Below are 57,671 nucleotides of genomic sequence, written 5' to 3'. Positions count from 1 at the left end.
CTGCACGGGGTGCTGGCCGCGCATTACGCAGGCTCCGACCGCATTACGGTGGCCGAACCCTGCGCCAAGCTGGTGGCCGATGCGCTGGCAGGCACCGACCGGATGGAGCTGCGCGTGCATGGCAATGAAGAACTGGGCCACGCCGTGCTGACCGCGCGGCTGGACAATCTGGGCAAGGGGGCCTCGGGTGCCGCGATCCAGAATCTGGCGTTGATGCTGGGGCTGGAGCCGCCGCCGCCGGTGTGATATAGCGGGTCCGCAAGACGTCCATGGACTGATTGCCGTGGTATCATCCGTCCCGCTCCGGGCGGGGTGCCTGTATGCGAGAGTGACGGAACGGTAGACGTAGTCGACTCAAAATCGACCGCCGCAAGGCATGGGGGTTCGAATCCCCCCTCTCGCACCAGTCTGGCGCACCGGTTGGCGGTGTTGCCCTGCCAATGCCCGTGTTGCGAACAGGACGTTATCTCCCTTGCCTGAAGCCCTTACTGCAAAGCCGTCCATGCGGCCTGCCAATCCGCGCTTTTCCTCCGGTCCGTGCGCCAAGCGTCCGGGCTGGTCCCTCCAGGCCCTGTCGGGGGCGCTGGTGGGGCGCTCGCACCGCTCGACCGAGGGGCGCGCACGGCTCAACGAGGTCATTACCCGCTCGAAGGCCATGCTGGGCATGCCAGAGGACTGGGTGCTCGGCATCGTGCCCGCATCCGATACGGGCGCGGTGGAGATGGTGCTGTGGTCCATCCTTGGCACGCGCCCGGTGGATGTGCTGGCGTTCGAGAGCTTCTCCGCCACATGGGCCAATGACATCATCGCCCAGCTCAGGCTGCCCGAGGCCCGCGTGCTCAAGGCCGAGTATGGCGAGATCCCGGATCTGGCGCAGGTGGACTGGGCGCGTGACGTGGTGCTGACATGGAACGGCACCACATCGGGCGCGCGCCTGCCCTATGATGCCGCCATCCCCACGCAGCGCGACGGGCTGGTGATCTGTGATGCCACATCCGCTGCCTTCGCCATGGACCTGCCGTGGGAGAAGCTCGATGTGGTGACATGGTCATGGCAGAAGGTGCTTGGCGGCGAGGCGGCGCACGGCATGCTGGCGCTCTCCCCCCGCGCGGTCGAGCGGCTGGTCTCCACGCCAGCCCCCCGCGCGCTGCCCAAGATCTTCCGCCTGACCAACGCCAGGGGCCTGATAGATGGCATCTTCAAGGGCGATACCATCAACACGCCCTCGATGCTGTGTGTCGAGGATGCGCTTGATGGGCTGAAATGGGCCGAGGGCATTGGCGGGCTGAAAGGGCTTATTGCCCGCAGCGAGGCCAATCTTGCCACGATCGCGGCATGGGAGGCGCAATCCGACTGGGCACGGTTCCTCGCCACCAACCCCGCGCACCGCTCGAGCACGGCCATCTGCCTGCGCATTGTGGCCCCGTGGTTTACGGCACTTGACCATGCCACCCAGACGGCGGCGGCCAAGAAGATCGTTTCCCTGCTGGGCAAGGAAGGTGTGGCCATGGATGTGGGCAGCTACCGCGATGCCCCGCCGGGCCTGCGGCTATGGGGTGGGGCCACGGTCGAGGCCGCCGACCTTGCGGCCGTGCTGCCGTGGCTTGACTGGGCTTATGAGCAGGTGCGGCGCGAACACGCCTGATTCCTCCCTTTCTCCCTTCCATGTCCGATCCATCATGCCCTGAGCCGCGTGCGCGGGGGCATGATGCAGCACGATAGGCCCTGCCATGACTGATGACCCGCCGTTCAACCCCGCCCTTCTGCCTGCCGGGTTCGTGGACCGGCTCCCCCCCGAGGCCGAGGCCGAGGCGGCGGGGGTCGAAACCCTGATGCGCGTGTTCGCAGCCCATGGTTATGACCGCGTGACCCCGCCGCTGCTGGAATTCGAGACCACCCTTCTTTCTGGCGCGGGGGCGGCAGTGGCGTCGCAGACCTTCCGCCTGATGGACCCCGATACGCGGCGCATGATGGCCCTGCGGCCCGACATGACGCCCCAGATCGCCCGCATTGCCGCAACGCGCCTGCCTGACGTGCCGCGCCCGCTGCGCCTGTCCTATGCCGGGCCGTGCATTCTCATGGCCAGTAACCGCGGCGAGGGGGATCGGCAGATCTCGCAGGCCGGCGTGGAACTGATCGGCCCCGACGGCCCGCATGCGGATGCGGAAATCGTGGCCCTGGCCGCCGAGTGCCTGGCAACCCTGCAGGTGCGTGGCGTCTCGTTCGACCTGACCATGCCCGCCCTCACCACGGCCCTGCTTGATTCGGGCGGGTTTGAGGGCACTGTGCGCAGCACCCTCATGCGCGCGCTTGACCGCAAGGATGCCGCCGCCGTGGCGCGGCATGGCGGCGCACTGGCCGATGTGCTGATCCGCCTCCTGCACGCGGCAGGCCCGGCGCAGGGCGCGCTGGCCGAACTGGCAGCGGTCGAGCTGCCGCCCGCCGTGCGGGTTCTGAGCGAGCGGCTGGCCGCCACTGTTGCCGCCATCGAGGCCCGCGTGCCCGGCATCCGCCTGACGGTGGACCCGGTGGAGTTCCGGGGCTGGCAGTACCATACCGGCGTGTGCGTGAGCGTTTACGCCGCAGGCCAGCGCGAGGAGCTGGGCCGGGGCGGGCGCTACCTGTCCAATGATGATGAACCGGCCTGTGGTATCACCCTGCGGCCCGACATCATCCTGCGCGCGGCACCGCCCCTGCCAAGCCGCACGCGCGTCTTCCTGCCATGGGGCACGCCAGCGGAGAAGGCGGCCGCCCTGCGGGCGGCGGGCTATGCCACGGTCAGCGCCCTTGGCCCCGATGAAGACCCGCTGGCGCAGGCGGCCCTGCTGGCCTGCACGCTGGTGGTGGCGGATGGCCAGCTTGTGCCGGTTGATGGCGCCTGAAGTTTCGACTGATTTCTTTTTTCTGAACCGACCCCGTTTTTTCTGGCTGGCCGCGCAGTGGCTGCCGGGCAGCATATCAAGGAGCATGAAATGTCCAACGTCACCGTGATCGGCACCCAGTGGGGTGACGAGGGCAAGGGAAAGATCGTGGACTGGCTGGCCAGCCGCGCCGATGTGGTCGTGCGCTTTCAGGGTGGCCACAATGCGGGCCACACGCTGGTTGTGGGCGAGCAGACCTACAAGCTCTCCCTGCTGCCCTCGGGCCTCGTGCGCGGCAAGATGGGCGTGATCGGCAATGGCGTGGTGGTTGATCCCGAGGCGCTGCTCAAGGAAATCGACCGCGTGACAGCCCAGGGCCTGAAGGTCACGCCCGAGACGCTGAAAATCGCTGAAAACGCGCCCCTGATTCTGCCCGTGCACGGCGCGCTTGACCGCGCGCGCGAGGCTGCCCGCGGCGAGCGCAAGATCGGCACCACCGGGCGCGGCATCGGCCCCGCCTATGAGGACAAGGTCGCCCGCCGCGCCATCCGCCTGTGTGACCTGGCCGAGCCTGAAACGCTGGACTGGAAGCTCGACGAACTGCTGCTGCACCACAACACCCTGCTCAAGGGGCTGGGTGCCGAGACCTTCACCAAGCAGGAACTGCTCGACTTCCTCAACACCGTGGCCCCCCGCGTGCTGCCCTTCATGGCGCCCGTGTGGGACCTGCTTGATGACAGCCGCCGTGGCGGCTCGCGCATCCTGTTCGAGGGCGCGCAGGCGGTGATGCTGGATGTGGACCACGGCACCTATCCGTACGTGACGTCCTCCAACACCGTGGCCGCCAATGCGGGCACCGGCGCTGGCGTGGGGCCGACGAGCATCGGCTTCGTGCTGGGCATTGCCAAGGCCTACACCACCCGCGTGGGTGAGGGGCCGTTCCCCAGCGAACTGCATGACGAGATGGGCCGCCTCATTGGCGAACGCGGGCATGAATTCGGCACCGTGACGGGCCGCCCCCGCCGCTGTGGCTGGTTTGATGCCGTGCTGGTGCGCCGCGCGGTGCGCGTGGGCGGAGTGAATGGCCTGGCCCTGACCAAGCTGGACGTGCTCGACGGGCTGGACGAGATCAGCATCTGCGTGGGCTACGAACTCGACGGCAAGACCACGAAGCACTTCCCCTCGGCTCCCGGCGCGCAGCAGCGCATCCGCCCCGTGTTCGAGACGATGGAAGGCTGGAAGGACAGCACCAAGGGCGCGCGCTCCTGGGCTGAACTGCCCGCGCAGGCCATCAAGTATGTCCGCCGCATCGAGGAACTGGTGGAAGCGCCGGTAACCCTGCTTTCCACCAGCCCCGAGCGTGATGACACCATCCTGATGCGCGACCCGTTCGAGGACTGATCGCGGCTGGATAGACGTTTTTGGATGTCGCCCTTTTGCTGGAGGGCGGCATTTCCTTGAAGCTTTTTGCAAAAAGCTTCACCAAAAACGTCTTGCCTGTTTTCAAAGTTAGAGCGTTTCAAAGAAAAAGCCCCGCAGGCCAATGGCTTGCGGGGCTTTGATTTTAAAAGTTTCTGGCAAAGCCTTCAGGCTTCCGTCCCTTCCGCATGCTGCGCGCGGCGGGAGGCAACTTCGGCCTTCATCGCGGTCTGCACCTTTTCAAACGCGCGGACCTCGATCTGGCGCACCCGCTCGCGTGAGATGTTGTAGACATGCGACAGCTCTTCCAGCGTAGCCGGTTCATCCTTGAGCCTGCGCTCGGTCAGGATGTGGCGTTCGCGGTCGTTGAGGCCCTTCATGGCATTGGCCAGAAGCGCCTGGCGGCCGGAATATTCCTCGCTCTCGGCCAGGGTCTGTTCCTGGTTGTCGTTGTCATCCACCAGCCAGTCCTGCCACTCGCCCTCGCCATCCATGCGCAGCGGCGCGTTCAGGCTGTGGTCGGGGGCGGCGAGGCGGCGGTTCATGTTCACCACGTCCTGCTCGGGCACGCCGAGGGACTGGGCGATCTTGTTGACCTGCTCGGGCTGGAGGTCGCCATCGTCAATGGCCTGCATCTGGCCCTTGAGGCGGCGCAGGTTGAAGAAAAGTTTTTTCTGGGCGGCGGTTGTGCCGATCTTCACCAGTGACCAGCTATGCAGGATGTATTCCTGTATCGCGGCACGGATCCACCACATGGCATATGTAGCCAGGCGGAAGCCCCGATCGGGGTCGAAGCGGCGCACGGCCTGCATCATCCCGATATTACCTTCGCTGATCAGCTCGCCCACCGGCAGGCCATAGCCACGATAGCCCATGGCGATCTTGGCCACGAGGCGCAGGTGGGAGGTGACAAGCTTGTGGGCGGCTTCGGTATCGCCCTTGTCCTTCCAGCGATGGGAGAGGCGAAGCTCCTCCTCGGGGGAGAGCATGGGGAATTTGCGGATATCCCGAAGGTATTTGGACAGGTTGTTTTCGGGACCGGAAATAAGAGCAGAAGAGGCCATTGCAACGGACTCCTGTACCAGAGGGATGGGGGCAGCTTTAATCCGGCTCAACGTCATTGTGACCGGGCGGGTTGCATCATCACTCTGCTAGACGCACGACTGGACTTCTCACGTCCCCGCATGCAACCCCCATCCTGGGCAGTTCCATGCAGGACGTCCAGTTAGCCTGGGGGCGTCGGCCCCGGCGAACAATCATCGAACATAAGCATTGTTCCTGCTCCTGTCAATGAATATGCCTGATAATCAGGCAATATCGGCCAGAAGCTGGCGGAAGTCTTCCGGCGGCGCGCTTTCGAACAGCATCTCCTCGCCGCTGCGCGGGTGAATGAAGCCTAGCCTGCGCGCATGCAGCGCCTGGCGGCCAAAATCCAGCGCTGCGGTTTTTGCTGCCGGCGGCAGGGCGCGGGCGGCGGCGGGAATGCGGCGCAGATAGACCGGGTCACCCACGAGCGCATGCCTCGCATGGGCAAAATGCACCCGGATCTGGTGCGTGCGCCCGGTGGCCAGCTTGCACTGCACATGCGCAAGCCCGCCGTGAAAGGTGTTCAGCACCCGGTAATGGGTGAGCGCGTGCTTGCCGCTGGCGCCGGTGACCACCGCCATGCGCTTGCGGTCGCGCTTGTCGCGCCCGATCGCGCCATCGAACGACCCGCTGCCCGGCGTGGGAATGCCCCAGCACAGGGCCTCGTACGCGCGGTCGATCCGTCGCTCGGCAAAGGCGAGGGACAGGGCCTGGTGCGCCATCTCGGTCTTGGCAGCCACCATGAGGCCCGATGTGTCCTTGTCCAGCCGGTGCACGATTCCGGGGCGTTTTTCGCCGCCTATGCCGGTCAGGCTCTCGCCGCAATGGGCGAGCAGGGCGTTGACGAGCGTGCCATCCTCGTTGCCCGGTGCCGGGTGCACCACCATGCCGGCGGGCTTGTCGAGCACGATCAGGTCGCGGTCCTCGTATAATATGGTGAGTGCGATCTCCTGGCCCTGCGGCGTTGCGGGGATTGCGGGGGGGAGGCGAATTTCATAACACATGCCTGCCCGCACGGGTTCGGCCGGGTCGCGTAGCGGATCGCCATTGCGCAGCAGGTGCCCGCTTTCCATAAGGGACTTGACGCGCGAGCGCGAAAGGCTTTCCACCGCGTTGGCCACAAAGCGGTCGGTGCGCTGGCCTGCATCATCGGCGGTGGCGATGATCGGGGCAGGGGGGGCAGTGTCATTCATGGCATGTGTCTATCGGAAAAAACGGTATTCGGGAACGGAAAGCACGGAATGGAAAAACAGGGTTCGCGCGCGCTGCTCGCCGCAGTGATCGGTATGGGGGTTCTGCTGTTCCTCGGGTCGCTGGCGCTGGTGGGCGTGCTGGTGCATCGCATGATGCATCCTGCCCCCCCGGCAAAGCCCGCGCTGGCCGTGGCGGCGCCCATGGCGCCCATGCCGGACATGGCGGCACAGCCAGCGTTGGCGGTTGACGAGCCGCCCGGCACGAGCGTGCGCGCGGTCACGGCACGGGCGGACGGGCTGCTGGCCGTGGCGCTGACGGGTGGCGGCGTGGCGGACCGTATCATCATATGGGATCCTCTGGCGCGGCGCATCGCGGCGCGGCTTGTGCTGGGGCAGCCATGAACAGAAATGCGCGGGGGCATAATTCTTTGCTTGCATGCCGCCGCGACATCGCATAGAAGGCCTCTACCGGCCTTTTGTCCCGTTCGTCTAGAGGCCTAGGACACTGCCCTCTCACGGCGGCAACAGGGGTTCGAATTCCCTACGGGACGCCAGCTACTTTCGCATGAGCCATGCATGATGTAGCTGAATACAGGTCTGGTTTAGGTCTTCACCTGATCAGATAACAGGCAATGCCTGACCGGATAAGCCGGTATGGTCAGGACTTTCCATTATAAAATCGTAAGACATGACGGCTTCCCGCAGGGTTGCGTCTGTGCTTGGCCATGGCTGCCGGGCGGTTGCGTGATGCCCTGTTCATGAAGCAGCCGGGCTTTCAGCCGCGTGCCCAGCCAGCGCATGTTGCCCCATGACGCTGGTGGAAGGTCCGACTGTAAAGCCCGGTGGTCTGCTAGCGCCCGGGTTGATGGACGGCGTAATCGCCCAGACCGAACAGCTTGTATTTTACGTCGTGATAATAGGCCTTCTCATCATAACGTGGGACATTGAGGTTAAGTGATTCGGCATTCAGACGCCCCAGCGCCGCAGCCATGGCGTAGCTGGAGCGGATATAGTTGCTCTGGCTGCGCACAAGGGCGACCTGGGCAATCAGGGCTGTCTGCTGCTGCTGCAATGCCGCAAGGGTGGTACCCGTGCCCACCAGTGCCTGACGCTCGACGCCGCGGACGGCGATAACGCTTGTTTCCACCGCGGAGTGCGTGCTGTCGATTTCCTGCCGGTAGGCCTGCATGCGGTTCCATGAAGTAATGGTCTGCTGCGTTACGCTGCGGTTCTGCACATCCACGGCGCGCTGGGCGGCCTCCCACTGCTGGCGGGCCTGCCGGACGGCGGCATATTCCGCACCCCCCTGATAGAGGGGAAGGGAGGCGCTCAGCAGCACGAATTTGTTGTCGAGCTCCGAGCGGCCATCGCTCTGGTTGATGCTGTGGTCATAGCCGGCATTGATCGAGATCTTGGCAGCAACGTGGCCATGGCAATAGAAACGGCATTTTTGGCAGCAAGGGCGGATGATGTTGCAAACAATACATTTGGATTGTTCTGCTTCGCTATGGCAACAGCATCTTTTTCGTTATTGATATCAATCTTGTAAGGCGAGGGCATGATCGGATGCTCCGGCGCCTCGTCACCAACGACCTGCATATAGCGCGCCTTGGCATTTTCGGCGGGGCTTCCGCATCCTGTCGTGTCGCCTGAGCTATCGAAAGGGCCGTCTCGGCCTGGGCCGTATCGGTCCGTGTCACGTCGCCTGCGCCAAAGCGGCTGTGCGTGGCAGCTGCCTGAGCTTCCAGTAACTTTTCATTATTGATGGAAAATTCAAGAATTTTCTGGGTTTCGATCAGACCCACATAGGCATTGATGACATCCTGCATCACCTGCTGTTCGGTCGCCATGAGGCGGGCGCGTTCCGCATGGACATTATGGATGGCCTGGCGGGTTGAAGCGACGGTGGCGCCCCCACGGAAAAGGGGTTGCGTGATCATGAGGCCCGCATCATAGCCCGGCACATCATAATTACGGGTGAATGCGCTGTTGTTACCCTGTGCGGCCATGAGGAAGCTGGTGAGCATGTCTTCTGTTACGGTTGCCGTGGCAAGGCCGCCGCATTTTTCCAGTGCTTCAGCCCGGAAAACTGCCGAGGTGCCGCAGCAGAACGCCGCATTCCATGCATCCTTGGATTCAAGAATGGAATTGAAAAAAACGCGCTGCTCATCCGGCCAGCTTGTATGGCACAGAGGTTGATCTGTATCGGATCGGGATTGAAGAAGTGCTGAGGGGTTTGGACAATGCCAATATCTTTTTCTTCAAATATTGGCAGAACGCGCTGTAATATATTATTTTTTACCGTGAAGTCAGCATCAAGCAGCAAAATGAAATCAGGTTTCCGGCCCGTGGAGCGTGCAATTTTCACGCCATTATTCACATTGCCAGCTTTTGCATGCTTGCCTTTGATACGGAATGTATACTGAGCCCCGTTTTCCTCGGCCAGTTTACGCACCCAGTCGCGGTTGCCATCATCCAGCACCCAGACCCGTAAATCAGGGTGGTTGATGGACGAGGCGGAAATAATGCTTCGCTCCAGGATATCATACGATTCATTGTACGTAGCGATGAAGACATCCGTCGGCGCATGCTGCAGGGGGGACAGCAGGCCACGATCAGCCTGTTTGCTGCGGTTGATGGTCCGGCTCAGTACAATCGTACCCAGAAAGCCTGAGCATATCGCAACGAATTCAAAAGACAGGAACAGATAGACCCAGGTCTGGGCAAGCCATGAATGATAATGGGGAACGGCATCGAAGTAGCGCCAGTGCAGATACCATATGCCAATAATCAACGAAATTACAGCAAATGCAATCCTGAAGTACTTATTGTATATTATATGATCTACATTGCCATAATTTACGATAAAAAAGCTGCAACATAGAAGAAGAACCCAGATCACCATGTATCGTTACCAAAGCCAGGTTAAAAGCCGCTTTATGGGGGAGCTGTCCGTTGTCGGCAGTACGACATGCGCTGTCCGGCCAATCATGTTGGAGGCATCCGCCTGGGGTACCTGAATGGCAATGCTGACCAGTCCGTTCCTGCCGCCAGCCGATGCGGTGGGGAAGCTGGCATACTGGTTGCTGGCATTGAGGATGTTGTCACCGATTACTGATACGACATGACCCGTATATTCCTTCTTGCCACCTTCAATACGGAAATGGGCCAAACCCCCTTCACGCACGGTGTCAATGCGGTTCTGCGGCACGAGCGCCAGCACAAACAGGCTGTGGTCATCAACAATCTGGAACAGACTTTCAGCTTGGAACACCCGGGCATCACCCAGATGGCGGATATTCCAGATCATGCCGGTCGTGGGGGCCTGGAGCACCGTATCGCTCAGTTGCGCATCTTCGACGCGGGCTTCGGCCACTTCCTGTTCCAGGCCATGCTGCTGGGCTGTCAGGCTGGCGATCTGGCGGGCGATATCGGCAATGCGCAGATGCACTTCATCCGCGCGCTGGGCTGAATAGGGCGTGTCATTCGAGCCGCTATCAAGCTGAAAGCCGTTTTCCGCCGCCGCCTTGACCGTCAGGTAATTGATGCGTTCGTTACTGGCACTGACACCGTTGCTGGAAGTGGAAAGCTGGGTACGATACTTGTCCAGATAGGCGCTGGACAGCCAGCCTTCCTGGGCGGGCTGCTGCTGGCGCTGCAGATCGCGCGATGCCAGTGCGTGCCGGGCTGTTTGTTGCCCCTGTTCCGCCCGGACCTGCTCGACTTCGCTGCGCAGGTACTGGGCTTCAAGCTTGTTGTAGTCCTCACCACGCTTGTGCAGTTGATCGTACATCTGGGTGAGGTCCGCATTTTCAGCCTGATAGGCCTGCAGGTCGGTCTCGACCTGCGCGAGCTGCTGCTGTAGGTGCAGCAGGGTCAGATGTTCAGCCCGGTCGTTGATGATCCGGCCAAGCGCCATTTTTTTCTTTTACATGGGTACCGACGGAGGGCGTGGCGACCTCGAGCCGACCGGAAATCGGTGCCCGCACATCCGTTGTATACGCTGACACGACGGCATCAGATGAAATGATCAGTTGCTGATGCGACAGAAAGCCCAGACCCGTTGCGACTATGATTGTGCCTGCGCCCCCAAATTTGAGGATGCGCAGGCATTTTGCCTGGTTATTTCTATAATATTCCTGCGCCTGCCGTATTCTGGCGCGAAATCCTCCTGGTTGTTCAGAAGGAATATCTGTTATTTCATTCATCGTATATTTTACCGTGGGTCAGAATTATTACGATCATCCCATGCAATATGGGCCAGCCTTTTCAAGGAAGCAGAGTAATAATCATCGTATGGGGTAATATCGGGCAGGCCTTGGGGCAGGGGGCCGATGCCTTCGAGACCGGTGCAGATTGCAACGGCCATATATCCGCCGGGCGTGGCGCCATTGTTGCGTTCCCCTGTTTCCAGGTCGACCCATGCGGGAATGTTATGGTCGGGCCACGCATTCCAGAAACGATGGTAGATGCCTGCGGTATTCTCGTCCCAGATATTGCCCCACCAGGCATGAAGGGGCACCCGGATCGCATCAAATGAAAAGCGGGGCGGCCAGCCGGGCGCGGGGATCATGTCCAGCGAGTTGTTGTCAATCTGCAGCCAGTCGGGGGGAAGCTTCCACATACCGAACCGGGCCAGTTGCATCAGTTCGGCCCCATCCCGGATCAGGGTATCCCACACGGGGGAGGGGCATAGCTGCGCCCCGGCACGCAGCGAGGGGAAAATGTAGTAAGAGAGGTTGACCGTATGGGTGCCGCCCGTTTCAAATCCGACATCAGCCGGTCGCAGTATCGTTTTGTCGCCAGCCCGTGCGACCAGCAGTTTCAGCACGTCCGTATAGATGGCGACCGACCGTTCACGCAGGTGGGTGTCATTCCAGCGTAAGGCAGCCCGTGCCAGTGCAAGGCCCATGAGCAGTTCGCCATCCGTCGCGCACCGCTTCTCGGCAACATGATCTGTGCCTTCCGGCACGTAACGCCAGGAATGCAGGGCATCGCTGGGGCGGCTCAGCCACTGATCGGTCCATTTCAGGATAAGGTCGAAGGTCTCGCGGTCGTTATAGTGCTGGGCACATAAAAGCCCGTAACCTTGGCCTTGCACTATGCGAAATGTTTTTATTGCCAGTATCACAGATACGACCTTCAGGAAGAAGGAAACGTTTTTTTTTGTATTCGTCCCAGTTTCTAAAATAACAGCAGTGCCAACTGATAATGAAGATAGACTCCGCCTCGATATTGCTATTTTAAACAGCGGTTTGTTTTCTATATCTAAAATTATTACGATACTGCCACGGAATGTCTAACAAATAGCAAAACGTGTCAATGGGATATATCTATTCCAGATGCAAAACGCGCATCTGCCTGACGGCCCGCATGCGGGAATTCGGCAGGCGTGCCTGCGGGAAAGTCACGATGGCTTTCGTGTCAGGTCGGGCGGTATTTTTTAATGGGCAGGAACAGGATTCACAGGGGATCCGGATCAGTCTGCTTTTATGATCTGCCTTGAGGTTTCAATTGGTGATTCAACGCCGCATGGTTTCCCTGACCGCTGGGGGGCAAAGTACGTGTACGGGCATGATGGTTACCCGGCTGCCGGAGGTGTTCCGGGCGCGTGGCGGCGCAATGGCGGATACGCAAGTCGTGCGGCGATCGAGCGATTTCAGGCAAAATCGCTGGCGCGTATCACGGAAAATATTTTTGCACTGGATGTAGACTGTCTATGGCAAGGCAATCTTTTTTATATTAATATATAATAAAGTCATCTTATAAACTGCGATGACCATTGCCCTAAAAAGCATTGATCCAGATCAATGCGGCATGAAATTTAAAAATATTTTCCGCCTTTTAATTTTGCGAAAGATGGCCCCATAGTGAACGGCGATCATTTGCAATATTTTCTTCTTTAATTTTTCCAGGAATCATCAAACGGTTTTTGCTGGGTGGGCATTTCCTCCTGCGTGACAAAAATGCAACTTCTCTCTCCCTGTCGCTCGTCGTGGCGCTGGTGATGGTTTCGCCGTTGGGGGAAGAGACGTTATGGTCCTTTTCAATAATTGAAGTCTGTCCCGGGATAGTCGCCTTCGACTTGCAGGATGGGGGAGTTTCCGATTAAGGCGTCATGGCACGGCAGGGTATCGAGAGCGCGGCATGCGTTCGGCCAGGCAATGACATGGGTTCAGACTTCTTGAGGGTGTGGTGGTAGATGCTGTTGGATTTTATGAAGCTGCAAGAACGTGTATCCGGAATGGGGCGCCGCTCCTTTCTGTCCGCCTTGGCAGTGGCAGGCAGCTTTCCCATGATTTCTGGCGCACTGGCCGATGACGCCATTGGCATGAACCCCCAGATCGCCCAGCAATGGACCATTTTCCGCACCAAGTATTTTCATCCTGACGGGCGCATTGTCGATACGGGCAATAGCGGCGAATCCCACAGCGAGGGGCAGGGCTACGGCATGCTGTTCTCCGCTGCCGCAGGCGACCGGGCGGCGTTCGAGGCGATCTGGACCTGGGCGCGCACCAACCTGCAGCACAAGGATGATGCCCTGTTCTCCTGGCGGTACCTTGATGGGCATAACCCGCCTGTAGCCGACAAGAACAACGCAACCGATGGCGACCTGCTCATCGCCCTCGGTCTTGCCTGGGCCGGCAAGCGTTGGAAGCGCGCTGACTATATACAGGACGCTATGGCCATCTATGGCGATGTGCTGAAGCTCATGACCAAGACCGTCGGCCCCTACACGGTGCTGCTGCCCGGCGCGGTCGGGTTCATGACCAAGGATACGGTCACCCTCAACCTGTCCTATTATGTCATGCCCTCGCTCATGCAGGCCTTCGCGCTGACAGGTGACGCCAAGTGGACAAAGGTGATGGGCGACGGGCTGCTCATCATCGCCAAGGGGCGATTCGGTGAGTGGAAGCTTCCGCCGGACTGGCTGTCGATCAACCTGCACACCAATGCCTTCTCCATTGCCAAGGGCTGGCCGCCGCGCTTCTCGTATGATGCGATTCGCGTGCCGCTCTACCTGTATTGGGCGCATATGCTGACCCCGGAGCTGCAGGCGGATTTCAGCCGGTTCTGGAACCATTATGGCGCGTCCGCCCTGCCGGGCTGGGTCGACCTGACCAACGGCTCGCGTTCGCCCTATAATGCGCCGCCGGGCTATCTGGCCGTGGCATCATGCACGGGCCTTGCATCGGCCGGCGAACTGCCCACGCTTGATCATGCGCCCGACTACTATTCGGCTGCGTTGACGATGTTGGCCTATATCGCCCGGAACCAGGGAGATGGAATGTGAGCACACCTGAAAAGGAAGTGGAAGCACCGGTGAATACCGACAACCAGCAGGATGTCGATCGCATGCTGACAGATGGCTATGGTGTCAGCAGCGCAGGTTTTCACTATCGCGCTTTCAAGCAGAAGCGTCCGCCCAAGCCCGTGGTCCAGCACGACGAGTCCGCTGCAACCCAGGCCGCCGCCACCGAGCATGCCGTTGAAGAGGCGGCACAGCATTCGGCCTCGTCTTACGATGATACCTATTCCACCTACTCAGCGCCCGCTGCATCCGCCGAGGATGCAGCGCACATGCATGACTACGCGGAAACGACGTACACGCCTGCCTCGCATGATACCTATGCCGCGCAGCCAGAGCCCGAACAGGCCGCGCCAGAACCCTATGTCGCGCCGGCTGCAGCTTCCGAACCCTATGTGGCTGCTCATGCTGAGGCCGTAGCGGCCCCGGCATATGAGCCCGCGCCACAGTCGGCCCCGCCCCCTGTCGCGCCGCCGCAGCCCGCAGCCACCGTGACGCCGCCAGCCCCTGAAGTGCCGCCCCAGCCCGTAAGGCAGGAGCAGCCCGTAGCGTCGCCAGCCCCGACCAGGCCTGCGGTGTCTTCCTTCATGGCGCCGCGTCCGGCGACTCCGGCTTTTGGCACGACAGCGTCGGCCACGCCTCCTGTTGCGGCAGAGGACTGGGCCCCCGTGCCCAAGGCCCAGCAGCAGCGTGGGCAGCGTTTGACAGGACCAGGCTTCTTTTTCGGCGCCGGAAGCGAACGGGCGCCCGCAGCAAGGCTGTTCCAGTCAGCACCGGTGTCCCGGCCTGTTTCAAAACCTGTTTCCAAGGTGACCACAATGACCAAAGTTGACAAGATTTCCCCGAATGGCAGTCAGGCTGGCCGCCCCGTGCCGACCGACAACTCCCCGACCCTGACCGAAGTGTTCATGACCCTTGGTGGTCGGGCCACGGACCGGTTGGTGCCCAAGCCCAGCCTGCGCGATGCCCTGTTGCGCAAGCGTGAAGACGCGAACGGCGACTCCTGAAACCGTGCCGGGGGCGACCTGCTCCCGGCATGTCAGAGGAAAGAAGGGGGAAGGTTTTCCCCGCCCCGCATCGCTGCGGGCCGAAAGGCGACATGACGGACCGAATGCGTCTGACGGTTTTCTTTTGAATATATAACGACCTGTTTTACCAGTATTTATTATCGGACGAGCTATTGATGTCAGAGGTTCAGTCGCCAGTACCCGCGGAGAGTAGGCTAGACCGCTTTTCCAACAAGATACTGTCACTGCGTGGGGCCAACTATATAGTTGGAGCGCTGGGGCTTTGTGCACTTATCGCCGCAACCACGGTCACGCTGTCCATTAATGAGCAGCTGATTGTGGCACTTGTGTGTGTGCTCGTCTTTTTTATTGTCGGGCGCGGCAAGAGCCGCCGCACCCAGATCTTTCTCGAGGTGCTCTCGGCGCTGGTCTCCCTGCGTTACCTGACATGGCGCCTGACCGAAACGTTGGACTTCGATACATGGATTCAGGGCGGGCTGGGCGTGACCCTGCTCATGGCCGAACTCTATGCCCTGTACATGCTGTTTCTCAGCTATTTCCAGACAATCCAGCCACTTCATCGCGCGCCGCTGCCCCTGCCGGACAATGTTGATGACTGGCCAACCGTCGACATCTTCATCCCGACCTATGATGAACAGCTCAGCATCGTGCGCCTGACCGTGCTGGGCGCGCTGGGCATCGACTGGCCGCCCGATAAAGTGAATGTCTATATCCTTGATGATGGTGTGCGCCCCGAATTTGAACAGTTTGCCAAGGATTGCGGCGCTCTCTACATCGGGCGCGTCGACAGTTCACACGCCAAGGCGGGTAACCTCAACCACGCCATTAAGCGGACAAGCGGCGATTACATCCTCATCCTGGATTGTGACCATATTCCGACACGCGCGTTCCTGCAGATCGCGATGGGCTGGATGGTCGCAGACCGCAAGATCGCCCTGATGCAGACGCCGCATCACTTCTACTCCCCCGATCCGTTCCAGCGTAACTTGGCCGTGGGGTATCGCACCCCGCCGGAAGGCAACCTGTTCTACGGCGTCATTCAGGATGGTAACGACTTCTGGGATGCCACCTTCTTCTGCGGCTCGTGCGCCATCCTGCGGCGTGAAGCCATTGAATCGATCGGCGGCTTCGCGGTTGAAACCGTGACGGAAGATGCCCATACCGCCCTGCGCATGCAGCGCCGTGGCTGGTCCACCGCCTACCTGCGCATTCCCGTTGCCAGTGGACTGGCCACCGAGCGACTGACAACCCATATCGGCCAGCGCATGCGCTGGGCACGCGGCATGATCCAGATCTTCCGCGTGGACAACCCGATGCTCGGGGGCGGCCTGAAGCTTGGGCAGCGGCTGTGCTATCTCTCGGCCATGACGTCGTTCTTCTTCGCCATTCCGCGCGTCATCTTCCTTGCCTCGCCGCTGGCGTTCCTGTTTTTCGGCCAGAACATCATCGCCGCCTCGCCGCTGGCCGTGCTGGCCTACGCCATTCCGCACATGTTCCACTCCATCGCGACCGCCGCCAAGGTGAACAAGGGCTGGCGCTATTCGTTCTGGAGTGAAGTGTACGAAACCACCATGGCGCTGTTCCTGGTGCGCGTAACCATCATCACCCTGATGTTCCCCTCCAAGGGCAAGTTCAACGTGACGGAAAAGGGTGGCGTGCTGGAGGAGGAAGAGTTCGACCTTGGCGCGACCTACCCCAACATCATTTTTGCCGGCATCATGACGTTGGGGCTGCTGATCGGTCTGTTCGAACTGACCTTCCACTTCAACCAGCTCGCGGGCATTGCCAAGCGTGCTTACCTGCTGAACTGCATCTGGGCGATGATCAGTCTCATCATCCTCCTTGCCGCCATTGCCGTGGGGCGTGAGACCAAGCAGGTCCGTTACAACCATCGTGTCGAGGCGCATATCCCGGTAACGGTTTATGAAGCACCGGTCGCGGGGCAGCCCAATACCTACCATAATGCGACACCGGGCATGACCCAGGATGTCTCCATGGGTGGCGTTGCCGTCCACATGCCCTGGCCAGATGTCAGCACAGGACCAGTCAAGACACGCATTCATGCCGTGCTCGATGGCGAGGAGATCGATATTCCCGCCACCATGCTGCGCTGCAAGAATGGCAAGGCCGTGTTCACATGGGACAATAATGACCTTGATACGGAACGCGATATTGTCCGCTTCGTGTTCGGGCGGGCCGATGCCTGGCTGCAATGGAATAATTATGAGGATGACAGACCGCTACGCAGTCTGTGGAGCCTGCTGCTCAGCATTAAGGCGCTGTTCCGCAAAAAAGGCAAAATGATGGCCAATAGTCGTCCAAAAAGAAAACCACTTGCCCTACCGGTTGAGCGCAGGGAGCCCACAACCATCCAGAGTGGACAGACACAGGAAGGAAAGATCAGCCGTGCGGCCTCGTGATATGAAAATGGTGTCCCTGATCGCGCTGCTGGTCTTTGCAACGGGCGCACAGGCTGCGCCTGTTGCCTCCAAGGCACCAGCCCCGCAGCCCGCAGGCTCAGACCTGCCGCCCCTGCCTGCCGCGGCATCGCAGGCTGCCACGCCCGCTGCGGCAAGCGCGGACCAGCCCGCCACAACCGCCCCGGCGGCGGATGCCGCATCAGCCAGTGCGGCTGATGCGGTCGTGGATAATGCCGAGAACGCCATTGCCGCGTCTGACGTGGCAACGGTGCATACATACTCCCTCAAGGAGCTCGGTGCGCAGAGTGCCCTGAAAATGCAGGGCGCCGCCACGCTGCAGGGCCTGCAGTTCGGCATTCCGGCCGACCAGCTGGTCACGTCGGCACGGCTTATCGTGTCTGGAGCGATGTCGCCCAGCCTCCAGCCTGATACCAGCGCGGTCACGATCACGCTGAACGAGCAGTTCATCGGCACGCTACGCCCGGACCCCACCCATCCTACATTTGGGCCGCTCTCGTTTGATATCAACCCCATCTTCTTCATCACGGGCAACCGGCTGAACTTCAGCTTCGCTTCAAGCTCGAAGGGCTGCACGGACCCCAGCAACGGATTGCTCTGGGCCAGCGTGTCCGAACATTCCGAACTGCAGATCACCACCATACCGCTTCCCCCGCGTCGTCAGCTCTCGCGCCTGCCCCAGCCGTTCTTCGACAAGAACGTAAAGCAGAAGATCGTCATTCCGTTCGTTCTTGCACAGACATTTGATCCCGAAGTGCTGAAGGCGACCGGCATCCTGGCATCGTGGTTCGGCCAGCAGACCGATTTCCGTGGCGTTACCTTCCCGGTCTTCTCCACCATTCCGCAAACGGGCAATGCCGTTGTCGTTGGCGTGGCTGATGAACTGCCTTCCGCCCTCGGGCGCCAGGCGGTCAATGGCCCCACGCTTATGGAAGTGGCCAATCCATCCGACCCCAACGGCACGGTGCTGCTCGTAACGGGGCGTGACCGTGATGAAGTCATCACCGCGAGCAAGAGCATCGGCTTTGGCTCGAGCGCCCTGCCAACAGCCAACCGCATGGACGTGGCGCCGATTGATGTGGGCGCGCGTGTGGCCTATGACGCGCCCTCCTTCATTCCCACCAACCGTCCGGTCCGCCTTGGCGAACTGGTGCCAGACAGCGCCCTGCAGGCCCAGGGATACGCGCCGGGCGCACTCTCGGTGCCGTTCCGTGTCTCGCCCGATCTGTATACCTGGCGTGATCGACCGTACAAGCTGAACGTCCGTTTCCGCGCACCGCCAGGACCGATTGTCGATGTGTCGCGCTCGTCTCTCAACGTCGGTATCAACGATACCTATCTTGAGGCCTATCCGCTGCGTGAGCCGGATTCAACGCTGGACCAGATCCTGCGGCGCGTGGGCCTGGGCCGTGGCGATGACAGCGTGCAGAAGCACACCATGCCCATCCCGCCCTACCGGGTTTTTGGCCAGAACCAGCTTCTGTTCTATTTCGAGATGGCGGCGATGGCCGAGCCGGGCTGCAAACCTGGCCCGAGCACGTTCCATATGAGTGTTGATCCGGATTCGACGATCGACCTGTCCAACTCCTATCATATCACGCGCATGCCCAACCTCGCCTTCATGGCCAGTGCGGGCTATCCGTTCACGACCTATGCCGACCTGTCGCGCTCGGCCGTGGTGCTGCCCGACCACCCCAATGGCATGGTCGTCAGCGCCTATCTTGATCTCATGGGCTTCATGGGCGCGACGACATGGTATCCGGTGTCCGGCGTGGATGTGGTCTCGAGCGACCATGTAAATGATGTGGCGGACCGGAACCTGATTGTCCTGTCCACGCTGGCCAATAGCGGCGATGTTTCGCAACTGCTGAGCAAATCGTCCTATCAGATTTCTGACGGGCGGCTGCACATGGGGCTGCGCTCGACGCTGAGCGGCGTATGGAACCTGTTCCAGGATCCCATGTCGGGCATCAGCAATACGGCCCCGACCGATGTCGAGAGCACGCTGACCGGGGGGGTAGCCGCGATGATCGAGGCAGAATCGCCTCTGGCATCAGGCCGGACCGTGCTCGCGCTGCTTTCGGGTGACGGGCAGGGGCTCAACAATCTTGTGCAGATCCTCGCACAGCGTAAAAACCAGGCCAAGATCCAGGGCGACCTTGTGCTGGCGCATGGCGATGATCTGACATCCTACCGGAGTTCGCCGCTGTATACGGTTGGCACCGTGCCGCTGTGGCTCGAGCCTGACTGGTATATGCACAACCACCCCAGCCGCGTGATCGTGGTGGGCCTGCTCGGGTGCATTCTGATTGTGGCCGTCATGGTGCGCGCCCTGGCCAAGCATGCTCTGCGCCGCCGTCGTGAGCTGCAGGAAGAAAGGCAGAGAACGTGATCATGAACAGGCGATACGTCCTTTCGCTTTCTGGTGCCCTGCTGGCCAGCAGTTGCATGACGGTGCTGGTGGCGGTTCCTGTTGCGCGGGCGCAGCAGGCTTCCACCGCCATGACCACCGCTGCCACGAGCGCGACTGCGGCACCACGGCAGATCCTGTTGCAGCAGGCACGCTTCTGGCTTCAGCAGCAGCAGTATGACAATGCCCGCCAGGCCTTGCAGAACGCGGAGCGCATCGCCCCCAATTCCCCTGACGTGCTGGAAGTGCTGGGTGAATACCAGACGGCCATTGGCAACCGCGAAGCCGCCGCCGATACGCTGCGCCACCTGCAGCAGGTGGCGCCGGGCAGTGCCGCGGCAGGTAACCTGAATGACCTGCTCAGCGAGCGGGCCATCTCCCAAAGCGACCTGTCGCAGATCCGCTCGCTGGCGGGTTCGGGCCAGAACGCGCAGGCGGTGGCGGGCTACCAGAAGCTGTTCCACGGTGGCAAGCCGCCGCATTCGCTCGCGGTGGAATACTACCAGACCATGGCGGGCGTGCCGGCCCAGTGGGACCAGGCCCGCGCCGGGCTTGCCGGGGTCGTTGCGTCAAACCCGCAGGATTACCGCGCCCAGCTCGCCTTTGCCCAGGCCCTGACCTATAATACCTCGACCCGCATGGAAGGCCTGACCCGGCTCAAGGATCTCCAGTCCTTCCGCAGCCAGGCCCCGGTCGAGGCGGCCGCCGCGGCGCAGTCCTACCGCCAGACCCTGAGCTGGCTGCCGGTCAATCCTGAGACGCAGCCCCTCATGGAGCAGTGGCTTTCCGCCCACCCCAATGATACCGCGCTGCGCGAGCATATGCTCCACCCCCCCGGTGGTCCGCCGGACAAGGCCGGGCTTGCGCGCCAGGCAGGTTACCAGCAGCTTAACGCGGGCCGTCTTGCCGCAGCCGAGCAGTCTTTCCAGTCGGCGTTGCAGATCAATTCCCATGATGCTGATTCGCTTGGTGGCATGGGGCTCGTAAGCATGCGGCAGGGCGATACCGCGGAGGCGCGCCGCTATTTTGAAGAAGCGATGGCCGCCGACCCCAAGACCGCCGATCGCTGGCGCCCGGCGCTTGCGGGCATGGCCGTCAGCGGCGAGTATGCTTCCGTTCGCCAGTTGATTGCCGCCCATCAATATACCGAGGCCAAGCAGCAGCTTGCCACGCTGGCCCGCCAGCCCGGCCAGTATACTGGCGCGACCCTCATGCTGGCCGACCTGCAGCGCTCGACCGGCCAGATTGCCGCCGCCGAGCAGGAATATCGTGGCATCCTGTCGCGTGAGCCCAATAACCAGTTGGCCCTCATGGGGCTGGCCCGGGTAGACATGGCGCAGGGCAACACGGCGGAAGCACGCCAGCTCCTGTCGCGTGTCGGCCCGCAATATGCAAGCCAGGTGGGCGAGATCGAGGTTTCGGGCCTGATGGCGGCTGCGTCCCAGACATCGGATTCAGCGCGCAAGGTTTCCATCCTGCGCGAAGCGATGGCCCAGGCCCCACGTGACCCCTGGGTGCGCATCAACCTTGCCAATGCGCTGCAGCAGCAGGGCGACGTGGCCGAAGCCGGGCGCGTGATGCAGCCCATCCTGGCCAATCCCGTCACCGCGCAGGACCGCCAGGCCGGTATCCTTTATACCTATGGTAGTGGCAATGATGCGATGACCCGCCAGCTTCTGGCTGGTCTGTCGCCTGCGGATTATTCTCCTGCCATCCGTTCCATCGCCGAGGAAATGGAAATCAAGCAGGATCTGGCCAGCCGCCTGTCCATGGTGTCCAACCCGGTGCCGCTGATCCGCGAGGCCCTGACCCAGCCTGATCCGACCGGCGCGCGCGGCGTGGCGGTGGCTGACCTGTTCCGCCAGCGTGGCGACATGGTGCATGCCCGCATGGCACTGCGTATCGCCTCGACGCGCACCATCGATCTCTCGCCCGACCAGCGCCTGTCCTATGCCACCGAATACATGAAGATCAGCAACCCGGTGGCCGCTGCGCGGCTGCTGGCCCCGCTGGGGGATGGCACGGGCTCGGCTACAGGAAGCGCGTTGCTGCCCGAGCAGGTGCAGACGCTCCAGCAACTGCGCATGGGCATCTCGGTGGCGCAGTCCGATCTGCTCAACCAGCGTGGCGACCAGGCGCAGGCCTATGATCATCTGGCCCCCGCGCTGCAGGCCGACCCGGAGGCGACATCGCCCAAGCTGGCGCTCGCGCGGCTGTATAATGGCCACGGCAAGCCGGGCAAGGCGCTCGAGATCGACCTTGCGGTGCTGCGCCACAACCCGCAGGACCTTGATGCGCGACAGGCTGCGGTGCAGGCGGCGGTCAACAGCGACCACAACAGCCTTGCCACCCGCCTTGCCATGGATGGCGTGCAGGAAAGCCCGATGGATGCCCGTGCCTGGCTGGCCATGGCCGTGGCTGACCAGGCCGATGGCCACGGGCAGCGCACCATCGAGGATCTGCGCCGCGCCTATGACCTGCGCCTGCAGCAGGTCGAGGGCACGCGGGCCGCGTCTGGCGCGGGTGCTGCGCAGGAAGATGCGCTTGCTCCGCCCTCGACCAACCCGTTCCGCCCGCGTGGCTACGGCCACCAGACGGAACTTGGCGCGCCTGTGACCGGTGGCTCCTACAGCGCCGAGGCGGCATCGCCCGATACGTCGGACCAGATGCTCTCCTCCATCGCAGGCCAGATCCGCACGCTGCGTGAGAACCTTGCCCCTTCCATCGATGGTGGCCTCGGGTTCCGCTCGCGTTCGGGTGAGCATGGCATGGGCCGCCTGACGGAAGCGAACATTCCCATCGTGGGCCGCCTGCCGCTGCAGGCCGGTGCTTCCGCCCTGACCTTCTCGATCACGCCAACCATGATCTGGTCGGGCAACCTCAACACGGGTTCCGTCTATGATGTGCCGCGTTATGGCACGATGATGGGCGTGCAGGCATATAACCAGTACGATAGCTATACCAACGCGGGCAGGGACCAGCAGCGCATCGCCGCTGGCACGGCCGAGGCCGGGTTTGCGCCGGATGTGCAGTTTGGCAATAGCTGGGTGCGGGCCGATGTGGGTGCGTCGCCCATCGGCTTCCCCATCACCAACGTGCTGGGCGGTGTCGAGTTCTCGCCGCGCGTGGGTCCGGTCACCTTCCGTGTCAGTGCCGAGCGCCGGTCGATCACCAACAGCGTGCTGTCCTATGGCGGCCTGCGTGACACGAACTACAACAGCGCGCTTGGCCGGTATGCCCGCCAGGTCTACGGCCAGGCACTGTCCAAGCAGTGGGGCAGCGAATGGGGTGGCGTCGTGACCAACCACTTCCATGGGCAGGTCGAGGCGACACTGGGCAACACCATCCTGTATGGTGGCGGTGGCTACGCAATCCAGACCGGCAAGAACGTGCAGCGCAACAGCGAGCGTGAAGCGGGCATCGGCGCCAATACGCTGGTGTGGCATAACGCCAACATGCTGGTGCGCATTGGCGTGAGCCTGACCTATTTCGGTTATGCCAAGAACGAGGATTTCTACACCTACGGGCAGGGTGGTTACTTCTCGCCGCAATCCTATTACGCGGCGACCGTGCCGGTGCGCTATGCGGGCCAGCACAAGCGGCTGGACTGGGACGTGACGGGCAGCGTGGGCTACCAGGTGTTCCACGAGCACTCGGCGCCCTTCTTCCCCACGTCATCGCTGCTGCAGTCCGGCGCCAATACCATCGCGTCGAATTACTCGGCGAGCGCCACGCCGGCGGAATATCTGTCGGAGGAAACGGTGAACAGCGCCTACTATCCTGGGGATAGTATTGCTGGTCTTACCGGTGGCTTTAATGCTAGGGTGGGTTATCGCTTTACACGCAATGTTCGTCTTGATCTCTCGGGGCGCTATCAGAAGGCCGGTAACTGGACTGAAAGCGGCGCCATGATTTCCGCACACTATCTTATTATGGACCAGTAATGACAACTTTGAACGCAAAACCGGACTTTTCGCTTTTCCTGCAGGCCCTGTCCTGGGAGATCGATGATCAGGCCGGGATCGAGGTCCGCAATGACCTGTTGCGCGAGGTCGGCCGTGGTATGGCTGGTCGTTTCCAGCCGCCGCTGTGCAACACCATCCACCAGCTCCAGATCGAGCTGAACGCCCTGCTGGCCATGATCAACTGGGGCTACGTGAAGCTGGACCTGCTGGCGGAAGAACAGGCCATGCGCATCGTGCATGAAGACCTGCCTCAGGTGGGCAGCGCAGGCGAGCCCGCCGGCACGTGGCTTGCCCCGGTTCTGGAAGGGCTTTATGGCCGCTGGATCACGTCGCAGCCCGGTGCATTTGGTGATTACGTCGTGACGCGCAATATCGACGCGGAAGACCTGAACTCGGTTCCGGCCCAGACGATCATCCTTTACATGCGCACCCGCAGCGCCGCGACCTGATTCCTGCCAGTCGCGCCATTTGCGTCAAAACCCTGCCTACAGGCGTGTTCATGCCCTGTAGGCAGGGTTTTTGCATATAGGGTTCCACTCTTTGCCCTGTTTTTGCGCTAGATCATGCGGCGTGGGAGCAGGGTGCTTCACAAATGGGTCAAGAAATGGCGGACGCAGGCCGCCGCGCCGTCACGATCCAGCCCCTGAAGGAAGAGCCAGCCACATGAAACTGTCCCGCAAGATATTCCTGTTATCCGCCGTGGCGTGTGGCATGGCCCTGGCCCAGGCACCCGCTTTTGCGCGGCATGCGCATGATGGTGGAGGCGACCCGGCCGATAGTCGGGCGCGGCAACTGCTCGCCACCATGAGCCTTGAGGACAAGATGTCCCTGCTGTTCAGCGTTGATGGTGGTGGCTTCAATGGCAGCGTGGCGCCTCCGGGGGGGCTGGGTTCGGCGGCTTACCTGCGCGCGCCCAAGGGGTCGGGCCTGCCAGACCTGCAGATTTCGGATGCAGGGCTTGGCGTGCGCAACCCGGCGCATATCCGCAAGAATGGCGCGGCGGTCTCCCTGCCGTCCGGGCTGTCCACGGCCAGCACGTGGGATATGGACATGGCGCGGCAGGCCGGTGTCATGATCGGGCGCGAAGCGTGGCAGAGCGGCTTCAACATCCTGCTTGGCGGCGGCGCCAACCTGACGCGCGACCCGCGTGGCGGCCGCAACTTTGAATATGCGGGCGAGGATCCGCTGCAGACCGGGCGCATGGTGGGCAGCACCATTGCGGGCGTGCAGTCGCAGCATGTGATCTCCACGCTCAAGCATTACGCGATGAACGACCTCGAAACCTCGCGCATGACCATGAGTGCCGATATCGACCCTGTGGCCATGCGCGAGAGCGACCTGCTCGGTTTCGAGATCGCGCTTGAAACCGGGCATCCCGGCGCAGTCATGTGCTCGTATAACCGCGTGAACGACCTGTATGCGTGTGAAAACCCCTACCTGCTGACCAGCACACTGAAGCAGGACTGGCACTATCCCGGCTTTGTCATGTCCGACTGGGGGGGGACGCATTCCTCCGCGCGCGCGGCGCTGGCGGGGCTGGATCAGGAATCGGCGGGTGACCATACCGATGCCCGGCCCTATTTCCGCACCCTGCTTGCAGCCGATGTGAAGGCAGGCCGCGTGCCGGAAGCGCGCATCAACGACATGGCGCAGCGCATTGTCCGCTCGCTGTTTGCTGTGGGGCTGGTGGACCATCAGCCACAACGCAGCCCGCTTGATGTCGTGACCGACACCCTCGTGGCCCAGAAGGACGAGGAGGAAGGCGCGGTCCTGCTGCGCAACCAGGGCAACATCCTGCCGCTTTCGCCCACCGCGCGCATTGCTGTCATTGGGGGGCATGCTGATGCGGGCGTGATTTCTGGCGGGGGTTCGAGCCAGGTCGAACCCATCGGGGGCGAGGCCGTGAAGGGGCCGGGCAAGAAGGAATGGCCGGGCGATCCGGTCTATTTCCCGTCCTCGCCGCTCAGGGCCATGAAGGCCGAGGCGCCGAACGCCCGGATCACTTATGATTCCGGCACCAATATCGCCTCTGCCGTGCGGGCGGCGCGGGCGGCCGACGTGGTGGTGGTGTACGCCACGCAGTTCACCTTCGAGGGGATGGATGCGCCGAGCATGCACCTTGATGACAATGCCGATGCGCTGATTACGGCAGTGGCCGCCGCCAACCCGCGCACGGTGGTGGTGATGGAAACCGGCGATCCGGTGCTGATGCCGTGGAACAACAGTGTTGCGGGCGTGCTTGAGGCATGGTTCCCTGGTTCTGGCGGTGGTCCGGCCATTGCGCGGCTGCTGTTTGGCAAGGTTGCGCCCTCGGGCCACCTGACCATGACCTTCCCGCAGGCGGAATCGCAGTTGGCCCACCCCGATATTGCAGGCGTTACAGCAGATAACGTGTTCGAGATGCAGTTCCACACCGATCAGGAACTGGTTTATGACGAAGGCAGCGATGTCGGTTACCGCTGGTTCGACCGCAACCATTTCAAGCCGCTTTACCCGTTCGGTTATGGCCTGACCTACACCACATTCAGCACCGATGGGCTGAAGGTGGCTGAACGCCACGGGCAGGTGACGGCTACGTTCAACGTGCGCAATACCGGCACGCGTGCGGGCGTGGATGTGCCGCAGGTCTATGTCGGCCTGCCCGATGGCGGCGCGCGCCGCCTGGCAGGCTGGCAGCGTATCAGCCTGGCGCCGGGCGAGAGCCGCCAGGTTTCGGTGCAGATTGATCCGCGCCTGCTGGCGCATTTCGATGGCAAACACGACCGGTGGAGCGTGCCGTCGGGCACCTTCCGCGTATGGCTTGCATCCTCTGCTACGGATGACAGCCAGCAGGCCACCATGCACCTCCATGGCCGGACCATGGCGCCCTGAGGGTGGATGTCATGGGCAGGGGGGTATGTGTAGCGGCGATAATGGGGGCTGGCCTGCTGCCTGCCAGCCCCATGCTGGCGGCCAGCCTTTCATGGTCCGATACGCCAGCCGAGCGCGCGCGCCTGATGATGAGCGTGCAGGAACTGGAAATAACCCTGCTCACCCACCCCAGCGCCACGCTGGCGCTGGAGGACTGGTGCGCTACCCACCATATGGCAGCACGCCCCGTTGTCGTGGCGCAGAAGGTCGCCCTGCCGCAGCCCGACCCCGTGCCCGCGCGGGTGCGGGCCGATCTGGGCGTAAGTGCTGCGCAACCGGTGCAGCACCGGCAGGTGCGATTGGCCTGCGGGCCATATGTGCTTTCGGTTGCGGATAACTGGTATGTGCCCGCCTTGCTGACCCCGCAGATGAACGCCACGCTGGAGGAAACCGACACATCCTTCGGCCATGTGGTGGCGCCCCTGCACTTTACGCGCGAGCGGCTGGAGTTTACGCGGCTGTGGTCGCCGTGGCCGGGACCGGTTACAGGGCAGGGCGGCACGATGATCGTGGCTCCGGCTGAAATCGTGCGCCAGCGCGCGGTACTGCGTAATGGGCAGGGCCGTCCGTTCAGCGAGGTGGTGGAAACCTATACCGACCAGACCCTCGCTTTTACGCCTCAGGGCCAGAGATGAAGCTTTTTCCCAAAAAGCTTTAAAGAACGCTGCCTTTTTGAAAAAAGGCGGCACCCGGAAACTTTTATTCTCTGTTCCCCTGCCGTTTGCAGCCTGGCGGCAGGAGGGCTACGCCGGAGCATGCGATCATGACCGGAGCCACAACCCCCATGACAGATTTGCGCGACCCCAACACGCCTGCCGAGACCGTGCGGCAAGTACTGGGCCTGCAACCCCACCCCGAAGGCGGCAGCTACCGCGAGATATGGCGCGACACTCCCGCCGATGGCCCGCGTGGCGCGGTCTCGACCATCAGCTTCCTGCTGGCGGCGGGCGAGCGCTCGCACTGGCACCGTGTTGATGCGGCCGAGATCTGGTGCTGGCAGGGTGGCAGCCCGCTTGTGCTTGAAATCGCGGCAGGGCAGGGCGCGCCGATCGAGCGGATCGTGCTCGGCCCGCTGCCCACGCGGGGGCAGGTGCTGCAGGCGGTGGTGCCGCCGGGGGCATGGCAGGCGGCCCGGAGCGAGGGGGCCTGGAGCCTGATGGGCTGCCAGGTGGCGCCCGCCTTTGTTTTCAGCCAGTTTGAACTGGCCCCGCCCGGCTGGACGCCACAAGGAGAAAACGCATGACAACCCCGCAATGGCTCATCTGGGCCCGCGACCTGCAGGCGTTGGCCCAGAGTGGCCTGACCTATGCCGAAAGCCCGTTCGACCGCGAACGCTATGAAAGCATAAGGCAGATCGCAGCCGACATGATGGCCGCGGGCAGTCAGGCCGACATGCAGCGCGTGCTGGACCTGTTCAGTGATCAGGACGGTTATGCCACGCCCAAGCTGGTGGTGCGCGCCGCCGTGTTTGACGCGCAGGGCCGCATGCTGCTGGTGCGCGAGGTGCTGGACCATGACCGCTGGACCCTGCCGGGCGGCTGGGCGGATGTGAATCTGACCCCGGTGGAAAACACGGTAAAGGAAGTGCGCGAGGAAAGCGGGTTTGACGTGCGCGTGACCAAGCTTGCCGCCGTGTGGGACCGCGACCGGCAGGGCCACCCGCCGGGACCGTTTTCATGCTGCACGCTCTATTTCATCTGCGAACTGACTGGGGGTAGCGCCGAGACCAGTATCGAAACATCGGAGATTGGCTGGTTTGCAGCCGACAGCCTGCCCACCGACCTGTCGCTTGGCCGCGTCCTTCCCAGCCAGTTGATCCGCATGTTCGAACACGCCGCCAACCCCGACCTGCCCACGGATTTTGACTGAATCATTCAAAAACAACGGCTTGATAAAGTAGTAAAAGTTTTTGGGCACCGCCTTTTTTCAAAAAGGCGGCGTCTGGCAGGGCCAACGAACCCCAGATCCCCGCCCGGGCAGCGTTCACGCAACCCGCAGGCAGGCCATTGAAAAACCGACCGGGATTTCCATATCCAATACAAATTGTAACCTGATGCATCGTAACAGACAGACTGGATAAGCCATGACGGAACAGACCACCACGACCCCGCCCGAAGCCACGGGCGAACAGCATGAATTCAGCGCCGAGGTCGGCCGCCTGCTCGACCTTGTGGTGCATGCGCTCTATTCCGAGCGTGAAATCTTCCTGCGCGAACTCGTCGCCAACGCGGCGGATGCCACCGACAAGCGCCGTTTCGAGGCCCTGACCGACGGTGCGCGCGCCCTGCCCGAAGATGCCAAGATCCGCATCAACCCCAACAAGGATGCCCGCCTGCTGACCATCAGCGATGATGGCGCGGGCATGAGCAAGGAAGACCTTGCCCGCAACCTCGGCACCATCGCCCGCTCCGGCACCCGCGCCTTTGGCGAGGAACTGGCCAATGCCAAGCCCGAGGACAAGCCGAGCCTGATCGGCCAGTTCGGCGTGGGCTTCTATGCCGCCTTCATGGTGGCGGACAAAGTGGACGTAATTTCGCGCCGCGCGGGCAGTGACGAGGCCTGGTGCTGGTCCTCCACCGGCAAGGGCAACTACACCATCAGCCCCGCCACGCGGGAGAAGGCGGGCACCGACATCATCCTGCACATCAAGGAAGATGCGAATGACTTCCTCGATTCGTGGCAGCTTGAAAGCATCGTGCGCAAATGGGCCGACCACATTTCGTGGCCGATCACCATCGTCAAGGATGATGGCGAGGAAACCTCGGCCAACAAGGGCACCGCTCTGTGGCGCAAGCCGCGTGGCGAGATTGATGAAGAGCAGCTCAACGAGTTCTACCGCCATGTGAGCCACAACTTCGACACGCCCTGGGCCACGCTGCACTGGCATGCCGAAGGCACGATGGAGTTCTCGGCGCTGCTGTTCATTCCCGGCAGCAAGCCCTTCGAGTTCGCCGAGCCGGTGCGCGAGAGCCAGATCCGCCTGCATGTGCGCCGTATGTTCATTACCGATGATGCCGGGCTGCTGCCGCCGTGGCTGCGTTTTGTAACTGGCGTGGTCGATACCGAGGACCTGCCGCTCAATGTCTCGCGCGAGATGCTGCAGGCCACCCCGGTGCTGGCGCGCATCCGCAAGGCCGTGACCAACCGCGTGATCTCCGAACTCAAGACCCGCAGCAAGAATGAAGCGGATTTCGAGACGTTCTGGGACAATTTCGGCCCCACCTTCAAGGAAGGCATCTGGGACGACGCAACCCACCGCACCGAGCTTGCGGCCATCGCCCGTTTCCGCTCCAGCACGCAGGAAGGCTGGACCACGCTCGATGCCTACCTTGAGCGCAAGAAGCCCGAGCAGGAAGCCATTTACTACCTGACCGGCGACCGCACGGAAATGCTGCCCTCATCGCCGCAGCTCGAGGGCTTCCGCGCGCGCGGCATCGAGGTGCTGCTGCTGTCCGACCCGGTGGACTCCTTCTGGCCCGAGCGCCTGGGTGTGTACAAGGACGTGCCCATCCGCAATATCAGCCAGTTCCACACCGATCTTGAAAAGTTCGGCGCGCCGGAGGAAACGCAGGCTGAAAAGGATGCGCTGGAAGTCGTGATCCCCGCGCTGAAGGAAGCACTGGGCGATGCGGTGTCCGACGTGAAGGGCACCAACCGCCTCGTCAACAGCGCCGTGGTGCTGGCCGCACCCGAATCCGGGCCGGACCTGCAGATGATCCGCCTGATGAAGCGCAGCGGCCAGCAGGTGCCCGACACGGCGCCGGTGCTGCAGGTCAACCCCGCCCATCCGCTGATTGCTGATCTCGCCACCCGCGTGAAGAATGGCGACCCGGTGCAGGATATTGCGCTGACGCTGATGGACATGGCCCGGATTCAGGACGGCGAAAGCCCGAAGGACCCCACCGGCTTCGCCCAGCGCCTGACCACGATCCTCACGCGCCTGCCGCTGACGGACGGCCCGCAGGGCTGAACCGGCCCCGCGCCGACTTGATACATCATCACCATCCCGCCATGCGCCCCGCATGGCGGGATGTTCTTTTTTCAAGGCTTCAGCCGGGCGGGTAGCCCTGCGGGCTGATGGCCTGTATGATGCAATGCATGCGGGCACGGGTTGCTGCCTTATGGCAGAAAAACCGCAACTGCGGGTTTATTCAAAGTATTCATGCAGTAGGGCCTTGAACATGGTCCGGTCGGATGCTTCCCTACACGCCCTTTTATGTGTTCCGGTTTTTGGATGGCGGCAAATCTTATATGAAAATTGATAACGTCCCGTATCGCAGCGTCTGGGTGGATGTGGATGATGGCTGGTCGGTCCATATCTTTGACCAGACCCGTCTGCCCTGGTCGCTTGACATCCTGCGCCTGACCGAGCGCGATCAGGTGGCCCATGCCATCCGCACCATGCAGGTGCGTGGCGCGCCGCTGATCGGCGCCGTGGCCGCCTACGGGCTGGCGCTGGCCCTGCGCCATGACAGCAGCGATGAAGCCATGGAACGTGACGCGGCATTGCTTGCGGCCACGCGGCCCACGGCGGTCAACCTGGCCTGGGCCATCAGGCGCATGCTCACCCGCCTGCGCACCACGCCGCAGGCCGACCGCGTGGCCGCCGCCTATGACGAGGCCGGGCGCATCTGCGATGAAGACGTGATCCAGAACGAGGCCATTGGGCGGCAGGGGCTGGAACTGATCGAGGAGATCGCCGCCCGCCGCCCCGGCCCGGTCAATATCCTCACCCACTGCAACGCGGGCTGGATTGCAACCGTGGACTGGGGCACCGCCCTTGCGCCCATCTACATGGCGCATGACCGTGGCATTGACGTGCATGTGTGGGTGGATGAAACCCGCCCGCGCAACCAGGGGGCCTCGCTCACCGCGTGGGAGCTTGGCCGCCATGGCGTGAAGCACACGGTCATTGCCGATAACGCTGGCGGCCACCTGATGCAGCATGGCCAGGTGGACCTCGTGATCGTGGGCACCGACCGTGTGACCCGCACGGGTGATGTGGCCAACAAGATCGGCACCTACCTCAAGGCGCTGGCGGCGCGTGACAATAACGTGCCCTTCTGGGTGGCTCTGCCATCGACCACCATCGACTGGACCATCAGTGACGGTGTGAAGGAAATTCCCATCGAGGAGCGTAATGGCCGCGAAGTCACCCATATCCAGGGCCGGGATGCGGAAGGCCGCGTGACAGGCGTGCAGCTTGTGCCCGATGGCAGCAGGGCCGCCAACCCGGCCTTTGACGTGACCCCCGCGCGCCTCGTGACCGGCCTGATTACCGAGCGTGGGCGCTGCCCCGCCACGGCTGATGGCCTGTGCGACCTCTTCCCCGAATACGTGTGAGCATGGCCCCGCATGCCGGGGCCATGCAGCTATGACCTTGACAGGCGCGGGCGGGATTGGCTTTGTCGCGCCTGCAACCGGGTGCGGCTCTTTGTGGGCGCGCCCCCCAATCTGGTAGAATCAGGACAAGAGCATGCATCCCTATCGTACCCATAGCTGCGCGGCCCTGCGGGCTGCCGATGCCGGGCAGACGGCCCGCCTTTCCGGATGGGTACACTCCAAGCGCGATCATGGCGGCCTGCTGTTCATTGACCTGCGCGACCATTTCGGCATGACGCAGATCGTGATCCCCGCAGGCTCCCCCGTGCTGGAAACAGCCGAGCGCGTGCGCGTGGAAAGCGTGCTGACCGTGACGGGTGAAGTAGTGCTGCGCGATGGCGCGACCAAGAACCCCAACCTGCCCACCGGCGAGATCGAACTGCGCGCGCGCGAGATCGAGGTGCAGTCCAGCGCCGACGTGCTGCCGCTGCAGGTGGCGGGCAACGAGCACTACCCCGAAGACCTGCGCCTGACCTACCGCTATATCGACCTGCGGCGCGAGAAGGTGCACCGCAACATCATGCTGCGTGCGCAGGTGATCGCGAGCCTGCGCAAGCGCATGACGGACCTTGGCTTTGTCGAGTTCCAGACCCCGATCCTGACCGCGTCGTCGCCCGAGGGCGCGCGTGACTTCCTCGTGCCCGCGCGCATGCATCCGGGCAAGTTCTACGCCCTGCCGCAGGCCCCGCAGCAGTTCAAGCAGTTGGCCATGGTGGCGGGGTTTGACCGCTATTTCCAGATTGCGCCGTGCTTCCGTGATGAAGCGGCGCGCGCTGACCGCTCGCCCGGTGAGTTCTACCAGCTTGATTTCGAGATGGCGTTCGCAACACAGGAAGACGTGTTCGCAACCCTCGAGCCGGTGATGGAAGGCGTGTTCCGCGAGTTCGGCGGTGGCCGCATCGTGAGTGAGGGGCCGTTCGAGCGCATTCCCTACGCCACGGCCATGGAAGTCTATGGCAGCGACAAGCCCGACCTGCGCAACCCGCTCAAACTCTCGGATGTGACCGAGGCGTTTGCCGGGTCCGGCTTTGGCCTGTTTGCCCGCATCGCAGCCGACGGTGGCCAGATCCGCGCCATTCCCGCCCCCGGTGCGGGTGACCGCCCGCGTGCGTTCTTTGACAAGCTCAATAACTGGGCGCGTGAGTCCGGTGCTGGCGGGCTGGGCTACATCATCTTCGCTGAAGAAGGCGGCAAGGGGCCGATCGCCAAGAACCTCGAGGCCGAGCGCATCGAGGCCATCCGCGCCAAAACCGGCCTCAAGGCGGGTGACGCTGTGTTCTTCGTGGCGGGCAAGGGCGATGAGATGGTCAAGTTCTCGGGTGCCGTGCGCACGCGGGTTGCGACCGAACTCGACCTGATCGAACAGAACGCCTTCCGCTTCTGCTGGATCACGGACTTCCCGATGTACGAGCGCAATGAGGAAACGGGCGAGATCGACTTCTCGCACAACCCGTTCTCCATGCCGCAGGGGGGTATGGACGCGCTCCAGAACCAGGACCCGCTGACCATCAAGGCCTATCAGTACGATATCGTGTGCAACGGCATCGAACTCTCCTCAGGTGCCATCCGTAACCACCAGCCCGATGTGATGATCCGCGCCTTCGAGATCGCAGGCTACCCGGCCAGCGAGGTCGAGGCCCGCTTTGGCGGCATGCTCAACGCCTTCCGCTATGGCGCGCCGCCGCATGGTGGCTCGGCACCGGGCGTGGACCGCATCGTGATGCTGCTTGCCGATGAGCCGAACATCCGCGAGGTGATCCTGTTCCCGCTCAACCAGCAGGGCGAGGACCTGATGATGGGCGCGCCTGCCCCCGTCGAGCCGCAGCGGCTCAAGGAGCTCTCGCTCGCCCTCGACCTGCCGCGCCCCAAGCCCGGCCAGAAGAAGGACTGAGCGTCATGCACGCCGTGAAGGACTCCTCCCTCACGGCGCGCCGCATGAGGGTGCGGCGGGCGTATCAGCGTGGCGTGATCGCGGCCATGGTGGCCATGGGGCTGTGGCATGGCCCGGCGCATGCTGCCCCGCCCGTGGCAATGGCGGCGCATCGGGCGGTGTATGATCTTGTCCTTTCCGCCGTGGGCAATGGCGATGTGGTGACGGCGGAGGGCAGGCTGACCTTCGTGCTGTCTGACATGTGCACGGCCTGGTCCACCCAGCAGCAACTGCATGTGCGCAGCGTGGGTCGCGAAGGGGACGAGCATGACAGCGATTCCGATTACGCGGTGCTGGAGGACAAGGATGGCTCATCCCTCATCTTCCGCGCCGACCAGAGCGAAAACGGCCAGCCCAGCCCGCGCATAGCAGGCGAGGCCCATATGCGCCCCACGGGCGGCAGGGTGCATTATACCGCGCCCGGCGTGCATGACGTGGCGCTGCCCGCAGGCACGCTGTTCCCCGTGGCGCATACCGCCAGCGTGATCGCGGCGGGCCAGGCAGGCCAGACCGAGATCGCACCGCCCCTGTTCGATGGCACGGTCGAGACCGGGGCGCTGAACACCTATGTGCTGCTGCTTGCGCGCGAGGCGCCGCCGGTGGCAACGCCGTTTGCAGCCCTTGCCCCCCTTGGGGCGCAGCGGGTGCATATTGCCTATTACAACCCCACCACGCGCGACATGGGGCCGATATTCGAGCAGGGCATGCGCTATTTTCCCAACGGCGTGGCCGACCGGCTTGATCTTGATTTCGGGCAGTTCAGGCTCGCGGGCACGTTGCGCGAGTTCCGGCTGCTACCCGTGCCCGATCACTGCCCGTCAGCAGCCCCGCTCAGTCCGCAGCACAAGCCACTGTAACGGCCAGCGGCACGTGGTCCGATGGCTGGGCCTTGCCGCGTTCATCGCGCGCGGGCAGGGCAGTCAGCAGCCGTTCGGCCATGCGGGGCGAGAGCAGGGCATGGTCGATGCGCAGCCCGCTGTCACGCTGCCAGGCAGCGGCCTGGTAATCCCAGAACGTATAAAAGCGCCCCGTCGGGTGCAGCGCGCGCAGCGCATCGGTCAGGCCCAGCCAGAGCAGGCGGCGGAAGGCCGCACGGGTGGCCGGGCGCAGCAGCGCATCATCGGGCGCAAGCGCGCCGGGCGCGCAGTCCTCATCGGTGGGGCAGACATTGTAGTCGCCCAGCAGCACGAAATCCTGCCCGGCCGCGAGCATGGCGTGGGCGTGCAGCGCAAGGGCATCCATGAAGGCAAGCTTGGAGTCGTAGCCCGCACTGCCGCCGGAATTGCCGTTGGGCAGGTAAAGATTGCCAAAAATCACCCCGCCTGCGCGAATTTCCACGTAGCGGGCCTGCGGCGGGTCGGTTTCCCAGCCGGGCAGGGCGGTGTGGGTGACCTCATGCGGCAGGCGCGTGAGAATGGCCACGCCGTTATAGCTTTTCTGCCCCACCACGATGCTGTCATAGCCCACGGCCCTGAAGGCATCGGCGGGGAAGATTTCGGTGGCGCACTTGATCTCCTGCAAGGCCAGCACGTCGGGCTGCTCGCGGGCAAGGTAGTCAAGCACATGCTCAAGGCGCTGGCGGATGGAATTGACGTTCCAGGTAACGAATTTCATCATTCCACCGAGAAGCTGGTGCCACACCCGCACGAGGAGGCCGCCTGCGGATTGCGCACCGTGAAATGCGCGCCCATCAGGCTGTCATCAAAATCGAGCACGGCCCCCCTCAGCAGGTCCATGCTGGCGGGGTCAACGAGCACGCGGGCAGTGCCTGCGGCAATGACGATGTCATCGGTCCGGGTTTCGGGCTCAAGCGCGAATTTATATTGAAAGCCGTTGCAGCCACCCGCCTCGACCGCAACCCGCAGGGCTGGCTCGCCCGTGGGGCTGGCAGGCTGTTCATCAAGGATCTCGCGCAGGCGATGGGCTGCCGAATCCGATACGCAAAACATCTCGGCCGGGGGGGAAGGGGGCGTGGACATCGGGTTTCACCATGATCTGTGCCCGCAGGCCGGGGCCAGTTCATGTTGGCTGCGGGCTACGGGCGGGTTATGGATGTGCGGCAGTATGGCCTTTACCGTTTCATCCATGGCTTGGTCCTGATCCTATATGAGCACTGCACCCTACGCTGTCCAGACCGCTACGGCCCGTGGCAGGCTCCATGCCGGTGGCTGCCGCCATCCGCCGCGTTCCCAACGCGCAGGCCATGGGCCGGATCGGGCCGATGCAGTCCCATCGCGCGTTTCGCGTCCCGCCAGGCGCAGGGCGCGCAAGGCCCGGCTTGGGGTCGAATCGCGCCCTGGCCATCCTTGCGCATGACATGAGCCTGCGGCCCGATGGCGCCCGCGCGGCGGGTGATATGGCAGGTGCATGCCGGGTGGTGGCCGATTATAGTGCCGCCATGACCGGTCGCTGCACTATTGAGGCGTATCGACGGTTGACGGACCTGTCCTCGCCGGGGTGAAACACGCGCAGCACGATCTTCCGCCCGCCACCGCTCCTGCGCGATGCCGGCGGGCCATACCATGCCGGGCCACAGGGCCTGTTACCGTTATCTGTTGGGAAACCAAGCCGCATGTCAGACAGTCTGTTCGCCCTTTACCTCACGCATGTGCGCGATGCGTTGCGCACCATCATGCCCGACCTGCCCCCAGCAGCCCTTGAGCGCGTCGAGGTCACGCCCACCCGCGACCCCGCCCATGGCGACCTTGCCACCAATGCGGCGCTTGTCATCTCCAAGGCGGCCCGCCGCCGCCCTGCCGAGATCGCGGGTGAACTGGTCACGGCGCTGGCCTCCGTGCCCGGCATTGCGCAGGCCGAGGTGGCGGGGCCGGGCTTTGTCAACATGCGCCTTGCCCCCGCCGTATGGCAGGCCGTGGCGCGTGACGTGCTGCAGGCGGGCGAGGCCTACGGCACCAGCACCGCAGGGAACGGGGTGAAGGTGAACGTGGAATATGTCTCGGCCAACCCCACGGGGCCGATGCATGTGGGCCATTGCCGTGGCGCCGTGGTGGGTGACGTGCTGGCCAACCTGCTGGCCAAGGCGGGCTATGCGGTCACGAAGGAATATTACATCAACGATGCCGGTGCGCAGGTGATCGCGCTGGCCTGGGCTGCGTACTGGCGCTACCTGCAGGCGCTGCACACCACCGTGACACAGGAGGAATTTGCAGCCGTCGTGCCCGGTGGCGCGATCCAGTACGGCGGTGACTACCTCGTGCCCGTGGGCGAGGCGCTGGCCAAAAAGCATGGCGACAGCCTCGCCGCCCCCGGCCTGAAGCCGGCCGATCCCGCCCTGTGGCTCGAGACCGTGAAGAAAGAGGCGGTCGATACCATGATGGGCATGATCCGCGAGGATCTCGCAGCCCTCGGCGTGCATCATGACGTGTTCACCAGCGAGGCAAAGATCCTGGCAGATGGCGAGACCGACCGCGCCATCAAAAAGCTCGAGGAAAAGGGCCTGATCTACGAAGGCGTGCTCGAGCCCCCCAAGGGCAAGCTGCCCGATGACTGGGAAGCCCGCCCCCAGACCCTGTTCCGCTCCACCGAATTTGGCGATGATGTCGATCGCCCGCTGCGCAAGTCCGATGGCTCGAACACCTATTTCGCCAATGACATTGGCTACCATGCCGACAAGATCCGCCGGGGCGCTGACGTGCTGGTCGATGTATGGGGTGCGGATCATGGCGGTTACGTCACGCGCATGAAGGCTGCCGTTGCGGCACTGGCCACCGATGGCCGCCCGGTGCTTGACGTGCTTTTGTGCCAGATCGTGCGCATCGTGCGCGATGGGCAGCCGGTGCGCATGTCCAAGCGCGCGGGCACGTTCGTGACCCTGCGCGACCTGATTGACGAGGTGGGGCGTGACGCGGTGCGCTTTACCATGCTCACCCGCAAGGCCGATGCGCAGATGGAGTTCGACCTCGACCAGGTCGTGGCCCAGAGCCGCGACAACCCGGTGTTCTACGTGCAGTACGCCCATGCGCGCTGCTGCTCGGTGCTGCGGGCGGCAGCGGGTCTTGCCAATGCGGGCAGGCTGCCCGGCGGCCTCACGCCTGCCGAACTTGCAACGGCCGACCTGTCGGGGCTTACGGCCGATGCGGAACTGGCGCTCCTGCAGCGCATGGCGCAGTGGCCGCGCATGGTCGAGTCGGCGGCGAGCGCGCATGAGCCGCACCGCATTGCGTTCTATCTCAATGAACTGGCCTCCGATTTCCATGCATTGTGGAACCGGGGCAAGGATGACACGACCCTGCGCTTCGTGCAGGAAGATGACGTGGCCGCAACCCGCACGAAACTCGCCCTTGTCGAGGCGACGGCAACCGTGCTGCGTTCGGGCCTGAACGTGCTCGGCGTGCAGCCGGTCGAGGAGATGCGATGAGTCCTGACGATACCCCGCCGCGCAATGGTGGTTCCGATGATCTTCGGAATAACCCCGCAGCACCCGATCCCTATGCCGAGCGCCCGGCCACGCGCGAGCGCATGGGGACTGATTCCAACCCCGACCTGAACACGCGCTCGCCCATGGAGCCGGCGGATGACATCGGCCCGCGCCAGCCTGCCCGTGGTGGCCGGGGCGGCACCGCTTTAAAGGCCCTGCTGGCCCGCCTTGCGGGCAGCAACCTGCTGGGCGATGACCCGCTCACGCGCAAGCTGGTCTATGGCGCGGCAGGTCTTGGCGGCATTCTGGTCCTGGCGATTGGCGGGTGGTCTTTGTTCGGCCACCATGAAGGCGGCATCGCGGTGCTCGGTCCGCCGCCGGGGCCGGTGCGCGTCAAGCCTGCTGATCCGGGTGGCATGCAGATTCTGGGCGCGGGCGATGGCATGGCGGCTGATGGCGGCGTGATGCGCCTCTCCCCCCCGCCCGAGCAGCCCCAGCCCGATGCCATGGCCCGGCAATACGCCCCGCCACCGGGCGGCGACAGCGCCGATGCCGGCAATGCGCCCCCGCCGGCTGCGACCGCCGCCGCCCCCGCCGAGCAGCCTGCCGCCCAGCCCGAGCCCGCCCCGCAGGAGGCCGCCCGCAAGCCCGCGGAACCGGCAAGGCAGGCCGAGGAGGAAGCCCCCGCGACCCTGCCGCCGCCGGTGCCGCGCGCGCTCAATGAGGGCAATGGCGCCTATGGCGTGCAGCTTGCCGCCCTTGATTCGCAGGAGGCGGCGCTCAAGAACTGGAGCCGCCTGCTCAGCCGCTACCCCAGCGTGTTCGGCCCTTACCAGCCTGCCGTCGTCAAGGTGGAGCGGGATGGCAAGACATTCTACCGCCTGCGCATCAAGGGGCTGAGCAAGGCGCAGGCCGCATCGGTGTGCGAGAAGGTCAAGGCCAAAAACCTGCCGTGTGAACCGGTCCATTCCTGAGCGCATTCCATGACCCAGCCAGAGGCGGCAGGGCAGGGGGCGGCCACGCCCGCCCCCATGGCTGAGGGGCAGCCAACCGCGCCCATCGTGCATCTTGACGGGTTTGACGGGCCGATGGACCTGCTGCTTGAACTGGCGCGGGCGCAGAAGGTGGATCTGTGGCGCATTTCCATCCTGCAGCTTGTCGAGCAGTTTCTGGCGGTGGTCCGCGCCATTCCTGCCGTGCGGCTGGAGCAGGCGGCGGACTGGCTGGTCATGGCGGCATGGCTGGCATGGCTCAAGTCGCGCCTGCTGCTGCCCGAGGATGACGGCGCAGACACCGATGCCGAGGATGCGGCCACCCTCCTGCACGAGCGTCTGCTCGAGCTTGAGCGCATGATGCAGCTTGGGCGCTGGCTTGGCGCGCGTGACCAGCTTGGCCATGAAGTGTTTGAACGCGGGCAGGCCGAGAGCCTCGTGGCCATCGACCGTTCGGGGCTTGCGGTGGATGTGCCGCAACTCATGCGCGGTTACATGGCGGCCATGCGGCGGCGCGCGCGCAAGGCCACCTACCAGCCGCGCCCGCCACGGTTCTGGACCGTGCAGGACGCGCTCGAGCGGCTGCGGCGCATGCTGGGCACGCTCATGCCCGTGGGCTGGTGCGGGCTCGAGGCCTTTCTGCCCCCCGCCACGGCGGCGGACAGGGCTGGCCCCTTGGCCGAGACCGGCCGGAGGGCCGCCGTGGCGGGCACGCTGCTGGCCAGCCTGGAGATGGCGCGCAACGGCACGATCGAACTGCGGCAGGCGGAACAGTTTGGCCGTATCCTGCTGCGTGAGCGGATGGGGCAAGACCCCGCCGCCCCAATGCAACCTGAAGGGGAGAGGCCCTGATGAACGACCCCGAGCAGCCCGACCTCATCGCGCCCGTGGAGGCCGTGGTGGAAAACATCACGGTGCGGGATTTTTCGCTACGCCTTGTCGAGGCGCTGATCTTCGCCCGTGCTGACCCGCTCAGCACCCGCGCCATTGCCGAGGTGCTCGGCGCGCAGGGCGGCATCCCGCATGATACCGCCGACCGCGATGCCTATGTGGCGGCAACGCTGGCCGCCCTTGGCGCGCATTATGCCGGGCGCGGGGTGGAACTCGTCGAGGTGGCGGGGGGCTGGCAGTTCCGTACCGCCCCTGACCTTGCGCCACGCCTGACCCGCGTCATGCCGCGCCCGCGCAGGCTGGCGCGCTCGACCATGGAAACGCTGGCCATCATCGCCTACCACCAGCCCTGCACGCGTGCCGAGATCGAGGATATTCGCGGCGTAAGCCTGAGCCAGCAGGTGCTCGACACCCTGCTCGAGGCCGAACTGATCATGCCGCTGGGCCGCAAGGAAGTGCCGGGGCGGCCGATCCTGTGGGGCACGTCAAACGGCTTCCTGCGCCATTTTGGCCTCAAGGACCTCGGCGACCTGCCCCGGCGCGAGGAATTGCTGGTGGACGTGCCCGATGCCGCACCCGAACTACCCGAAGGCCCGCGCGCGGCGGAGGGGCGTGATGATGCGCCGGATGAGGTTCCTGACGCGCCCGGGGCGTGATAGGTGTGCGGGGCAGGATGATGGTGTACGGTTCTGCGCGGGCCGCAAAAGGCGGGCGCGGTAGGGAAGGAACGGCAGATGTTCGATTTCGCATGGTCTGAATTTGCCCTGATCGGGGTGGTGGGCCTGCTGCTGATCGGGCCAAAGGACATGCCTGTCGCCATCCGCACCGTTACCGGGCTGATCAAGAAGGCCCGCGGGCTCGCCACCGAGTTCCAGTCGCATGTGGATGAAATGGTGCGCGAGGCCGACCTGACCGAGGCCCGCGACCAGCTTGGCCAGCTCAAGCGCATGAACGTGCGCGACAAGATCATGAGTGCGATTGACGGGGATGGCGCTTTGCGCCGCTCGCTTGATGATACGCATGAGGCGGCGCACTCCGCCATGTCCGCACCCGCAGCAGCGCCTGCATCGTCCCTGCCCGAGCAGGCCATTCCCTCACGCCATTACATACCGCCCCTTGTTGATGACAGCCCTGCGGAAGTGGACGCACCCGATGCGCCCGATTTCCTGCCGCCGCGCACCGCCCGGCGCATCGCCGCCGAACTGCCGCGCCTCACGCCCCCCGCCTTCCTGCCGCCGGTGCGGGTCATTCACCGTGGCCAGCGCGTTGGCGTGACCCAGGCAGGGCAGGAATAGGAACACGATGGACGCCCAAGACGCAAACCCCAACCCGGACGCCATTGATGACCAGCCCATGCCGCTGCTCGAGCACCTTGTCGAACTGCGGCGCAGGCTGCTGTGGTCGATGGTGTCGTTCGTGGCGTGCTTTGCGGTCTGCTACTACTATTCCGAGCAGATCTACTTCTTCCTCGCCAAGCCGCTGGGCGACATCATGCGCCAGAAGGGCGAGCAGCCGCACCTGATCTATACCGCGCTGTACGAGGCCTTCTTCACCTACATGAAGGTCGCCTTCTTCGGCGCGGCCTGCCTGTCGTTTCCCATGGTGGCGGTGCAGGCGTGGATCTTCATCGCGCCGGGACTTTACCGCAGCGAGAAACGGGCGTTTGCGCCCTTCCTTGTCGCCACCCCCATCATGTTCGCCATCGGTGCGGCGCTGGCCTACTACTTCATCTTCCCCGCCGCATGGAAGTTCTTCCTGTCGTTCCAGACGGCGGATGGGCAGGACGGGTTGCAGATCGAACTCCAGGCCAAGGTGTCGGAATACCTGTCGCTGGTGATGAAGCTGATCCTGGCGTTCGGCATGGCGTTCGAACTGCCGGTGGTGCTGACGCTGATGGCCCGCGTGGGGCTGGTCACGTCAAAGGGACTGGCGAAGGTGCGGCGCTATGCCTATGTGGGCGCGTTCGTGGCCGCCGCCATCCTGACCCCGCCCGATGTCATTACCCAGACCGGGCTGGCCGTGCCGCTGATCGGGCTGTACGAAATTTCCATTCTCTGCGCCCGCCTTGTCGAGCCGCGCAGACCGCCTGAAGAAACCGAGGAGACTCCCTGATGCACGACCTGCGTGCCCTACGCGCCGACCCCGCAGGCTTTGACGCCGCCCTGAAACGGCGCGGGGCGCCCGCCGTGGCCGATGGCGTGCTGCTGCTCGATACCGAACGCCGCGCCGCCGAGACCGAATTGCAGGAGCTTCAGGCCAGCCGCAAGAAGATCTCCAAAGAGATCGGGGGCTTACGCAAATCCGGCGCGGATACCGCGGCGCTGGAAGAGCGCGTGGCCCACGGCAAGGCGCGGATGGAAGCACTCCAGACCCGGGTTGCCGAGCTTGACGGCCAGATCCGTGGCACGCTTGAGCGCCTGCCCAACCAGCTTGACGCCTCCGTGCCCGATGGGGCGGATGAAAGTGCCAACGTGGAAGTGCACCGCAACGGCGTGGTGCGCGAATTCAGCTTCACCCCGCGCGAGCATTTCGAGCTGGGCGAGGCGCTGGGCCTGATGGATTTCGAGACCGCATCCCGCCTGTCGGGCGCGCGCTTCGTGGTGCTGCGTGGCGCGCTGGCCCGCATGGAACGCGCCCTTGGCCAGTTCATGCTCGACCTGCACACCACCGATAACGGCTACGAGGAAACTGCCGTGCCGGTGCTGGTCAATAACGAGGCCATGTACGGCACCGACAAGCTGCCCAAATTTGCTGACCAGTCCTTCCGCACCGAGGATGGCCGCTGGCTCATCCCCACCGCCGAGGTGCCGCTGACGGCCAGCGTTTCGGGCCAGATCCTGCCCGCCAATGTGCTGCCGCGCCGGCTGGTGGCCCTTTCCTCATGCTTCCGCAGCGAGGCGGGGGCGGCAGGGCGCGATACGCGCGGCATGCTGCGCCAGCACCAGTTCCAGAAGGTGGAGATGGTCAGCATCACCACGCCGGAGGAAAGTGATGCCGAGCACGAGCGCATGACCCGCTGTGCCGAGATGGTGCTGGAGAAGCTGGGCATTCCCTATCGCCGCCTGCTGCTATGCGCGGGTGATACCGGCTTTGGCGCGGCAAAGACCTTCGACCTCGAAGCCTGGCTGCCCGGCCAGAAGGCGTGGCGTGAGATCTCGTCATGCTCCACCACGCGCGACTTCCAGGCCCGGCGCATGAATGCCCGCTACCGTGCGGCCGATGGCAAGCCTGCCTTCGTGCACACGCTCAATGGCTCCGGCCTTGCCGTGGGCCGCACGCTGATCGCGGTGATGGAAAACTACCAGAACGAGGATGGCAGCATCACCGTGCCGGAGGTGCTGCGGCCTTATATGGGTGGGACCGACATCATTCGCTGAAGAAAATCAGAAGTTTTTGGGTGCCGCCTTTTTTCAAAAAGGCGGCGTTCTTTTGAAGCTTTTTGAAAAAAGCTTCACCAAAAACTTCTGTTCTGCTTATCGCCTCTTGCGGTGGGGGCGTTTGCCCTTGGGGGGAGCACCATCGCGGTTGCCACCGCGTCGGCCCGGTGGGTTGGCGCGGCTGTCGGGGCGGAAGGGGGAGGTGGATGTGGCCCGTGCACGCACGCTCTGCTGGCGCAGCACGTCCTCGATCCAGTCATTGAGGCGTGATGTGGTTTCCTCCGCATCCTCGCGGTTGACATAGGCTTCGGGGAAGCGGAGTGCCAGCCACCGCCACGCCACCAGCCGCTTGTGGCGCTTTTCGGCGCGTTCAAGCTCCGTGCGCTCGGCGCGTTCGGCAGGCGGCAGGCGGCCCGTGCCCGGTGGCGGCACGCTGTTGCCCGCCGCGTGGTCCGCCGCCCAGTGCACAAGGCGCTGGATGCCGTTGTCACGGTCATCGACCGGGCACATGGCATAGACCCAGCGCTGGGCCAGTGTCAGATCGGGCACGCCTTCCAATGCTGTGGCAATGGCGAAGGCCTGCTCCATGTTGGCCAGGCGGTAATTGGGGTCATCGCGCCGCAGCACCGCGCGGCGGATGCGCACCAGCACGCCGAACAGGCTGTCGGACCCGATTTCGGCGGCGACGGCCTGCACGATATCGGCATCGGGCTGCACCTGCGGACGCATGTCCTCGATTGGCTGGGGCGGCGCTGCCAGCATGGCGTGGATGAAGGACGGGCTACCCACGCCCTCCAGCACGGCCACGATTCCCTGCTCATGCTTGCCAAAGCGCCCGGCGCGGCCACCAATCTGCTTGACCTCCTGCGGGTTGAGGTCGCGGGTCTGGTTGCCGTCATATTTGCGCAGGGCGGCAAACACCACGCGGCGGATGGTCAGGTTCAGCCCCATGCCGATGGCGTCGGTTGCGATCAGGATGTCCGCATCGCCATTATTGAAGCGCTGCGCCTCCGCCCGGCGCACTTCGGGGCTGAGCGCGCCATACACCACCGCCACCCGCTTGCCGTGCGCGAGCAGCAGCGCGCGCAGGTCGAGCACCTCGCGGCGTGAGAATGCGATCAGCGCATCATGCTTCTGCAACTCATGCAGGCTGACCGCGCGCTCGGCGGCGACCAGCGGGCTTTTGCGCTCAAGGCGGATTTCATCCACCGGGTCGCCACACAATTCCGCAATGCGCCGGACCATGGGAATGCAGTCCGGCGCGCCAAGGATGAACAGGTGCCGCGCGGGCGCGCCCATGATGGCTGCGGTCCATGCAGCGCCCCGGTCGGGGTCGGTGAGCATCTGGGCCTCATCGATGATGGCGACATCGACCGGATTGTTCAGCGGGCACATCTCCACGGTGGCGGCAAGGTGGCGGCTGCCGGGCACGTCGATGCGTTCCTCGCCCGTGGCGAGCGAGGTCGGCACGCCGCGCGCGGTCAGCGACTCGCGAAACTCATGGGCCAGCAGCCGCAGCGGCGCCAGCGCCAGCCCGCTTTCGGCCCGTGCCAGCGCATCAAGCGCCGTATGCGACTTGCCGCTATTGGTCGGCCCCGTAACCAGCGTGATGCGCCGGTTGAGCGCGCGCGCGGTGCGGAAATGGGCTGCGTAGCGGTCAAGCGCCGCCACCTGCGCAATCACGGCATTGCCCACGCGCCTGTTGCCCAGGTCGGGGGCCAGTGGCGCGCGTTTGTCGCTTTCCGGTCCTTCGCTGCGCCACTGCGGCAGGTTCTGGCGCAGGGCCATGAGTTCGGTGGGGTCGAACTCCCAGCGTTCCTGCCCACCCGCCTGCGGCACGCGGCGGGCGACGGGCAGGCGGTTCTCGGCAATCCAGCGCAGGGCCTCGCGCTGCGAGCAGCGCAGCAGGCCGGGCACGTCGCTGAAGGGCACGAGGCTCTTTTCCCAATCGCGCAGGCGCTGCACTTCCTCGCGCCGGCGGGCGCGTGCCGTGTCCTCTATGTGGGCATCGCGGTCGCGGCGGCTGCTTTCCGCTGCATCAAGGCCCGCGGCAAAGGCGGCCGGGTCGGGCAGGGCGAACGCATCGGCCACGGCCAGCGCCAGGGTGTGCAACTCGCCGGGCGAGAGCATGCGCCCCGTGCCATCGAACAGGTCGGAGCGGACGTTTTCCACCGCCATCTGCGGGGTCTCGCCCTGGGCGCGCAGTTTTTCGTGCAGCACGGGGGTGAGTGCCGCGAGCAGGGTGGCGTCATCGGGTTCGGGGGTCTCGACCGTTCTGGCCGCCGCCTCCGTATCCGCGCGGGTGACCCAGACCTGGCCTGCCCGGCGGGTCAGGTCCATCAGGCGCGAGCCCCACGGCTTGCGGCGCACGGTGCACAGGGCGGCGCGGAAGGTGGCGTCATCCACCCGGTCGGCGCCGGGGGCCAGCTTGCGGGCGATCACGCGCTCGAGCTTGGGGCGCTCGCGCGTTTCAACATGCAGGCCGGTGGCGGCGATGGCCGCATCAAGCGCCAGCGCGGCAGGGGCGGCGGTGGACGCGTCGCGATCGGAAAATTCTGAACTCATGCTTCCTATGTGCGTCATCCATGCGGCGGGGACAATGGACTCCGGCTTGCATCGGCATGGGAAATCATTGAATAGAGGCCCCCATCGTACGTGTCTGACGTGCCAGACGCGCCCCGGAACGGGCCTTATGCGGCAGGTTTGGCCGCCCATGGTGCGTGATATGTTTGTTTTGTGCTGGAAATCCACGTTGTGGATGGCCTAAACATGCCCGCCTTAGCCATATTGTTGTGGGTGGCGCATGTTTCAGGAAATCCTGTGTCTGCGTCATATCCAGCCGGGAGAGTGATAACCAGATGTCCGATACGTTGATTATGCCAACCAGTGAGACCATGCTCACCGGCCTCGCTCCGGTCGAGGGGCAGCCCGGCGTGTTCCACCTTGCCGAACCCACCAAGGAATACGGCCACCTGAATGCCGAGACCGTGCTGTCCGTGCATCACTGGACCGACCGGCTGTTCACCTTCACCACCACGCGCGACCCCGCGCTGCGCTTCGAGAACGGCCAGTTCACGATGATCGGCATCGAGGTCGAGGGCAAGCCGCTGCTGCGCGCCTACAGCATTGCCAGCGCGAATTACGAGGACCACCTCGAATTCCTGTCCATTGCCGTGCCTGATGGCCCGCTGACCTCGCGCCTGCGCCACGTCAAGGTGGGCGACAAGGTGCTGATCGGCCGCAAGCCCGTGGGCACGCTGCTGCTTGATAACCTGCGCCCGGGCCGCAACCTGTATTTCCTGTCCACCGGCACGGGGCTTGCGCCCTTCATGAGCCTGATCAAGGACCCGGAATGCTACGAGCGCTACGAGCACGTGATCCTGAGCCACACGGTGCGCATCTCGGGTGAGCTGGCCTATTCCAACCACATCCGCCACGAACTGCCCGAGCATGAATTCTTGGGCGAGGACGTGAAGGGCAAGCTGCTGTACTACCCGGCCGTGACCCGTGAGGAATTTGCCGTAACCGACCGCATCACCAAGCTGATCGAGACGGGCAAGATCTTCACCGACCTCAACATCCCCGCACTCGACCCCGAGCATGACCGCGTGATGATCTGCGGTTCGCCCGAGATGCTGGCCGATACCGAGAAGATGCTCCAGGAGCGTGGCTTCGACGAGGGCAACAACTCCCACCCCGGCGCCTACGTGGTGGAAAAAGCGTTCGCCGAGCGCTGATCCCGCCCACACCCCGGCCATCCTGCCATGGCCGGGGTTTTTTATAGCCCCCGCCGCCCACATGGCGGGTCATTGCCGGAAGGCGGCATGCTGTGTCCCGTCCGGCCGAGACAGGATGCACAACCGGCATGAGTTATGATTTTGATCTGTTCGTCATTGGCGCGGGCTCCGGCGGCGTGCGGTGCGCGCGCGTGGCCGCCAGCCACGGGGCACGGGTTGCCGTAGCCGAAAGCCGCCACTGGGGTGGCACCTGCGTCAATCTGGGCTGCGTGCCCAAGAAGCTGATGGTGCAGGCCAGCGACTATGGCGACTGGGTGGATGACAGCCACGGCTTTGGCTGGAACACGCAGCGCGGCCACAATGACTGGGCCGCGCTCATCGCCGCCAAGGACCGTGAGATTGCCCGGCTGAACGGCATCTATGTCTCGATGCTGGAAAAGGCCAATGTGGCTCTGTTCACCGGCCATGCCACCATCGAGGACGCGCATACCCTGCGCATTGATCCCTCGCCACTCGCCCCGCATGAAGCCCCGCGCCGCGTTACCGCCGCGCGCATCGTCATTGCCGTCGGCTCCACGCCGACCCTGCCCAAACTGCCGGGCGTGGAATATGCCATCTCGTCCGACCAGGCGTTCCACCTTGAAGAGCGCCCCGCCCGCGTGTGCCTGGTGGGGGGTGGTTATATTGGCGTGGAGTTTGCCGGTATCTTCCGTGGGCTTGGCTCATCGGTTGATCTGGTCTATCGCCAGAACCTGCCGCTGCGTGGTTTTGATGCCGACCTGCGCCACGCCCTGCATGATGCGATCGACCTGCGTGGCATCCGCCAGCACGTCGCGGCCTCGCCCACCGCCATTGAAAAACAGGCCGATGGCAGCTTTGTCGTCACGCTTGATAACGGCACCCGCATTGAGACCGACTGCGTGTTCTTCGCCACCGGCCGCCACCCCAAGGTGACCGGGCTGGGGCTTATGCAGCTTGGCGTGGCGATGGAGGAGAACGGGCGCATCATCGTTGATGACAATAGCGAGACGACGGTGCCCGGCATTTACGCCATAGGCGACGTGACCAATCGCCTCAACCTGACCCCGGTCGCCATTGCCGAGGGCCATAACCTGGCCGACCGCCTGTTTGGCAAGGCGCCGCCGCGCACGTGGTGCTACGCCACCACGCCCAAGGCGGTGTTCTTCACCCCCACGCTGTCCAGCGTTGGCCTGACCGAGGCGGAGGCCGCGAAGGAAGGGGATGTGGATGTGTATGTCAGCCGCTTCCGCCCCATGCGCAACACGCTGAGCGGGCGCGAGCAGCGCACGTTGATGAAGCTGGTGGTCGATCAGGCCAGCCAGGTGGTGGTCGGTGCCCACATGCTGGGTGATGATGCACCCGAGATCATGCAGGGGCTGGCCGTGGCCGTGACGGCCAGGCTGAAAAAGACCGACTGGGACCGCACGATCGGCATCCACCCCACGGCTGCGGAGGAATTCGTAACCATGCGCACCCGCACGCGGGTCACGCCGCGCAGCGCGGGCTAAAAATAATAAAAGTTTCCGGGCGCCGCCTTTTTTCAAAAAGGCGGCGTCTTCTGAAACTTTAAAAAAAAAGCTTCACCAAAAACTTTTATCTGTATTCCGGTTAGCGCGGAGCCACCCAGCCATTGCCGGTGGAGTCGCCCAACTGGCCATCGCCGTTGATGCCGCTGCTCTGGTAGGCCGTGCCGAAGCGCGACAGGTCCGTGCCCGTGACCGAGTCACGATGCACGTGCTCCAGATGGTCGGGGTCCGGGCCGTGGTTGAGTTCCATCGACGGCGCTTCCTCATAGCCGGGCGGCAGGTGGCCGCGCTGGCCGTGAACGGTCATCCGGTCCTGGTCGGAGCTGCTGGTGTCGTCCTGGCTGGCCGGGGCGGCCATGGCCGTCACGCTCAACAGGCACAGTCCGGCCGAGAGGGCGGTTATGAGTTTCCCACGTGACGTGGCCATGATCTGTAATCCTTTTACCTGAGGGAGCAGCATGCCAAGGCTTTTTTGCTAAGGGAAGCGATGCCGTGGCAGGCCAACCATGCCTCTTTTACATATGGGTAGCCCTGCGGCGCAATACGACCCCAAAGGGCGGCGGGCAGGCTGAGTTGTGGCCGCCATGCAACATTTATGCCCCCTGTCCGGCCACTCCTGTCACAGCGCGCCGCGAACAGGCTTTGCCATATGCCGGTTTTTTCGACATAAAGGCGGCCCTTCCGCCCGTAGGCGGAAAGGACTGTCTTGTATCAAGAGGAATTAGGATCCGACCCATGAGTGCGACGCACAGCCACAACAGTTCTTCCCGGCAGGCCTGGACGCCGGAGAGCTGGCGGTCGTTTCCCGCGCGGCAGATGCCGCGATACCCCGACGAGACAGCCCTGAGCGGCGTTGAAGCCCGCCTGCGCCGCTATCCGCCGCTGGTCTTTGCAGGCGAGGCCCGCCGCCTGCGCGCCCATCTGGCCAAGGCCGCCACGGGGCAGGCCTTCGTGCTGCAGGGTGGCGCGTGTGCCGAGAGCTTCAGCGAATTCACCGCCGATATCGTGCGCGACACCTTCCGCGTGCTGCTGCAGATGGCGGTGGTGCTGACCTTTGGCGCCAAGGTGCCGGTCATCAAGATCGGGCGCATGGCAGGCCAGTATGCCAAGCCGCGCTCATCGGACACCGAGACGAAGGACGGCGTAACCCTGCCGTCCTATCGCGGCGACATCATCAACGGCTCCGACTTCACCGAGGCCGCGCGCATTCCCGACCCCAGGCGCATGGAAACCGGCTACTTCCAGTCGGTTGGCACCATGAACCTGCTGCGCGCCTTTGCCAGCGGCGGTTATGCCAACCTCCATGAGGTGCATCGCTGGAACCTCGGCTTTGTCGAGCGCTCGCCGCTGGCCCAGCGTTATGGCGAACTGGCCGGGCGCATTGGCGAGACGCTGGACTTCATGGCGGCGTGCGGCCTGAACGCCACCACCACGCCCCAGATCGACGAGACCGAGTTCTACACCTCGCACGAGGCCCTGCTGCTGCCCTATGAGCAGGCGCTGACCCGCGTCGATTCGACATCGGGCGAATGGTATGACTGCTCGGCCCATTTCGTATGGATCGGCGATCGCACCCGCCAGCCCGATGGCGCGCATGTCGAGTTCCTGCGCGGGGTGCGCAACCCCATCGGCATCAAGGTTGGCCCCTCCACCACCATCGAGGATCTCGAGCAGTTGCTCGATATTCTCAACCCCACCGATGAAGCCGGGCGCATTTCGCTCATCTCGCGCATGGGGGCGGGCAAGGTGCGCGACCACCTGCCGCCGCTGCTCGAGAAAGTGATGGCCACGGGCCGCACGGTCACGTGGCTGTGCGACCCCATGCATGGCAATACCAGCTCGACCTCGACGGGAGTGAAGACCCGCTCGTTCGATGCCATTCTCTCCGAGATCCACGGTTTCTTTGATGTGTTCGAGGCCGCGGGCGCCAGCCCCGGTGGCGTGCATTTTGAAATGACGGGCCAGAACGTGACCGAATGCATTGGTGGCGCCCACCGGCTGACGGAGGATGATCTGGGCGAGCGGTATGAAACCTTTTGCGATCCGCGCCTGAATGCGGAACAGTCGCTGGAGATGGCATTCCGTCTGGCCGAGGAACTGAAGACGCGAATGCACCGGATGGCTGGCGGGGCACGCTGACCCCGCCCCGGAAAGCGGGAAGGGAGGGTAAATGGTCCAGGGTGAACCGGCAGGCCGTGACAGGCTTGCCAGCGCTGCGGATGACATGATCGCAGCCCGCACGGATGCGTATTTCAACCGCACCCGCGCCATCGTGGCGCATTTTGGTGACAGGAAGGTGACATACGCCATCTTCCTGCGCCGCCCCGTCATTTCCGCCCCCCGGCTCATGACCGAATGGCTGCGCGCGGTTGGCAGCGCGCGCGGCATCGCCATTGACACGACGCTCCTCTACCCCGAGGGCACATGGGTGGGGGCAGGTGAGCCGCTGGCTTACATAACAGGCTCGTTTGCAGCCCTTGCCCCGCTCGAGACACTGGTGCTCCAGCGCCTTGGCCCGGCCTGCGTCGCGGCCCATAATGCCTACCAGATGGCCATGGCGCTGCCGCATGTGCGCTTCCTGGCCATGGAGGCCCGCCATTGCGCGGGCTTTGGCATGCAGGAGCAGATGGCCTATGCCGCCTCCGTTGGCAGCCATGCCGCCCAGAAGGAAGGCGCGCATGGCTTCATTGGAGGCGCGAATGATGCCACGGCCCATTATTTTGGCACCACGCACGGGCTGGGTACCATGCCGCATGCACTGGTGGGCTATGCGGGTTCCACCCTGCGGGCCGCCGAGATGTTCCATGAGGTCTATCCCGCAATGGACCTGGTGGTGCTGGTTGACTATTTTGGCCGCGAGGTGACGGACGCGCTGGAAGTGTGCCGGCACTTTCCCGAGCTTGCGGCACAAGGGCGGCTGGCCGTGCGGCTCGACACGCATGGTGGCCGCTTTCTTGAAGGGCTTGACCCCCAGGCCTCCTATGACGTGCTGGAGCGGCACACGCCGGGCACCATCCGGCGCTACCGCTCGGACAAGGAACTCAGCTACCTTGTGGGTACCGGGGTCTCGGCTGCCGCAATCTGGCGCATGCGCGAGGTGCTGGACGAGGCGGGATTCCCGCATGTGCGCATCATCGCCTCATCGGGCTTCAGCGTGGAAAAATGCCTGAGCATGGCCGATGCCCATGCCCCGGTGGATGTGATCGGCACGGGCTCGTTCATCCCTGACCGCTGGTCCGAGACGTATGCCACGGCGGATATCGTGGCGTATGACGACGTGCCACGGGTCAAGGTGGGGCGCGAGTTCCTGCTGCGCCGCACGCCCCCCGCTCCCGAATAACGAAAGGCTTCATCTTGTCAGAAAACATCTTTGCCCCCGAGGGCGGCTGGCGCGTGCGCATCATCGACCTGTCAGGCGGCGCCGAGGACAATATTGTCGAGGAGGTAGGCGGCTTTCCCGACCTGATCCAGGCCAACGCCTTTGCGCGTGCCTATGTGCGCGACAGTATCGAGCGCTGCCGCATGGCGGGGCTTTCGGCGGCTGACATCCTCAAGGCCTGGTTCGCATTTGGCGAGGATGCGGAGGTGCTTGAAGCGGGCGATCAGGGCTGGCGCTCGGCCAATGAACTCGATGATTTCGCAGCCCATGCCGCAACCCCCATGGAGCGCGACTGGCGTGCCTTCGACCCCCGCCGGGGCGATGATGAGGAAGAGACCTGAAAGCCCCGCGGGGCAGAGAAAAAATTCTGGTGAAGCTTTTTTTAAAAAGCTTCACGGAACACCGCCTTCCTGAAAAAAGGCGATACCCGTTTCATGCATGTGTTCTCTGGCGTTCGGGGCGTAATCGCCGCATATAAGGGGCATGAAACTCCGTTTTGCGCCTAGCCCGACCGGGCTGATCCATGTTGGCAATGCGCGTCAGGCCATTGCCAATGCCCTGTTCGCCCGCCGCCACAAGGCCCGCTTCCTGCTGCGGATTGACGATACCGATCGTGCCCGCTCGAAGGAAGAATACGTGCAGGCCCTGCAGGATGACCTGCGCTGGCTGGGCATCGGGTGGGATGAATTCGTGCGCCAGTCCGACCGGCTCGACCGCTACGCGTTGGCCATCGAGGCGCTCAAGGCCAGCGGGCGGCTTTATCCGTGCTTCGAGAGCGAGCAGGAACTGGCCTCAAAGCGCGAGGCGCGCATCCGCATGCGCAAGCCGCCGGTCTATGACCGCGCAATGCTGCGCATGACGCCCGCGCAGCGCGCGCAGGCCGAGGCCAATGGCAAGGTGCCGTACTGGCGCTTCAGGCTGTCCGATCACCGCACGGTGGAGTGGAATGACCTTGTCATGGGGTCATGCCGGGTCAAGCTGCCCGCCATTTCCGACCCCGTTCTGGTGCGGGCCGATGGCACGGTGCTGTACACGCTGGCCTCGGTGGTGGATGACATGGAACTGGGCATTACCCACATCATCCGTGGTGAGGACCATGTCACCAATACCGGCGTGCAGATCGACATTGCTGAGGCGCTGGGGGCCAAGCGCAACCGCTTCACCTTCGCGCACCTGCCGCTTCTGCTTGATGAGGGTGGCGGCAAATTGTCCAAGCGGTTCGACGGGCTGTCGATTCGCGCGCTGCGGCAGGACGGGGTCGAGCCTTCGGCCATCGTCTCCTACCTGGCCCGCCTTGGCAGCGCGGATGACCCGGCCCCGCTGTCATTCGATGAACTGGCCAAAACCTATGATCCCGGCCGTGTTTCCCGCTCGGCGGCGCGGTTTGACATGCGGCAGTTGCTGGGGCTGAACCGCCGCATCATGCACGCCATGCCGTTTGAGGAAATCCGCAGCCGCCTGCCCGAAGGGGCGACCGAAGCCTTCTGGCTGGCCGTGCGCGGCAATGTGGATATGGCAGGCGAACTGCGCCACTGGTGGGATGTGGTGGCAGGCGACATCGTGCCGCCCGTGATCGAGGAGGCGGACCGTCCCTTCCTGCTGCATGCACTGGAGTCGCTGCCGGCGGAACCGTGGGATGAAACCACGTGGAAGACATGGACCGCCGCAGTGAAAGAGAGCACGGGCCGCACGGGGCGGAGCCTGTTCCACCCCCTGCGTCTGGCGCTGACGAGTGAAGACAGCGGGCCGGAAATGCGCGACCTGTTGCCACTGATGGGCCGCGCCCGCGTGGCCGACCGGCTCCAGATCGCCGCACGCTGATACGAAAAAGGCCCGGTATGAAAACCGGGCCTTTTTATATTGAAAGTTTTTGGTGAAACTTTTTTCAAAAAGCTTCGTAAGCAACACCACCTTTTTGAAAAAAGGCAGTCCCCGGAAACTTGTATTATTTCCTGTCCTGCCGCGCCTTGCGCCCGCGTGAAAGCTCGGTCACCACGCCATGCAGGGTGCGCAGTTCCTGCTCGGTGACTTCACCGCGCAGGAAGAAGTGCCGCAGGTTGCGCACCATGCCTGCCCGCTTCTGCTCATTACGCAGGAAGCCGCATTCATCAAGGTCGCCAATCAGGTGGCGCATGAAGTTGTCGAGTTCGCCCCGGGTGGCCACATGCGTCTCGTTGGTCATGAGTGTGCGCGGGGGTGTGTCGTCCTTCGCCATCCACCACTCATAGGCCATGATCATCACCGCCTGTGCCAGATTGAGCGACATGAAGGCGGGGTTGAGCGGGTAACGGATCAGGGCATCGGCGCGGGCCATGTCCTCGTTATCCAGCCCTGCGCGTTCGGGGCCGAACATCAGCCCCACTTTCAGGCCACGATCGGTCATCTCGCGCAGTTCGGCGGCCCCGCCGCGTGCCGTCAGCACGGGCTTGACGATATGGCGCGGGCGCGGGCAGGTGGCGAAGACGTGGTGCAGGTCGGCCACCGCATCATCCACCGTATCGAACACCTGTGCGGATTCAAGGATGCGGTCGGCGCCCGAGGCGCTACGCCATGCGCGTTCGAGCGGCCAGCCATCGCGCGGGGCGACGAGGCGCATGTGGAACAGCCCGCCATTGGCCATGGCGCGGGCTGTGGTGCCGATGTTCTCGGCCATCTGGGGCCGGACCAGGATCACGACCGGGCTGTTGCCAATGGGGCCGATATCCGCCCCGCCATCACGGCCGGTCATGCCTGCCTCCATGTCGTGCCCTGCGGGCCATCTTCAAGCACGATGCCCTGTGCGGCGAGGTCGTTGCGGATCTGGTCGGCCCGGGCGAAGTCACGCGCCTTGCGGGCGGCCAGCCGTTCTTCAATCAGGCGCCCGATTTCAGCCGGATCGACTTTCGCTCCACTGCGGAACCATGCCTCGGGCGTGTCATGCAGCAGGCCGATCAGGTTGCCTGCCGCCTTGAGCTGGGCTGCGGCCAGGCTGTCACCCGCCACGGCTTTATCGGCCAGCGCATGCATCTCGGCCAGGGCGCGCGGGGTGTTCAGGTCATCGCACAGAACGCTCACCACGCTCTCTGGCGGGGCAACGGGCGCCTGCGTGGGGTCAAGGGCCTCGAGCGCGCGATAGAAGCGGTCGAGCATCTGCTTGGCTTCGTCCAGCCCTTCGCGCGTGAAGTTCAGCACCGAGCGGTACTGCGCGCGCAGCAGCAGAAGGCGCAGGGCCTCGGCGGGGGTATCACGCAGCACGTCGCGCACGGTCAGGAAGTTGCCGAGCGATTTCGACATCTTCTCCCCGTTCACCAGCAGCATGGCATTATGCACCCAGTGATTGGCGAAGTGCCCATGCGGGTGGCAGCACATGCTCTGCGCCCGTTCGTTCTCGTGGTGCGGGAACAGAAGGTCCGACCCGCCGCCATGAATGTCGAAGCTCTCGCCCAGATAGCGGTGCGACATGGCCGAGCATTCGATATGCCAGCCCGGACGGCCCCGGCCCCACGGGCTGTCCCAGCCCGGCATTTCGGCATCCGATGGCTTCCACAGCACGAAGTCGCCCGCATTGCGCTTGTAGGGGGCGACTTCCACGCGGGCACCGGCAATCAGGTCATCGGGGCTGCGGCCTGACAGCGCGCCGTAGGAGGCGTAGGTGTCAACCGCGAACAGCACATGGCCCTCGGCCTCATAGGCATGGCCGCTTTCAATCAGGCGGGCGATCATGTCCTGCATTTCGCCAATATGGTGCGTGGCGCGGGGTTCGATATCGGGCGGCAGGATGCGGACGGCGGCCAGATCCTCATGGAAATCATGGATCGTGCGCGCGGTCAGGTCGGCAATCGACTCGTTATTGGCCTGGGCGCGGGCGTTGATCTTGTCATCCACGTCGGTGATGTTGCGCACGTAGGTCACGCGTGGGTAGAGGTGGCGCAGCAGGCGCACCAGCACATCGGCGGTCAGCATGGCGCGCAGGTTGCCGATATGCGCCAGGTCATAGACCGTGGGGCCGCAGTAATAGACCCGCACGTTGTCAGGGGCGAGCGGCGCGAAGGGAACGGTGCTGCGCGTCCTGCTATCGTGCAGGTGCAGGCGGGGCTGTATGTCGGACATGATGCGCCTAGATGGGGCAGACAGGCAGGGATAGGCAAGACCCCATAAGGGCCTTGCCCGCACGGTCAGCCGATTTCCTGGCCGATCTGCTTGATGTCATGGAACGTAAGCTCCGGGTTGCCTTCAGCCGTGCGCTTCATCATGAACGCGGACGAGGCGAGAAAGACCGGGTCGCCATCAATATCATCCGCCATGGCCGTGCGGTTGGCCATGCAGAACGCTTCCAGCCTGTCACGCGGGCCGGTGACCCAGCGGGCGAGGTTATACGGCGTCGACTCGAAGCCGATGGCCACCCCGTATTCGCCTTTGAGGCGCGATTGCAGCACATCAAGCTGCAGCGTGCCGACCACGCCCACGATGGGGGGCGCGCCATCCTGCGGGCGGAAGAGCTGGACCACGCCTTCCTCGGCCAGTTCGGTCAGGGCCTGGCGCAGCTTCTTGGCCTTCATCGCATCATCAAGCCGCACGCGGCGCAGGATTTCGGGCGCGAAGTAGGGCACGCCGGTAAAGCGCAGGTCCTCGCCCTCGGTCAGCGTGTCGCCAATGCGCAGCGTGCCGTGGTTGGGAATGCCCACCACGTCGCCCGCAAAGGCTTCCTCGGCCAGTTGTCGGTCACGGGCGAAGAAGAACTGCGGCGTGTGCAGCGCGAACTGCTTGCCAATGCGCACATGCTTGAGCCGCATGCCGCGCTGCAGCTTGCCCGAGCAGATGCGCGCAAAGGCCATGCGGTCGCGGTGGTTGGGGTCCATGTTGGCCTGGATCTTGAACACCAGCGCGGTGAGTGCCGGTTCATCGGCGCGGACGTTACGCGTCTCGGTGGCCTGGTCGCGCGGGGGCGGGCCGAAGGCGGCCAGCGCGTCGAGCAGGTCGGTCACACCGATTTCCTTCATGGCACTGCCGAAGAAGACCGGCGTCAGGTGGCCCGCATTGAAGCTTTCAAGGTCGAATTCCGGCAGGGCGGCTTCAACAAGTTCGAGTTCCTCGCCAAGCTGGACCATGCGCGGGTCACTCTGGTCGAGTTCCTCGGTCACATGCAGTTCGCGCTTGTGGATGTCGTAGGTGCCGACAAACTTCGCGGCCCGGCCCACCGGCCATGTGGCGGGCGAGACATCAAGGGCCAGCGAGGACGAAATTTCATCAAGCAGGGCAAACGGGTCCTGCGATTCGCGGTCCATCTTGTTGATGAAGGTGACGATGGGAATATCGCGCAGGCGGCAGATCTCGAACAGCTTGCGCGTGCGGGCCTCGATGCCCTTGGCGGCGTCGATCACCATCACGGCGGCATCCACTGCCGTCAGCGTGCGGTAGGTATCTTCCGAGAAGTCTTCATGGCCCGGCGTGTCGAGCAAG

The 57,671-nt window shown here is 63.8% G+C and carries 49 protein-coding genes and 2 tRNA genes (2 of these 51 running past the window's edge); 36 read left to right on the top strand and 15 right to left on the bottom strand.

The annotated features are described in order from the left end of the window. The 5 genes from argC to QEG70_RS07465 form a co-directional block, all read left to right on the top strand. Nucleotides 1-246, top strand: partial view of an N-acetyl-gamma-glutamyl-phosphate reductase gene (argC, locus tag QEG70_RS07485; RefSeq protein WP_308720084.1) — the end only. It extends 690 nt beyond the left edge of the window; only the last 246 of its 936 coding nucleotides appear in the window; its start codon lies off the left edge, out of view; it ends in the stop codon at nucleotides 244-246. A 76-nt stretch (nucleotides 247-322) separates the two neighbouring features. Continuing rightward, nucleotides 323-406, top strand: a tRNA-Leu gene (locus tag QEG70_RS07480). 66 nt (nucleotides 407-472) lie between these two features. Beyond that, a complete protein-coding gene (locus QEG70_RS07475; protein WP_308720083.1) occupies nucleotides 473-1,645 on the top strand; it encodes a phosphoserine transaminase in 1,173 nt (390 codons plus the stop codon). A gap of 85 nt (nucleotides 1,646-1,730) precedes the next feature. Next, entirely contained in the window at nucleotides 1,731-2,882 is a 1,152-nt protein-coding gene (locus tag QEG70_RS07470; RefSeq protein ID WP_308720082.1) for an ATP phosphoribosyltransferase regulatory subunit, read from the top strand. Nucleotides 2,883-2,972: 90 nt separating this feature from the next. Further along, nucleotides 2,973-4,262, top strand: a complete 1,290-nt coding sequence (locus QEG70_RS07465; protein ID WP_308720081.1) for an adenylosuccinate synthase — start codon at nucleotides 2,973-2,975, stop codon at nucleotides 4,260-4,262. Nucleotides 4,263-4,447: 185 nt separating this feature from the next. Here QEG70_RS07465 and rpoH read toward each other — a convergent pair whose 3' ends face one another. Beyond that, a complete protein-coding gene (gene rpoH, locus QEG70_RS07460; protein WP_308720080.1) occupies nucleotides 4,448-5,344 on the bottom strand; it encodes an RNA polymerase sigma factor RpoH in 897 nt (298 codons plus the stop codon). A gap of 243 nt (nucleotides 5,345-5,587) precedes the next feature. After that, nucleotides 5,588-6,559, bottom strand: coding sequence for an RluA family pseudouridine synthase (locus QEG70_RS07455; protein WP_308720079.1), 972 nt, complete (start codon nucleotides 6,557-6,559; stop codon nucleotides 5,588-5,590). A gap of 48 nt (nucleotides 6,560-6,607) precedes the next feature. On the opposite strand from QEG70_RS07455, the gene QEG70_RS07450 reads away from it, so the two are divergent. Together QEG70_RS07450 and QEG70_RS07445 are read left to right on the top strand one after the other, a co-directional pair. Then, complete coding sequence (locus tag QEG70_RS07450; protein ID WP_308720078.1) at nucleotides 6,608-6,961, top strand: hypothetical protein; 354 nt, start codon at nucleotides 6,608-6,610, stop codon at nucleotides 6,959-6,961. A gap of 76 nt (nucleotides 6,962-7,037) precedes the next feature. Next, nucleotides 7,038-7,113, top strand: a tRNA-Glu gene (locus QEG70_RS07445). A gap of 296 nt (nucleotides 7,114-7,409) precedes the next feature. Here the strand turns inward: QEG70_RS07445 and QEG70_RS07440 are convergent. From QEG70_RS07440 to QEG70_RS07415, 6 genes are all read right to left on the bottom strand, one after another. Then, nucleotides 7,410-7,964 carry a TolC family protein gene (locus QEG70_RS07440; protein WP_308720229.1) on the bottom strand — a complete coding sequence of 185 codons (555 nt, stop codon included), beginning with the start codon at nucleotides 7,962-7,964 and terminating at the stop codon, nucleotides 7,410-7,412. Nucleotides 7,965-8,064: 100 nt separating this feature from the next. Beyond that, entirely contained in the window at nucleotides 8,065-8,586 is a 522-nt protein-coding gene (locus QEG70_RS07435) for a TolC family protein (RefSeq protein ID WP_308720077.1), read from the bottom strand. Nucleotides 8,587-8,594: 8 nt separating this feature from the next. Continuing rightward, nucleotides 8,595-9,464, bottom strand: a complete 870-nt coding sequence (locus QEG70_RS07430; RefSeq protein ID WP_308720076.1) for a glycosyltransferase — start codon at nucleotides 9,462-9,464, stop codon at nucleotides 8,595-8,597. A gap of 6 nt (nucleotides 9,465-9,470) precedes the next feature. After that, nucleotides 9,471-10,478, bottom strand: a complete 1,008-nt coding sequence (locus QEG70_RS07425; RefSeq protein WP_308720075.1) for an HlyD family efflux transporter periplasmic adaptor subunit — start codon at nucleotides 10,476-10,478, stop codon at nucleotides 9,471-9,473. Continuing rightward, nucleotides 10,444-10,767 carry a hypothetical protein gene (locus QEG70_RS07420; RefSeq protein WP_308720074.1) on the bottom strand — a complete coding sequence of 108 codons (324 nt, stop codon included), beginning with the start codon at nucleotides 10,765-10,767 and terminating at the stop codon, nucleotides 10,444-10,446. The genes QEG70_RS07425 and QEG70_RS07420 overlap by 35 nt, the downstream gene beginning before the upstream one ends. A gap of 8 nt (nucleotides 10,768-10,775) precedes the next feature. Continuing rightward, nucleotides 10,776-11,660, bottom strand: a complete 885-nt coding sequence (locus QEG70_RS07415; RefSeq protein WP_308720073.1) for a family 8 glycosyl hydrolase — start codon at nucleotides 11,658-11,660, stop codon at nucleotides 10,776-10,778. Nucleotides 11,661-12,051: 391 nt separating this feature from the next. Here QEG70_RS07415 and QEG70_RS07410 point away from each other — a divergent pair, with 391 nt between their 5' ends. The 15 genes from QEG70_RS07410 to QEG70_RS07340 all read left to right on the top strand — a co-directional run bounded on the left by QEG70_RS07410 (nucleotide 12,052) and on the right by QEG70_RS07340 (nucleotide 34,788). Beyond that, nucleotides 12,052-12,312, top strand: coding sequence for a hypothetical protein (locus tag QEG70_RS07410; protein WP_308720072.1), 261 nt, complete (start codon nucleotides 12,052-12,054; stop codon nucleotides 12,310-12,312). A gap of 542 nt (nucleotides 12,313-12,854) precedes the next feature. Further along, the gene (locus QEG70_RS07405; RefSeq protein WP_308720071.1) at nucleotides 12,855-13,853 is read left to right on the top strand and encodes a glycosyl hydrolase family 8; all 999 of its coding nucleotides are present in this window, start codon (nucleotides 12,855-12,857) and stop codon (nucleotides 13,851-13,853) included. Further along, nucleotides 13,850-14,875 (top strand): endoglucanase, encoded by a 1,026-nt coding sequence (locus tag QEG70_RS07400; protein WP_308720070.1) that lies wholly within the window; start codon nucleotides 13,850-13,852, stop codon nucleotides 14,873-14,875. The genes QEG70_RS07405 and QEG70_RS07400 overlap by 4 nt, the downstream gene beginning before the upstream one ends. A gap of 176 nt (nucleotides 14,876-15,051) precedes the next feature. After that, the gene (bcsA, locus tag QEG70_RS07395) at nucleotides 15,052-17,316 is read left to right on the top strand and encodes a UDP-forming cellulose synthase catalytic subunit (RefSeq protein WP_308720069.1); all 2,265 of its coding nucleotides are present in this window, start codon (nucleotides 15,052-15,054) and stop codon (nucleotides 17,314-17,316) included. Beyond that, nucleotides 17,303-19,726, top strand: coding sequence for a cellulose biosynthesis cyclic di-GMP-binding regulatory protein BcsB (locus tag QEG70_RS07390; RefSeq protein ID WP_308720068.1), 2,424 nt, complete (start codon nucleotides 17,303-17,305; stop codon nucleotides 19,724-19,726). The genes bcsA and QEG70_RS07390 overlap by 14 nt, the downstream gene beginning before the upstream one ends. 2 nt (nucleotides 19,727-19,728) lie before the next feature. Further along, a complete protein-coding gene (locus QEG70_RS07385) occupies nucleotides 19,729-23,688 on the top strand; it encodes a cellulose synthase subunit BcsC-related outer membrane protein (RefSeq protein ID WP_308720067.1) in 3,960 nt (1,319 codons plus the stop codon). Next, a complete protein-coding gene (gene bcsD, locus QEG70_RS07380; RefSeq protein WP_308720066.1) occupies nucleotides 23,688-24,158 on the top strand; it encodes a cellulose biosynthesis protein BcsD in 471 nt (156 codons plus the stop codon). Before QEG70_RS07385 ends, bcsD begins: the two co-directional genes overlap by 1 nt. Before the next feature lie 214 nt (nucleotides 24,159-24,372). Further along, nucleotides 24,373-26,580, top strand: coding sequence for a beta-glucosidase family protein (locus QEG70_RS07375; protein WP_308720065.1), 2,208 nt, complete (start codon nucleotides 24,373-24,375; stop codon nucleotides 26,578-26,580). Nucleotides 26,581-26,591: 11 nt separating this feature from the next. After that, a complete protein-coding gene (locus tag QEG70_RS07370; RefSeq protein ID WP_374762565.1) occupies nucleotides 26,592-27,254 on the top strand; it encodes a hypothetical protein in 663 nt (220 codons plus the stop codon). A gap of 149 nt (nucleotides 27,255-27,403) precedes the next feature. Then, nucleotides 27,404-27,862, top strand: a complete 459-nt coding sequence (locus tag QEG70_RS07365; RefSeq protein ID WP_308720228.1) for a cupin domain-containing protein — start codon at nucleotides 27,404-27,406, stop codon at nucleotides 27,860-27,862. Then, nucleotides 27,859-28,488: an NUDIX hydrolase gene (locus tag QEG70_RS07360; RefSeq protein WP_308720063.1), complete on the top strand. Its 630-nt coding sequence runs from the start codon at nucleotides 27,859-27,861 to the stop codon at nucleotides 28,486-28,488. The genes QEG70_RS07365 and QEG70_RS07360 overlap by 4 nt, the downstream gene beginning before the upstream one ends. A gap of 214 nt (nucleotides 28,489-28,702) precedes the next feature. Then, a complete protein-coding gene (gene htpG, locus QEG70_RS07355) occupies nucleotides 28,703-30,589 on the top strand; it encodes a molecular chaperone HtpG (RefSeq protein ID WP_308720062.1) in 1,887 nt (628 codons plus the stop codon). Nucleotides 30,590-30,870: 281 nt separating this feature from the next. Next, complete coding sequence (mtnA, locus tag QEG70_RS07350) at nucleotides 30,871-31,962, top strand: S-methyl-5-thioribose-1-phosphate isomerase (RefSeq protein ID WP_308720061.1); 1,092 nt, start codon at nucleotides 30,871-30,873, stop codon at nucleotides 31,960-31,962. A gap of 133 nt (nucleotides 31,963-32,095) precedes the next feature. Next, the gene (gene aspS, locus QEG70_RS07345) at nucleotides 32,096-33,892 is read left to right on the top strand and encodes an aspartate--tRNA ligase (protein ID WP_308720060.1); all 1,797 of its coding nucleotides are present in this window, start codon (nucleotides 32,096-32,098) and stop codon (nucleotides 33,890-33,892) included. A 5-nt stretch (nucleotides 33,893-33,897) separates the two neighbouring features. Further along, the gene (locus QEG70_RS07340; RefSeq protein WP_308720059.1) at nucleotides 33,898-34,788 is read left to right on the top strand and encodes an EipB family protein; all 891 of its coding nucleotides are present in this window, start codon (nucleotides 33,898-33,900) and stop codon (nucleotides 34,786-34,788) included. Here the strand turns inward: QEG70_RS07340 and QEG70_RS07335 are convergent. After that, the gene (locus tag QEG70_RS07335) at nucleotides 34,763-35,548 is read right to left on the bottom strand and encodes an exodeoxyribonuclease III (protein WP_308720058.1); all 786 of its coding nucleotides are present in this window, start codon (nucleotides 35,546-35,548) and stop codon (nucleotides 34,763-34,765) included. The two genes, QEG70_RS07340 and QEG70_RS07335, sit on opposite strands and share 26 nt — an antisense overlap. After that, nucleotides 35,545-35,910, bottom strand: a complete 366-nt coding sequence (locus tag QEG70_RS07330; protein ID WP_308720057.1) for a HesB/IscA family protein — start codon at nucleotides 35,908-35,910, stop codon at nucleotides 35,545-35,547. The genes QEG70_RS07335 and QEG70_RS07330 overlap by 4 nt, the downstream gene beginning before the upstream one ends. A gap of 167 nt (nucleotides 35,911-36,077) precedes the next feature. Here QEG70_RS07330 and QEG70_RS07325 point away from each other — a divergent pair, with 167 nt between their 5' ends. From QEG70_RS07325 to serS, 8 genes are all read left to right on the top strand, one after another. Next, nucleotides 36,078-36,392 (top strand): hypothetical protein, encoded by a 315-nt coding sequence (locus tag QEG70_RS07325; protein ID WP_308720056.1) that lies wholly within the window; start codon nucleotides 36,078-36,080, stop codon nucleotides 36,390-36,392. Between the two features lie 111 nt (nucleotides 36,393-36,503). Beyond that, nucleotides 36,504-38,309, top strand: a complete 1,806-nt coding sequence (gene argS / locus QEG70_RS07320) for an arginine--tRNA ligase (protein WP_308720055.1) — start codon at nucleotides 36,504-36,506, stop codon at nucleotides 38,307-38,309. Then, nucleotides 38,306-39,283, top strand: a complete 978-nt coding sequence (locus QEG70_RS07315) for an SPOR domain-containing protein (protein WP_308720054.1) — start codon at nucleotides 38,306-38,308, stop codon at nucleotides 39,281-39,283. Before argS ends, QEG70_RS07315 begins: the two co-directional genes overlap by 4 nt. Before the next feature lie 57 nt (nucleotides 39,284-39,340). Continuing rightward, nucleotides 39,341-40,153, top strand: a complete 813-nt coding sequence (locus tag QEG70_RS07310; RefSeq protein ID WP_308720227.1) for a segregation and condensation protein A — start codon at nucleotides 39,341-39,343, stop codon at nucleotides 40,151-40,153. After that, entirely contained in the window at nucleotides 40,153-40,848 is a 696-nt protein-coding gene (scpB, locus tag QEG70_RS07305) for an SMC-Scp complex subunit ScpB (protein ID WP_308720053.1), read from the top strand. The genes QEG70_RS07310 and scpB overlap by 1 nt, the downstream gene beginning before the upstream one ends. Nucleotides 40,849-40,926: 78 nt before the next feature. After that, nucleotides 40,927-41,487 (top strand): Sec-independent protein translocase protein TatB, encoded by a 561-nt coding sequence (tatB, locus tag QEG70_RS07300; protein ID WP_308720052.1) that lies wholly within the window; start codon nucleotides 40,927-40,929, stop codon nucleotides 41,485-41,487. A gap of 7 nt (nucleotides 41,488-41,494) precedes the next feature. Then, nucleotides 41,495-42,304 (top strand): twin-arginine translocase subunit TatC, encoded by an 810-nt coding sequence (gene tatC, locus QEG70_RS07295; protein ID WP_308720051.1) that lies wholly within the window; start codon nucleotides 41,495-41,497, stop codon nucleotides 42,302-42,304. Next, nucleotides 42,304-43,569: a serine--tRNA ligase gene (gene serS, locus QEG70_RS07290; protein WP_308720050.1), complete on the top strand. Its 1,266-nt coding sequence runs from the start codon at nucleotides 42,304-42,306 to the stop codon at nucleotides 43,567-43,569. Before tatC ends, serS begins: the two co-directional genes overlap by 1 nt. A gap of 96 nt (nucleotides 43,570-43,665) precedes the next feature. Here serS and QEG70_RS07285 read toward each other — a convergent pair whose 3' ends face one another. After that, nucleotides 43,666-46,134, bottom strand: coding sequence for a helicase-related protein (locus QEG70_RS07285; RefSeq protein WP_308720049.1), 2,469 nt, complete (start codon nucleotides 46,132-46,134; stop codon nucleotides 43,666-43,668). A 293-nt stretch (nucleotides 46,135-46,427) separates the two neighbouring features. Between QEG70_RS07285 and QEG70_RS07280 the strand changes: the two genes are divergently transcribed. Together QEG70_RS07280 and gorA are read left to right on the top strand one after the other, a co-directional pair. Beyond that, nucleotides 46,428-47,306 carry a ferredoxin--NADP reductase gene (locus QEG70_RS07280; protein WP_308720048.1) on the top strand — a complete coding sequence of 293 codons (879 nt, stop codon included), beginning with the start codon at nucleotides 46,428-46,430 and terminating at the stop codon, nucleotides 47,304-47,306. A gap of 128 nt (nucleotides 47,307-47,434) precedes the next feature. Continuing rightward, on the top strand, nucleotides 47,435-48,835 hold the full coding sequence (gorA, locus tag QEG70_RS07275) for a glutathione-disulfide reductase (RefSeq protein ID WP_308720047.1): 1,401 nt from the start codon (nucleotides 47,435-47,437) through the stop codon (nucleotides 48,833-48,835). A gap of 100 nt (nucleotides 48,836-48,935) precedes the next feature. Here gorA and QEG70_RS07270 read toward each other — a convergent pair whose 3' ends face one another. After that, nucleotides 48,936-49,280 (bottom strand): hypothetical protein, encoded by a 345-nt coding sequence (locus QEG70_RS07270; protein WP_110566743.1) that lies wholly within the window; start codon nucleotides 49,278-49,280, stop codon nucleotides 48,936-48,938. Between the two features lie 308 nt (nucleotides 49,281-49,588). Between QEG70_RS07270 and QEG70_RS07265 the strand changes: the two genes are divergently transcribed. From QEG70_RS07265 to gltX, 4 genes are all read left to right on the top strand, one after another. Further along, complete coding sequence (locus QEG70_RS07265) at nucleotides 49,589-50,992, top strand: class II 3-deoxy-7-phosphoheptulonate synthase (protein WP_308720046.1); 1,404 nt, start codon at nucleotides 49,589-49,591, stop codon at nucleotides 50,990-50,992. Nucleotides 50,993-51,023: 31 nt separating this feature from the next. Next, complete coding sequence (locus tag QEG70_RS07260) at nucleotides 51,024-52,193, top strand: beta/alpha barrel domain-containing protein (RefSeq protein WP_308720045.1); 1,170 nt, start codon at nucleotides 51,024-51,026, stop codon at nucleotides 52,191-52,193. Nucleotides 52,194-52,207: 14 nt separating this feature from the next. Then, the gene (locus QEG70_RS07255) at nucleotides 52,208-52,573 is read left to right on the top strand and encodes a hypothetical protein (protein ID WP_308720044.1); all 366 of its coding nucleotides are present in this window, start codon (nucleotides 52,208-52,210) and stop codon (nucleotides 52,571-52,573) included. 142 nt (nucleotides 52,574-52,715) lie between these two features. Then, the gene (gene gltX, locus QEG70_RS07250; RefSeq protein ID WP_308720043.1) at nucleotides 52,716-54,053 is read left to right on the top strand and encodes a glutamate--tRNA ligase; all 1,338 of its coding nucleotides are present in this window, start codon (nucleotides 52,716-52,718) and stop codon (nucleotides 54,051-54,053) included. Nucleotides 54,054-54,177: 124 nt separating this feature from the next. Here gltX and QEG70_RS07245 read toward each other — a convergent pair whose 3' ends face one another. The 3 genes from QEG70_RS07245 to QEG70_RS07235 form a co-directional block, all read right to left on the bottom strand. Further along, nucleotides 54,178-54,960, bottom strand: coding sequence for an RNA methyltransferase (locus QEG70_RS07245; protein WP_205836718.1), 783 nt, complete (start codon nucleotides 54,958-54,960; stop codon nucleotides 54,178-54,180). Further along, on the bottom strand, nucleotides 54,957-56,321 hold the full coding sequence (gene cysS, locus QEG70_RS07240) for a cysteine--tRNA ligase (RefSeq protein WP_308720042.1): 1,365 nt from the start codon (nucleotides 56,319-56,321) through the stop codon (nucleotides 54,957-54,959). The genes QEG70_RS07245 and cysS overlap by 4 nt, the downstream gene beginning before the upstream one ends. A 65-nt stretch (nucleotides 56,322-56,386) precedes the next feature. Then, nucleotides 56,387-57,671 carry the 3' portion of a peptide chain release factor 3 gene (locus tag QEG70_RS07235; RefSeq protein WP_061271594.1) on the bottom strand. It continues 278 nt past the right edge of the window, so 1,285 of the gene's 1,563 nt are visible here — the last part of the coding sequence; the start codon falls outside the window, past its right edge — the gene reads right to left on this strand; it ends in the stop codon at nucleotides 56,387-56,389.

The organism is Komagataeibacter xylinus (assembly GCF_031081985.1).
Taxonomy (GTDB): domain Bacteria; phylum Pseudomonadota; class Alphaproteobacteria; order Acetobacterales; family Acetobacteraceae; genus Komagataeibacter; species Komagataeibacter xylinus_E.
This window is presented reverse-complemented; position numbering and strand designations above follow the sequence as displayed.

Coding starts and splice junctions, on each gene's coding strand:
- QEG70_RS07470 (WP_308720082.1), top strand. CDS start 1,731: ATGACTGATGACCCGCCGTTCAACCCCGCCCTTCTGCCTGCCGGGTTC.
- QEG70_RS07465 (WP_308720081.1), top strand. CDS start 2,973: ATGTCCAACGTCACCGTGATCGGCACCCAGTGGGGTGACGAGGGCAAG.
- rpoH (WP_308720080.1), bottom strand. CDS start 5,344: ATGGCCTCTTCTGCTCTTATTTCCGGTCCCGAAAACAACCTGTCCAAA.
- QEG70_RS07455 (WP_308720079.1), bottom strand. CDS start 6,559: ATGAATGACACTGCCCCCCCTGCCCCGATCATCGCCACCGCCGATGAT.
- QEG70_RS07450 (WP_308720078.1), top strand. CDS start 6,608: ATGGAAAAACAGGGTTCGCGCGCGCTGCTCGCCGCAGTGATCGGTATG.
- QEG70_RS07435 (WP_308720077.1), bottom strand. CDS start 8,586: ATGCTCACCAGCTTCCTCATGGCCGCACAGGGTAACAACAGCGCATTC.
- QEG70_RS07430 (WP_308720076.1), bottom strand. CDS start 9,464: ATGGTGATCTGGGTTCTTCTTCTATGTTGCAGCTTTTTTATCGTAAAT.
- QEG70_RS07425 (WP_308720075.1), bottom strand. CDS start 10,478: ATGGCGCTTGGCCGGATCATCAACGACCGGGCTGAACATCTGACCCTG.
- QEG70_RS07420 (WP_308720074.1), bottom strand. CDS start 10,767: ATGAATGAAATAACAGATATTCCTTCTGAACAACCAGGAGGATTTCGC.
- QEG70_RS07410 (WP_308720072.1), top strand. CDS start 12,052: ATGATCTGCCTTGAGGTTTCAATTGGTGATTCAACGCCGCATGGTTTC.
- QEG70_RS07405 (WP_308720071.1), top strand. CDS start 12,855: ATGATTTCTGGCGCACTGGCCGATGACGCCATTGGCATGAACCCCCAG.
- bcsA (WP_308720069.1), top strand. CDS start 15,052: ATGTCAGAGGTTCAGTCGCCAGTACCCGCGGAGAGTAGGCTAGACCGC.
- QEG70_RS07385 (WP_308720067.1), top strand. CDS start 19,729: ATGAACAGGCGATACGTCCTTTCGCTTTCTGGTGCCCTGCTGGCCAGC.
- bcsD (WP_308720066.1), top strand. CDS start 23,688: ATGACAACTTTGAACGCAAAACCGGACTTTTCGCTTTTCCTGCAGGCC.
- QEG70_RS07375 (WP_308720065.1), top strand. CDS start 24,373: ATGAAACTGTCCCGCAAGATATTCCTGTTATCCGCCGTGGCGTGTGGC.
- QEG70_RS07370 (WP_374762565.1), top strand. CDS start 26,592: ATGGGCAGGGGGGTATGTGTAGCGGCGATAATGGGGGCTGGCCTGCTG.
- QEG70_RS07365 (WP_308720228.1), top strand. CDS start 27,404: ATGACAGATTTGCGCGACCCCAACACGCCTGCCGAGACCGTGCGGCAA.
- QEG70_RS07360 (WP_308720063.1), top strand. CDS start 27,859: ATGACAACCCCGCAATGGCTCATCTGGGCCCGCGACCTGCAGGCGTTG.
- htpG (WP_308720062.1), top strand. CDS start 28,703: ATGACGGAACAGACCACCACGACCCCGCCCGAAGCCACGGGCGAACAG.
- mtnA (WP_308720061.1), top strand. CDS start 30,871: ATGAAAATTGATAACGTCCCGTATCGCAGCGTCTGGGTGGATGTGGAT.
- aspS (WP_308720060.1), top strand. CDS start 32,096: ATGCATCCCTATCGTACCCATAGCTGCGCGGCCCTGCGGGCTGCCGAT.
- QEG70_RS07340 (WP_308720059.1), top strand. CDS start 33,898: ATGCACGCCGTGAAGGACTCCTCCCTCACGGCGCGCCGCATGAGGGTG.
- QEG70_RS07335 (WP_308720058.1), bottom strand. CDS start 35,548: ATGATGAAATTCGTTACCTGGAACGTCAATTCCATCCGCCAGCGCCTT.
- QEG70_RS07330 (WP_308720057.1), bottom strand. CDS start 35,910: ATGTCCACGCCCCCTTCCCCCCCGGCCGAGATGTTTTGCGTATCGGAT.
- argS (WP_308720055.1), top strand. CDS start 36,504: ATGTCAGACAGTCTGTTCGCCCTTTACCTCACGCATGTGCGCGATGCG.
- QEG70_RS07315 (WP_308720054.1), top strand. CDS start 38,306: ATGAGTCCTGACGATACCCCGCCGCGCAATGGTGGTTCCGATGATCTT.
- QEG70_RS07310 (WP_308720227.1), top strand. CDS start 39,341: ATGGCTGAGGGGCAGCCAACCGCGCCCATCGTGCATCTTGACGGGTTT.
- scpB (WP_308720053.1), top strand. CDS start 40,153: ATGAACGACCCCGAGCAGCCCGACCTCATCGCGCCCGTGGAGGCCGTG.
- tatB (WP_308720052.1), top strand. CDS start 40,927: ATGTTCGATTTCGCATGGTCTGAATTTGCCCTGATCGGGGTGGTGGGC.
- tatC (WP_308720051.1), top strand. CDS start 41,495: ATGGACGCCCAAGACGCAAACCCCAACCCGGACGCCATTGATGACCAG.
- serS (WP_308720050.1), top strand. CDS start 42,304: ATGCACGACCTGCGTGCCCTACGCGCCGACCCCGCAGGCTTTGACGCC.
- QEG70_RS07285 (WP_308720049.1), bottom strand. CDS start 46,134: ATGAGTTCAGAATTTTCCGATCGCGACGCGTCCACCGCCGCCCCTGCC.
- QEG70_RS07280 (WP_308720048.1), top strand. CDS start 46,428: ATGTCCGATACGTTGATTATGCCAACCAGTGAGACCATGCTCACCGGC.
- gorA (WP_308720047.1), top strand. CDS start 47,435: ATGAGTTATGATTTTGATCTGTTCGTCATTGGCGCGGGCTCCGGCGGC.
- QEG70_RS07270 (WP_110566743.1), bottom strand. CDS start 49,280: ATGGCCACGTCACGTGGGAAACTCATAACCGCCCTCTCGGCCGGACTG.
- QEG70_RS07265 (WP_308720046.1), top strand. CDS start 49,589: ATGAGTGCGACGCACAGCCACAACAGTTCTTCCCGGCAGGCCTGGACG.
- QEG70_RS07260 (WP_308720045.1), top strand. CDS start 51,024: ATGGTCCAGGGTGAACCGGCAGGCCGTGACAGGCTTGCCAGCGCTGCG.
- gltX (WP_308720043.1), top strand. CDS start 52,716: ATGAAACTCCGTTTTGCGCCTAGCCCGACCGGGCTGATCCATGTTGGC.
- QEG70_RS07245 (WP_205836718.1), bottom strand. CDS start 54,960: ATGACCGGCCGTGATGGCGGGGCGGATATCGGCCCCATTGGCAACAGC.
- cysS (WP_308720042.1), bottom strand. CDS start 56,321: ATGTCCGACATACAGCCCCGCCTGCACCTGCACGATAGCAGGACGCGC.